General features: G+C 73.4%; 51 protein-coding genes (1 of these 51 running past the window's edge). 20 read left to right on the top strand and 31 right to left on the bottom strand.

What is annotated here, in order from left to right:
• Window positions 1-334: 334 nt before the first annotated feature.
• The 5 genes from proC to ACZ6KF_RS30505 all read right to left on the bottom strand — a co-directional run bounded on the left by proC (window position 335) and on the right by ACZ6KF_RS30505 (window position 4,463).
• Entirely contained in the window at window positions 335-1,147 is an 813-nt protein-coding gene (gene proC, locus ACZ6KF_RS30485; RefSeq protein WP_356637483.1) for a pyrroline-5-carboxylate reductase, read from the bottom strand.
• A gap of 99 nt (window positions 1,148-1,246) precedes the next feature.
• Complete coding sequence (locus ACZ6KF_RS30490) at window positions 1,247-2,041, bottom strand: ABC transporter permease (protein ID WP_356637485.1); 795 nt, start codon at window positions 2,039-2,041, stop codon at window positions 1,247-1,249.
• The gene (locus ACZ6KF_RS30495; RefSeq protein WP_469241323.1) at window positions 2,038-2,847 is read right to left on the bottom strand and encodes an ABC transporter ATP-binding protein; all 810 of its coding nucleotides are present in this window, start codon (window positions 2,845-2,847) and stop codon (window positions 2,038-2,040) included. The genes ACZ6KF_RS30490 and ACZ6KF_RS30495 overlap by 4 nt, the downstream gene beginning before the upstream one ends.
• A gap of 32 nt (window positions 2,848-2,879) precedes the next feature.
• On the bottom strand, window positions 2,880-3,650 hold the full coding sequence (locus tag ACZ6KF_RS30500) for a class I SAM-dependent methyltransferase (protein WP_469241325.1): 771 nt from the start codon (window positions 3,648-3,650) through the stop codon (window positions 2,880-2,882).
• Between the two features lie 474 nt (window positions 3,651-4,124).
• On the bottom strand, window positions 4,125-4,463 hold the full coding sequence (locus tag ACZ6KF_RS30505) for a hypothetical protein (RefSeq protein WP_469159635.1): 339 nt from the start codon (window positions 4,461-4,463) through the stop codon (window positions 4,125-4,127).
• Window positions 4,464-4,644: 181 nt separating this feature from the next.
• Here ACZ6KF_RS30505 and ACZ6KF_RS30510 point away from each other — a divergent pair, with 181 nt between their 5' ends.
• Window positions 4,645-6,807 (top strand): serine/threonine-protein kinase, encoded by a 2,163-nt coding sequence (locus ACZ6KF_RS30510; RefSeq protein WP_469241327.1) that lies wholly within the window; start codon window positions 4,645-4,647, stop codon window positions 6,805-6,807.
• Window positions 6,808-7,118: 311 nt separating this feature from the next.
• Here the strand turns inward: ACZ6KF_RS30510 and ilvD are convergent, their stop codons facing one another.
• The 4 genes from ilvD to ACZ6KF_RS30530 form a co-directional block, all read right to left on the bottom strand.
• Window positions 7,119-8,972 (bottom strand): dihydroxy-acid dehydratase, encoded by a 1,854-nt coding sequence (gene ilvD, locus ACZ6KF_RS30515; RefSeq protein ID WP_356634921.1) that lies wholly within the window; start codon window positions 8,970-8,972, stop codon window positions 7,119-7,121.
• 189 nt (window positions 8,973-9,161) lie between these two features.
• A complete protein-coding gene (locus tag ACZ6KF_RS30520) occupies window positions 9,162-9,863 on the bottom strand; it encodes a TetR/AcrR family transcriptional regulator (protein ID WP_356634923.1) in 702 nt (233 codons plus the stop codon).
• Window positions 9,860-10,684: a sugar phosphate isomerase/epimerase family protein gene (locus ACZ6KF_RS30525; RefSeq protein ID WP_356634925.1), complete on the bottom strand. Its 825-nt coding sequence runs from the start codon at window positions 10,682-10,684 to the stop codon at window positions 9,860-9,862. Before ACZ6KF_RS30525 ends, ACZ6KF_RS30520 begins: the two co-directional genes overlap by 4 nt.
• Before the next feature lie 104 nt (window positions 10,685-10,788).
• Entirely contained in the window at window positions 10,789-11,721 is a 933-nt protein-coding gene (locus tag ACZ6KF_RS30530; RefSeq protein ID WP_356634927.1) for a Ppx/GppA family phosphatase, read from the bottom strand.
• A gap of 209 nt (window positions 11,722-11,930) precedes the next feature.
• Here ACZ6KF_RS30530 and ACZ6KF_RS30535 point away from each other — a divergent pair, with 209 nt between their 5' ends.
• Entirely contained in the window at window positions 11,931-12,725 is a 795-nt protein-coding gene (locus tag ACZ6KF_RS30535; RefSeq protein WP_469241364.1) for a DUF3109 family protein, read from the top strand.
• A 660-nt stretch (window positions 12,726-13,385) separates the two neighbouring features.
• Here ACZ6KF_RS30535 and ACZ6KF_RS30540 read toward each other — a convergent pair.
• On the bottom strand, window positions 13,386-15,074 hold the full coding sequence (locus ACZ6KF_RS30540) for a hypothetical protein (protein WP_469241329.1): 1,689 nt from the start codon (window positions 15,072-15,074) through the stop codon (window positions 13,386-13,388).
• Window positions 15,075-15,336: 262 nt separating this feature from the next.
• On the opposite strand from ACZ6KF_RS30540, the gene radA reads away from it, so the two are divergent.
• Window positions 15,337-16,746, top strand: coding sequence for a DNA repair protein RadA (gene radA / locus ACZ6KF_RS30545; protein WP_356634931.1), 1,410 nt, complete (start codon window positions 15,337-15,339; stop codon window positions 16,744-16,746).
• Window positions 16,747-16,826: 80 nt separating this feature from the next.
• Entirely contained in the window at window positions 16,827-17,951 is a 1,125-nt protein-coding gene (gene disA, locus ACZ6KF_RS30550; RefSeq protein WP_356634933.1) for a DNA integrity scanning diadenylate cyclase DisA, read from the top strand.
• A gap of 275 nt (window positions 17,952-18,226) precedes the next feature.
• Here disA and ACZ6KF_RS30555 read toward each other — a convergent pair whose 3' ends face one another.
• Window positions 18,227-19,090 carry a hypothetical protein gene (locus tag ACZ6KF_RS30555; protein WP_469241330.1) on the bottom strand — a complete coding sequence of 288 codons (864 nt, stop codon included), beginning with the start codon at window positions 19,088-19,090 and terminating at the stop codon, window positions 18,227-18,229.
• Window positions 19,091-19,293: 203 nt separating this feature from the next.
• Here ACZ6KF_RS30555 and ACZ6KF_RS30560 point away from each other — a divergent pair, with 203 nt between their 5' ends.
• The 5 genes from ACZ6KF_RS30560 to cseC all read left to right on the top strand — a co-directional run bounded on the left by ACZ6KF_RS30560 (window position 19,294) and on the right by cseC (window position 23,856).
• Window positions 19,294-20,265, top strand: coding sequence for an HhH-GPD family protein (locus ACZ6KF_RS30560; RefSeq protein ID WP_469241332.1), 972 nt, complete (start codon window positions 19,294-19,296; stop codon window positions 20,263-20,265).
• 200 nt (window positions 20,266-20,465) lie between these two features.
• The gene (locus ACZ6KF_RS30565) at window positions 20,466-21,005 is read left to right on the top strand and encodes a SigE family RNA polymerase sigma factor (protein ID WP_356634939.1); all 540 of its coding nucleotides are present in this window, start codon (window positions 20,466-20,468) and stop codon (window positions 21,003-21,005) included.
• On the top strand, window positions 20,993-21,658 hold the full coding sequence (locus ACZ6KF_RS30570; RefSeq protein ID WP_469241334.1) for a hypothetical protein: 666 nt from the start codon (window positions 20,993-20,995) through the stop codon (window positions 21,656-21,658). The genes ACZ6KF_RS30565 and ACZ6KF_RS30570 overlap by 13 nt, the downstream gene beginning before the upstream one ends.
• 145 nt (window positions 21,659-21,803) lie before the next feature.
• The gene (gene cseB, locus ACZ6KF_RS30575; RefSeq protein ID WP_356634943.1) at window positions 21,804-22,505 is read left to right on the top strand and encodes a two-component system response regulator CseB; all 702 of its coding nucleotides are present in this window, start codon (window positions 21,804-21,806) and stop codon (window positions 22,503-22,505) included.
• 1 nt (window position 22,506) lies between these two features.
• On the top strand, window positions 22,507-23,856 hold the full coding sequence (gene cseC / locus ACZ6KF_RS30580) for a two-component system sensor histidine kinase CseC (protein ID WP_469241336.1): 1,350 nt from the start codon (window positions 22,507-22,509) through the stop codon (window positions 23,854-23,856).
• Window positions 23,857-23,967: 111 nt separating this feature from the next.
• Here the strand turns inward: cseC and ACZ6KF_RS30585 are convergent, their stop codons facing one another.
• The 3 genes from ACZ6KF_RS30585 to ACZ6KF_RS30595 all read right to left on the bottom strand — a co-directional run bounded on the left by ACZ6KF_RS30585 (window position 23,968) and on the right by ACZ6KF_RS30595 (window position 26,679).
• Window positions 23,968-24,405, bottom strand: a complete 438-nt coding sequence (locus ACZ6KF_RS30585; protein ID WP_356634947.1) for a VOC family protein — start codon at window positions 24,403-24,405, stop codon at window positions 23,968-23,970.
• A gap of 65 nt (window positions 24,406-24,470) precedes the next feature.
• On the bottom strand, window positions 24,471-24,929 hold the full coding sequence (locus ACZ6KF_RS30590; protein WP_469159624.1) for a helix-turn-helix transcriptional regulator: 459 nt from the start codon (window positions 24,927-24,929) through the stop codon (window positions 24,471-24,473).
• 160 nt (window positions 24,930-25,089) lie between these two features.
• On the bottom strand, window positions 25,090-26,679 hold the full coding sequence (locus ACZ6KF_RS30595) for an MDR family MFS transporter (protein ID WP_469241338.1): 1,590 nt from the start codon (window positions 26,677-26,679) through the stop codon (window positions 25,090-25,092).
• 224 nt (window positions 26,680-26,903) lie between these two features.
• On the opposite strand from ACZ6KF_RS30595, the gene ACZ6KF_RS30600 reads away from it, so the two are divergent.
• Window positions 26,904-27,494, top strand: a complete 591-nt coding sequence (locus tag ACZ6KF_RS30600; protein ID WP_469241340.1) for a TetR/AcrR family transcriptional regulator — start codon at window positions 26,904-26,906, stop codon at window positions 27,492-27,494.
• A 30-nt stretch (window positions 27,495-27,524) separates the two neighbouring features.
• Here ACZ6KF_RS30600 and ACZ6KF_RS30605 read toward each other — a convergent pair whose 3' ends face one another.
• On the bottom strand, window positions 27,525-28,253 hold the full coding sequence (locus ACZ6KF_RS30605; RefSeq protein ID WP_356634951.1) for a M23 family metallopeptidase: 729 nt from the start codon (window positions 28,251-28,253) through the stop codon (window positions 27,525-27,527).
• Between the two features lie 372 nt (window positions 28,254-28,625).
• Between ACZ6KF_RS30605 and ACZ6KF_RS30610 the strand changes: the two genes are divergently transcribed.
• Both ACZ6KF_RS30610 and ACZ6KF_RS30615 read left to right on the top strand, forming a co-directional pair.
• On the top strand, window positions 28,626-31,757 hold the full coding sequence (locus ACZ6KF_RS30610) for an NACHT domain-containing protein (protein WP_356634953.1): 3,132 nt from the start codon (window positions 28,626-28,628) through the stop codon (window positions 31,755-31,757).
• 116 nt (window positions 31,758-31,873) lie between these two features.
• Entirely contained in the window at window positions 31,874-32,515 is a 642-nt protein-coding gene (locus tag ACZ6KF_RS30615) for an HAD family acid phosphatase (protein WP_356634955.1), read from the top strand.
• 70 nt (window positions 32,516-32,585) lie between these two features.
• Here ACZ6KF_RS30615 and ACZ6KF_RS30620 read toward each other — a convergent pair whose 3' ends face one another.
• Window positions 32,586-35,111 (bottom strand): ATP-dependent Clp protease ATP-binding subunit, encoded by a 2,526-nt coding sequence (locus ACZ6KF_RS30620; protein WP_356634957.1) that lies wholly within the window; start codon window positions 35,109-35,111, stop codon window positions 32,586-32,588.
• Window positions 35,112-35,541: 430 nt separating this feature from the next.
• Here ACZ6KF_RS30620 and ACZ6KF_RS30625 point away from each other — a divergent pair, with 430 nt between their 5' ends.
• Window positions 35,542-36,129: an SCO3374 family protein gene (locus ACZ6KF_RS30625; RefSeq protein ID WP_356634959.1), complete on the top strand. Its 588-nt coding sequence runs from the start codon at window positions 35,542-35,544 to the stop codon at window positions 36,127-36,129.
• On the opposite strand, the gene ACZ6KF_RS30630 is transcribed toward ACZ6KF_RS30625, so the two are convergent.
• The 10 genes from ACZ6KF_RS30630 to ACZ6KF_RS30675 form a co-directional block, all read right to left on the bottom strand.
• Window positions 36,108-36,443, bottom strand: a complete 336-nt coding sequence (locus tag ACZ6KF_RS30630; RefSeq protein WP_356634961.1) for a histone-like nucleoid-structuring protein Lsr2 — start codon at window positions 36,441-36,443, stop codon at window positions 36,108-36,110. The two genes, ACZ6KF_RS30625 and ACZ6KF_RS30630, sit on opposite strands and share 22 nt — an antisense overlap.
• A 229-nt stretch (window positions 36,444-36,672) precedes the next feature.
• The gene (locus ACZ6KF_RS30635) at window positions 36,673-37,206 is read right to left on the bottom strand and encodes an amino-acid N-acetyltransferase (protein WP_356634963.1); all 534 of its coding nucleotides are present in this window, start codon (window positions 37,204-37,206) and stop codon (window positions 36,673-36,675) included.
• A 9-nt stretch (window positions 37,207-37,215) separates the two neighbouring features.
• Window positions 37,216-37,656, bottom strand: a complete 441-nt coding sequence (locus ACZ6KF_RS30640) for a BlaI/MecI/CopY family transcriptional regulator (protein ID WP_356634965.1) — start codon at window positions 37,654-37,656, stop codon at window positions 37,216-37,218.
• Between the two features lie 147 nt (window positions 37,657-37,803).
• Window positions 37,804-37,962, bottom strand: a complete 159-nt coding sequence (locus ACZ6KF_RS30645) for a hypothetical protein (RefSeq protein ID WP_356634967.1) — start codon at window positions 37,960-37,962, stop codon at window positions 37,804-37,806.
• A 16-nt stretch (window positions 37,963-37,978) separates the two neighbouring features.
• On the bottom strand, window positions 37,979-38,731 hold the full coding sequence (locus tag ACZ6KF_RS30650) for a hypothetical protein (protein WP_469241366.1): 753 nt from the start codon (window positions 38,729-38,731) through the stop codon (window positions 37,979-37,981).
• Between the two features lie 377 nt (window positions 38,732-39,108).
• Entirely contained in the window at window positions 39,109-39,906 is a 798-nt protein-coding gene (locus ACZ6KF_RS30655) for a type III pantothenate kinase (RefSeq protein ID WP_356634969.1), read from the bottom strand.
• Window positions 39,907-39,921: 15 nt separating this feature from the next.
• Entirely contained in the window at window positions 39,922-40,902 is a 981-nt protein-coding gene (gene nadC / locus ACZ6KF_RS30660) for a carboxylating nicotinate-nucleotide diphosphorylase (protein WP_469177620.1), read from the bottom strand.
• Between the two features lie 5 nt (window positions 40,903-40,907).
• Entirely contained in the window at window positions 40,908-42,638 is a 1,731-nt protein-coding gene (locus ACZ6KF_RS30665; RefSeq protein ID WP_469159619.1) for an L-aspartate oxidase, read from the bottom strand.
• Entirely contained in the window at window positions 42,635-43,627 is a 993-nt protein-coding gene (gene panC / locus ACZ6KF_RS30670; RefSeq protein WP_469241343.1) for a pantoate--beta-alanine ligase, read from the bottom strand. The genes ACZ6KF_RS30665 and panC overlap by 4 nt, the downstream gene beginning before the upstream one ends.
• The gene (locus tag ACZ6KF_RS30675) at window positions 43,624-44,580 is read right to left on the bottom strand and encodes a Rossmann-like and DUF2520 domain-containing protein (protein WP_356634977.1); all 957 of its coding nucleotides are present in this window, start codon (window positions 44,578-44,580) and stop codon (window positions 43,624-43,626) included. Before ACZ6KF_RS30675 ends, panC begins: the two co-directional genes overlap by 4 nt.
• Window positions 44,581-44,848: 268 nt before the next feature.
• On the opposite strand from ACZ6KF_RS30675, the gene ACZ6KF_RS30680 reads away from it, so the two are divergent.
• Window positions 44,849-46,105 (top strand): threonine aldolase family protein, encoded by a 1,257-nt coding sequence (locus tag ACZ6KF_RS30680; protein WP_469241345.1) that lies wholly within the window; start codon window positions 44,849-44,851, stop codon window positions 46,103-46,105.
• 129 nt (window positions 46,106-46,234) lie between these two features.
• On the opposite strand, the gene ACZ6KF_RS30685 is transcribed toward ACZ6KF_RS30680, so the two are convergent.
• The 3 genes from ACZ6KF_RS30685 to ACZ6KF_RS30695 all read right to left on the bottom strand — a co-directional run bounded on the left by ACZ6KF_RS30685 (window position 46,235) and on the right by ACZ6KF_RS30695 (window position 48,943).
• Complete coding sequence (locus ACZ6KF_RS30685) at window positions 46,235-46,867, bottom strand: AAA family ATPase (RefSeq protein WP_469159615.1); 633 nt, start codon at window positions 46,865-46,867, stop codon at window positions 46,235-46,237.
• Between the two features lie 40 nt (window positions 46,868-46,907).
• Window positions 46,908-47,579: a response regulator transcription factor gene (locus ACZ6KF_RS30690; RefSeq protein ID WP_356634981.1), complete on the bottom strand. Its 672-nt coding sequence runs from the start codon at window positions 47,577-47,579 to the stop codon at window positions 46,908-46,910.
• Between the two features lie 161 nt (window positions 47,580-47,740).
• On the bottom strand, window positions 47,741-48,943 hold the full coding sequence (locus ACZ6KF_RS30695; protein WP_356634983.1) for a sensor histidine kinase: 1,203 nt from the start codon (window positions 48,941-48,943) through the stop codon (window positions 47,741-47,743).
• Between the two features lie 118 nt (window positions 48,944-49,061).
• Here ACZ6KF_RS30695 and ACZ6KF_RS30700 point away from each other — a divergent pair, with 118 nt between their 5' ends.
• Complete coding sequence (locus ACZ6KF_RS30700; protein WP_469241346.1) at window positions 49,062-50,054, top strand: SAM-dependent methyltransferase; 993 nt, start codon at window positions 49,062-49,064, stop codon at window positions 50,052-50,054.
• 16 nt (window positions 50,055-50,070) lie between these two features.
• On the opposite strand, the gene ACZ6KF_RS30705 is transcribed toward ACZ6KF_RS30700, so the two are convergent.
• Window positions 50,071-51,222, bottom strand: a complete 1,152-nt coding sequence (locus tag ACZ6KF_RS30705) for an NADH-quinone oxidoreductase subunit D (RefSeq protein WP_356634987.1) — start codon at window positions 51,220-51,222, stop codon at window positions 50,071-50,073.
• A 31-nt stretch (window positions 51,223-51,253) separates the two neighbouring features.
• On the opposite strand from ACZ6KF_RS30705, the gene ACZ6KF_RS30710 reads away from it, so the two are divergent.
• Window positions 51,254-51,757 (top strand): PH domain-containing protein, encoded by a 504-nt coding sequence (locus ACZ6KF_RS30710; protein WP_356634989.1) that lies wholly within the window; start codon window positions 51,254-51,256, stop codon window positions 51,755-51,757.
• Entirely contained in the window at window positions 51,754-53,082 is a 1,329-nt protein-coding gene (locus ACZ6KF_RS30715; protein WP_356634991.1) for a PH domain-containing protein, read from the top strand. The genes ACZ6KF_RS30710 and ACZ6KF_RS30715 overlap by 4 nt, the downstream gene beginning before the upstream one ends.
• A gap of 198 nt (window positions 53,083-53,280) precedes the next feature.
• On the opposite strand, the gene ACZ6KF_RS30720 is transcribed toward ACZ6KF_RS30715, so the two are convergent.
• Window positions 53,281-54,432, bottom strand: a complete 1,152-nt coding sequence (locus tag ACZ6KF_RS30720; RefSeq protein ID WP_469241349.1) for a hypothetical protein — start codon at window positions 54,430-54,432, stop codon at window positions 53,281-53,283.
• Between the two features lie 150 nt (window positions 54,433-54,582).
• On the opposite strand from ACZ6KF_RS30720, the gene folP reads away from it, so the two are divergent.
• The 3 genes from folP to folB all read left to right on the top strand — a co-directional run.
• Window positions 54,583-55,449 (top strand): dihydropteroate synthase, encoded by an 867-nt coding sequence (folP, locus tag ACZ6KF_RS30725; RefSeq protein WP_469159610.1) that lies wholly within the window; start codon window positions 54,583-54,585, stop codon window positions 55,447-55,449.
• Window positions 55,446-55,949, top strand: a complete 504-nt coding sequence (locus tag ACZ6KF_RS30730) for a nuclear transport factor 2 family protein (protein ID WP_356634997.1) — start codon at window positions 55,446-55,448, stop codon at window positions 55,947-55,949. Before folP ends, ACZ6KF_RS30730 begins: the two co-directional genes overlap by 4 nt.
• 228 nt (window positions 55,950-56,177) lie before the next feature.
• Window positions 56,178-56,417, top strand: the 5' portion of a protein-coding gene (gene folB / locus ACZ6KF_RS30735; RefSeq protein ID WP_356634999.1) for a dihydroneopterin aldolase. Its footprint extends 120 nt past the window's final position; only the first 240 of its 360 coding nucleotides appear in the window; it begins with the start codon at window positions 56,178-56,180; its stop codon lies beyond the right edge, outside the window.

Here is a 56,417-nt window from a genome sequence, read left to right on the forward strand (position 1 = left end):
CCCTCTCGGGCTTTCCTCCGGGCGCTTCCCTTCGGTCTTGCGTTTCCGACTCTATCAGATCCTTTTCCGACCTGATCCCCAGTCAGCGGGGTTTGTCTTCCCGGCCGTTGGGCCGTTCCGACGTCTCAAACCTTAGCGGATCCTCCCGGCGATTCCCAATCGGGCCGCCGAGCCCCTATTCGAATTGAATTCGGGCACGCCGAAAACAATCCGGTAAGGAGATCCTGCTGTGGTGTGAGTGCTGTCCGGGGACCGACCGGGGTCGGCGCTCACGTCGGACAACTCGGAGAACCTTACGGATGGGCCCCAGGCGTGTCAACTCGCGGCCCGGGGGTCAGTCCTTCTTGCCGGAGGCCAGGGCGCGGCTGCGGTCGCGGGCGGCCTCCAGCGCCGCGATGAGGGCGGCCCGGACGCCGTGGTTCTCGAGTTCGCGGATGGCGCTGATGGTGGTGCCGGCCGGCGAGGTGACGTTCTCCCTGAGCTTCACGGGGTGCTCGCCGCTGTCGCGGAGCATCGTCGCGGCGCCGATGGCGGACTGGACGATCAGGTCGTGCGCCTTGTCTCGGGGCAGGCCGAGGAGGATGCCGGCGTCCGTCATTGCTTCGACGAGGTAGAAGAAGTAAGCGGGGCCCGAGCCGGAGAGGGCGGTGCAGGCGTCCTGCTGGGACTCGGGGACGCGGAGGGTCTTGCCGACGGCTCCGAAGATCTCCTCGGCGTGGGACAGGTGGGCCTCGTCGGCGTGGCTGCCTGCGGAGATGACGGACATGGCCTCGTCCACGAGGGCGGGGGTGTTCGTCATGACGCGGACGACGGGGGTTCCGGCGCCCAGGCGTTCCTCGATGAAGGACGTGGTGATGCCTGCCGCCCCGCTGACGATCAGACGGTCGGCGGGGACGTGGGGGGCCAGTTCCTCCAGGAGGGCGCCCATGTCCTGCGGCTTGACCGTGAGGATCAGGGTGTCGGCGGTCTTGGCGGCTTCCGCGTTGGTGACCGGGGTGACGCCGTAGCGGGTGCGGAGTTCTTCGGCCCGTTCCGCGCGGCGGGCGGTGACCAGGAGGTCGGCGGGGGTCCAGCCGGCGCGGATCATTCCGCTGAGCAGGGCTTCGCCGATCTTGCCGGTGCCGAGGACTGCGACTTTCTGGGTCATGGCTGCGGTGCCCTCCGGGGTGTGCGTCGTCCGGGGTCATCCTCGCACTCGGGACCCTGGTGGGACGGGTGTGTCCGGTGGGCGGGACGTCGTGGGGCGTCAGGTGGTGCGGCGGCGCAGGGTGGCGGCGCCCAGGGCCAGGACGAGGAGGGCGCAGCCGGCGACGATCAGGACGTCGCGGACGAAGGCGGCGGTCATGTCGGTGTGCCGGAGGACCTCGTTCATGCCGTCGACGGCGTACGACATGGGGAGGACGTCGGAGATGGCTTCGAGAACGGGGTGCATCTTGTCCCTGGGGGTGAAGAGTCCGCAGGTGAGGAGCTGGGGGAAGATCACGGCCGGCATGAACTGCACCGCCTGGAATTCCGAGGCCGCGAAGGCCGAGACGAACAGGCCGAGGGCTGTGCCGAGGAGCGCGTCGAGCAGGGCGACGAGGAGCAGCAGCCAGGGGGAGCCGGTGACGTCGAGGCCGAGCGCCCACAGGGCGAGGGCGGTCGCGAGGGCGGACTGGACGATCGCGAGGGCGCCGAAGGCGAGGGCGTAGCCGGCGATGACGTCGCCCTTGCCGAGGGGCATGGCGAGGAGGCGTTCGAGGGTGCCGGAGGTGCGTTCGCGCAGGGTGGCGATCGAGGTCACCAGGAACATGGTGATGAGCGGGAAGATGCCGAGCAGCGAGGCGCCGATGGTGTCGAACGTGCGCGGGCTGCCGTCGAAGACGTAGCGCAGCAGGATCAGCATCACGCAGGGGATGAGGATCAGCAGCGCGATGGTGCGCGGGTCGTGGCCCAGCTGGCGCAGGACGCGTGCCGCGGTGGCGGTGGTGCGGGAGGCGCTCAGGGGGCGGGTGGGCACGGGGGCGGGGCGTACGGCGGTCGTGGGGGCGGTGGTGCTCATCGGGTGCTCTCCTTCGTGCGGTCCTTGGCGCTGGCCTCGTCCACCAGGCGCAGGAAGGCGGCTTCGACGGTGTCCGCGCCGGTACGGGTGCGCAGGGCGTCGGGGGTGCCGTCGGCGAGGATGCGGCCGCCGCGCATGAGGAGGAGGCGGTGGCAGCGCTCGGCCTCGTCCATGACGTGGGAGGAGATGAGGAGGGTGGCGCCCCGGTCGGCGGCGAGGGAGTGGAAGAGATGCCACAGGTCGCGGCGCAGGACCGGGTCGAGGCCGACGGTGGGTTCGTCGAGCACCAGCAGGTCGGGGGCGCCGAGGAGGGCGACGGCGAGGGAGACGCGGCTGCGCTGGCCGCCGGAGAGGTTGCCGGCGAGGGCGTCGGCGTGGCGGGTGAGGTCGACGTCGGCGATGGCCCGGGTGACGTGGTCGTGGCGGCGTTCGGCGGCGGGCCGGCCGGGGTCGAGTATCGCGGCGAAGTAGTCGAGGTTCTGGCGGACGGTCAGGTCGTCGTAGACGGAGGGCGCCTGGGTGACGTAGCCGATGCGGGTGCGCAGGGCGGGGTGGCCGGCGGGGTGGCCGAGGACGTGGAGGGCGCCGGTGACCTTGGCCTGGGTGCCGGCGATGGCCCGCATGAGGGTGGACTTGCCGCAGCCCGAGGGGCCGAGAAGCCCGGTGATCCGGCCGCGTGGGACGGCGAAGTCGAGGCCGTGCAGGACCTTTCGGGCGCCGCGGGTGACGGTGAGGGCGTCGGCGCGGACGGCGGGCGGGTCGGGCGGGCCGCCCTCGGTGGACGGCCCGGCACTGTAATTCATCATGTGATGAATAATCCTCGCGGAGGCGGGGAGCGTCAAGGGGCGGCGGGCTCGGTACGGGCGACCTGGAGTTCGGTGTCGTAGACCTCCTCCACGACGCCGTCCGCGAACTGCCGCAGGACGTGGTCGCGCTCGGCGGCGAGGAATGCCTCGGCGCGGGCCTTGCCGCCGGTCAGGAAGAGGGAGCGGCTGCCGAGGTTGGCGAGGTGGACGTCGACGGGGACGCGGCGGCTCCAGCGGACGACGCGGCGGGTGAAGGCGGAGAAGGGGGAGGAAGGAGGCGTCTCGGTCGGCCGTGGCGCGATCACGGGCTGGGGTTCGTCGTAGTGGCGTTCGATGCGGATCGCCTGCGCGGTGAGCCAGGGGACGTCCACTGCGGCGAAGTTCCACCACAGGGCGAGGGCGCCGCCGGGGCGCAGGACGCGCGCCGCCTCCGGGAGCGCGCGGGCCGGGTCGGTCCAGTGCCAGGCCTGGGCGTAGGTGACGAGGTCGGCGCTGGAGTCGGCGAGCGGGAGGGCGTTGCCGTCGCCGCGGACGAGCGGGAGGCCGGGGTGGGCGCGGCGGAACTGGGCGGACATGCCGTCACCGGGTTCGAGCGCGATGACGTCGGCGCCGCGGCCGTGCAGGAGGGCGGTGGCTATCCCGGTGCCGGCGCCCACGTCCACGACGCGGGCGCCGGTCAGGGGGCGGGCGGCGAGTTCCTCGATGGCGTCGAAGAGGGCGGGCGGGTAGCCGGGGCGGTTGGCGGCGTACTGGGCCGCGGCGGCGTTGAACGAGTGGGCCCGGGAGGGCGGTGTCGTCGGCATGCCGCCATGGTCGCCGGGGGCGGGAGTTCCACGACAGGCTCGCCCGGGGCGGAGTCGGGAGCCGGGGCGTCTGCGGGCGGGGTGCCGGTGCGGCGGTAGGTGCGTTGCGCGTGCCGGGCGAGGGCGGCCTCGCACTCCTCACGGTGGAGTCGCTCGCCGGGGCCTCGGGTGAGGGCGCTGCAGACGGCGAACATCACGACGACCGTCAGCGTGACGAAGCGGCCGGTGCCGGCCAGGACGAGGCCTTGGCGGGTGAAGTGGAGGAGCAGGCAGGCGGGCAGCGCGGCGGCGAGGAACCCGACGGCGCGGCGGGCCCGGTGGCCGCGGTCGTGGTGCGCCCAGGTGGTGCCGAGGAAGCGCAGGGGGCTCGGGCCGGGGCCCGTGGGCCGGCCGGGGACGCCGTCGCGGTCGCTCACGCGCCGATGACGGCGTCCGGTACGGCGTCCGGCCGGTCACGGGCCCGGGCCCGTGCGGTCAGCCGCAGCGCGGGGCGACGTAGCCGTCGCTTCCGGTGTTGACGTAGGCGTCGGAGACGTACTGGCCGTTGGTGATGGCGTCCCAGATGTTCGACGTGCCGTAGTAGCCGGTGACGGTGTCGCCCGGGCGCTGGCAGTAGATCGGCACGGAGATGCCCTCGGGCAGGATGCGCACGATCGGGTAGCGGATGCCGGGACCGCTGCGGACGTTGAGCTCGACGCCGGGCGCGACCTTGTAGTAGCGGACGGTGGACGCCGCGGTGGCGAGCCCGGCCTTCCCCGCCTCGCCGGTGTCCGCGGTGTCCCCCAGGTCCGCGGGCTGCTTGGGCTCCGGCATCGCGAGATCCGCGATGGTGGTGTCTTCCATGGCCGTGTCGGCCTCCCCCCGTTGGTTTCTTATGATCAGTTCACGCCAATTTCATATGGCGCCACGAGGCTAGCAAGCCACAGCAGTTTCGTACTGGTCATCGACTAGGCTCAGCGCGTCGCGCGTGCGGACGGACATCCGGGGGTGAGAGATGCCGCCATGGCGCAGCGCCGGCTCGGACGCGGAAACGGAATCGCGGCGATACGCCGGACAGTATCTGCTGGAGGACCGGCTCGGGTCCGGCGGCATGGGAGTGGTGCATCTGGCGCGGTCCGCCTCGGGGTTGCGGCTCGCGGTGAAGGTCGTGCACGGGGAGTTCGCGCAGGATCCGGAGTTCAGGGGGCGGTTCCGGCAGGAGGTGGCCGCGGCCCGGCGGGTGAGCGGGGCGTTCACGGCGCCGGTGGTGGACGCGGATCCGGATGCCGGGCAGCCGTGGATGGCCACGCTGTTCATCCCCGGCCCGACGCTGTCCGAGTACGTGAAGCGGAACGGCGCGCTGCCCGCCGCGCGGCTGCGGCAGCTGATGGCCGGACTCGCCGAGGCGCTGCGGGACATCCACCGGGCCGGGGTCGTGCACCGCGATCTGAAGCCGAGCAACGTGCTGCTCGCGGAGGACGGGCCGAAAGTGATCGACTTCGGCATCTCCCGCCCTTCGGACAGTGAACTGCGCACCGAGACGGGGAAGTTGATCGGGACGCCGCCGTTCATGGCGCCGGAGCAGTTCCGCAGGCCGCGGGAGGTGGGGCCGGCGGCGGACGTGTTCGCGCTGGGCTCGGTGATCGTGCACGCGGCGACCGGAAGCGGGCCCTTCGACTCCGACAGCCCGTATCTGCTGGCGTACCAGGTCGTGCACGAGGAGCCCGACCTCACGGGCGTGCCGGCGGAGCTGGCGCCGCTCGTCACCCGGTGTCTGGCCAAGGAGCCGGAGGACCGGCCGACGGCGGACGAGCTGATGGCGGAGCTGCGGGCGCTGTCGGCGTCCTACGACACGCAGATGTTCGTCCCGGAGCCGCGTGCCGTGCCGGACGGCGGCGGTCCGGCCGAGCCGGACGCCGTGCCCACGCACCGGCGGCAGGCCCCCGTGCCCGCAGCCGGGGACGCGGGCCGGGAACCGCGCGCGGAGCGCAAGCGGCGCGCTCGGCGCGGGCCGTGGACGGCCGCCGTGGCCGCCGCGGCCGTGCTGGCGCTCGCCGGCGGGGCCGTCGCCCTGGTCAGGGCCGGGGACGGCCCGGCGCCGGCCGCTCAGCGCAAGGACAAGCCGTTCCGCGCCTGGGAGACCGACCTGCGGGCGCCCGGCGCCGAGGCCGGTGGGGTGCCGCAGTGCACGGCCTCGGCCGGGACCCTGTACTGCGCCCGCCCCGGCGTGCTGGCCGCCGCGGTCGATCCCGCCGACGGCAGCGTCGAGTGGGCGCGTGCGGGGGCCGGGGGCCAGGACCCGGACGGGGTCGCCGTGCCGCCCACGCTGTCGGGCGGGCTGCTGCACGTCCTCGACCGGGGCGGCAGCCGGCTCGCCGCCCTGGACCCGGCGACGGGCGACACCCGCTGGAGCCACGACGTCACGGCCCACGAGGGCCGGATCACCCACGTCGACGGCGTCGTCCTGCTCACCGGGCCCGACTCGCGGGTCACCGCGCTGGACGCCGCCACCGGCGAGCAGCGGTGGCAGCGCACGGTCGGCGGGCTGAAGCTGCCGTCGTTCCAGACGTACGGCGACGGTGTCGCGTACGCCGTGGAGCCGGACGGGGCGGACGGGACGCGGGTCACCGGTGTCGACCCGCGGACCGGCGCGGTACGCCTGGAGCAGCGGCTGGACGGTGCGCTGAGCCTGGTCGGCGCGCGGGACGGGGTGCTGTGGTTCACGTCGACGGCCGAGGCGTACGACGACACGGACGCCGTGATCCGCCACGACACCGGCGACGGCGGCACCCGGCGCATCCGGCTGAGCTTCCCGGTGGGCGGCGCGCAGGCCGTCGTCCACGGGGACACCGTCCACCTCCTGGGCGCCGTCGGCACGCTGGTCGCCGTGGACACGCGGGCCGGCGTCGAGTCGTGGCGGCTGGAGACGTCGGTGAGCTTCCCGTCGGCGCCGGTGGTCGCCGGGCAGCGGATCTACTTCAGCGCCGGGGACGGCAGGCTGATCGCCGTGGACGCCGCCCACGGCAGGCCGTCCGGCCAGACCCCGGCCCGCGCGGGAGAGGGGCGGGGCTCCCTGATGTCCGGCCTCTCGCTCCCCGTCGCCGCCGGGGGCGAGGTGTTCGCGGGGGCGCCGGACGGGACGCTGTTCGGGGTTTCGGGGGATCCGGCGGGGTGGTGAGGCGGGCGGGCTCGCCGACGGGCGCGGGCGACGCCCAAAACCGTGGACCGCGGGACGGAGGCCGGATTCACCCCCGCCCCTCCTCAACCGGCACGCACACTCGCTCTCTTCGGCAAGCGCCGCGCCGTCCTACGCCGGTCGGCCGGTCGCCCGGCGACAACGGCGGCCACGTTTTCGTGGCGGCCCGGGACGCGTATGCCCATCCCACGCGGACGGCCCGCCCGACGAGGGCTCGTCGGGCGGGCCGTCCGCGTGGCGGGGCCGGTGGGCAACCGCACCGGCGGGTTCCGTCCCGGGTGTCGGTCGGGCGGTCAGCCCAGCTTGGAGACGTCCCGGACCGCGCCCTTGTCCGCGCTCGTCGCCATGGCCGCGTAGGCGCGCAGGGCGGCCGAGACCTTGCGGGTACGGGACTTGGGGGCGTAGACGCCGTTCAGGGCCTGCTCGCGGCGGGACAGTTCCGCGTCGTCCACGAGGAGTTCGATCGAGCGGTTCGGGATGTCGATGCGGATGCGGTCGCCGTCCTCGACGAGGGCGATCGTGCCGCCGGACGCCGCCTCCGGGGAGGCGTGGCCGATGGACAGGCCCGAGGTGCCGCCGGAGAAGCGGCCGTCGGTGATCAGGGCGCAGGTCTTGCCCAGGCCCCGGCCCTTGAGGAAGGACGTCGGGTAGAGCATCTCCTGCATGCCGGGGCCGCCCTTGGGGCCCTCGTACCGGATGACGACCACGTCGCCGTGGGTGACCTGCTTGTTCAGGATCTTCTCGACGGCCTCCTCCTGCGACTCGCAGACGACCGCCGGGCCCTCGAAGGTCCAGATCGACTCGTCGACGCCGGCCGTCTTCACCACGCAGCCGTCCACCGCGAGGTTGCCCTTGAGCACCGCCAGGCCGCCGTCCTTGGAGTAGGCGTGCTCGGCGGAGCGGATGCATCCGTTCTCGGCGTCCAGGTCCAGCGCCTCCCAGCGCTCGGACTGGGAGAACGCCTCGGCGGAGCGGACGCAGCCCGGCGCCGCGTGCCACAGCTCGACCGCCTCCGGGGAGGGGGAGCCGCCGCGCACGTCCCACCGCTTCATCCAGTCGGCCAGCGACGGGCTGTGCACGCAGTGGACGTCCTCGTTGAGCAGACCGGCCCGGTGCAGCTCGCCGAGCAGGGCGGGGATGCCGCCCGCGCGGTGCACGTCCTCCATGTAGTACGTGCGGTCCTTGGCGACGTTGGGCGCCACCTTCGCCAGGCACGGCACCCGGCGCGAGACGGCGTCGATCTCGTTCAGGCCGAACGGCACGCCCGCCTCCTGCGCCGCCGCCAGCAGGTGCAGGATCGTGTTGGTGGAGCCGCCCATGGCGATGTCCAGCGCCATGGCGTTCTCGAACGCCGCGAAGGTGGCGATGTTGCGCGGCAGGGCCGTCTCGTCGTCCTGCTCGTAGTAGCGGCGGGTCAGGTCCATCACCGTGCGCGCGGCGTCGACGTACAGCCGCCGGCGCGCGGTGTGGGTGGCGAGGACCGAGCCGTTGCCGGGGAGGGACAGGCCGATGGCCTCGGTCAGGCAGTTCATCGAGTTGGCGGTGAACATGCCGGAACACGAGCCGCAGGTCGGACAGGCGTTCTCCTCGATGCGGAGGATGTCCTCGTCCGAGATCTTGTCGTTCACGGCGTCGGAGATCGCGTCGACGAGGTCGAGCGTGCGGACCGTGCCGTCGACCAGGGTGGCCCGGCCGGACTCCATCGGGCCGCCGGAGACGAACACCGTCGGGATGTTCAGCCGCAGCGCGGCCATCAGCATGCCCGGGGTGATCTTGTCGCAGTTGGAGATGCAGACCAGGGCGTCGGCGCAGTGCGCCTCGACCATGTACTCCACGCTGTCCGCGATCAGGTCGCGCGAGGGCAGGCTGTAGAGCATGCCGCCGTGGCCCATGGCGATGCCGTCGTCGACGGCGATCGTGTTGAACTCGCGCGGGATGCCCCCGGCCTCGGTGATCGCCTCGCTGACGATCCGGCCGACCGGCGCCAGGTGGGTGTGGCCCGGCACGAACTCGGTGAAGCTGTTGGCGACCGCGATGATCGGCTTCCGGCCGATGTCCGCACCGGGTACACCGGAGGCGCGCATAAGGGCGCGGGCGCCCGCCATATTGCGGCCGTGGGTGACTGTGCGGGACCTCAGCTCGGGCATCGTCGCTCGCTCCTTCGGAGAGTTGTGACTGGCTTCGAGCGTACGCCCGTCATCCACAGCCCGGACAGGATGTCCGGATTTCGGGACGCACGTCTCATCGGTTCGTCGGCGCCCGTCGTGGGCTCGTGGGGTGGCCCCCGTGAGGGACACGTCCGGTGATCCTCGTCAGGGGCTCGTCCGATGCCCCCGTCACTGGCTCGTCAGGTGGCTCTGTATGGCGGGTGCGATCCGGCGCACGATCGTTTCCACGTCCGCCGAGGCCAGGGGCTCGACCTTGATGACGTACCGCAGCAGCGCCGTCCCGACCAGCTGCGCCGCCGCCAGCTCGGCGCGCAGCTCGGCGTCGGGCATGCCCATCTCGGCGGCGACCCGGCGCAGCAGCTGGGTGCTGACCAGGCGGCGCAGCACGGCGGCGGCCACGTCGTTGTTCAGGGCGGACCGTACGACGGCGAGCAGGGGGGCGCGGGTGGCCGGGTTCTCCCAGATGCCGAGGAAGAACCGGGCGAACCGCTCGCCGACGGCGTCCCGCGGACCCTCGAAGATCACGTCGGGGGCGCGCAGGGCGGGCGCGAAGACCGTCTCGACGGCCTCCTGGAAGACCTGTTCCTTGGTGCCGAAGTAGTGGTGGACCAGGGCGGGGTCCACGCCGGCCGCCTTGGCGATGCCACGGACGCTGGCCTTCTCGAAGCCGCGCTGCGAGAACTCCTCGCGGGCGGCGGTGAGGATGCGGTCGCGGGTGTCGGCGGATTCCGTACGGCGGGGGCGGCCGCGGCCGCGGGGGGCGGTGGAAGGCGCCGGCGCGGGACCGGGTGCGGCTGCGGCTCCCCTCCCGGCCACGGCGCCTGCGCCCGTGCCCCTGCCCGTACCTGCGCCCGCGCCTGCGCCGGTCATGGACGCGGCACCCGGGTGTCCGTGGCGAGGTGGAGCCGGGTGAAGGCGAGGGCCTCGGCCAGGTCGGCCTCGCGCTCGGCGGTGGACATGGCGCGGCGGGTGTTGACCTCGATGACGACGTGGCCGTCGAAGCCGGTGCCGGCGAGACGTTCCAGCAGTTCCGCGCAGGGCTGGGAGCCCCGGCCCGGCACCAGGTGCTCGTCCTTGTTGGAGCCGCCGCCGTCGGCGAGGTGAACGTGGCCGAGCCGGTCGCCCATGCGGTCGGCCATCTCCAGCGCGTCGACGCGTGCCGTGGCGGCATGGCTGAGGTCGATGGTGAAGTGCCGGTAGTCGTCCTCGGTGACGTCCCAGCCGGGGGCGTAGGCGAGCATCTCGCGGTCGCGGTAGCGCCAGGGGTACATGTTCTCGACGGCGAACCGCACGTCCGTCTCGTTCGCCATCCGTCCGATGCCGGTGACGAAGTCGCGCGCGTACTGGCGCTGCCAGCGGAACGGCGGGTGCACGACGACCGTGCTCGCGCCGAGCTTCTCGGCCGCCGTCCGGGCGCGCTGGAGCTTGGTCCACGGGTCGGTCGACCACACCCGCTGGGTGATCAGCAGACACGGGGCGTGCACGGCGAGGATCGGCACCCGGTGGAAGTCGCTGAGCCGGCGGAGGGCCTCGATGTCCTGGCTGACGGGGTCGTTCCACACCATGACCTCGACACCGTCGTACCCGAGGCGGGCCGCGATCTCGAAGGCCGTGGCCGTCGACTCCGGATAGACGGAGGCCGTCGACAGGGCGACCTTCGCGTCCGGGATGCGCACGACTGGGTTGGCCACGAGGACAGGTTACGGGGTGCGTCCCGGAGACGGGGTTGGGGCGGGTGGTTTCGGGCGACTCGGCCTGGTTCATCCCCCCTCCGCACGGGCCTGCCCCTACGTTCCTACGCCCCCGCCATATGGTCCAGCCGCCGCAGGATGACGCCCTCCCGCAGCGCCCACGGGCAGATCTCCACCGTCTCCACGCCGAACAGGTCCATCGCGCCCTCGGCGACCAGCGCGCCCGCGAGGAGCTGGCCGGCCCGGCCCTCGGAGACGCCGGGGAGTTCGGCGCGTTCCTCGGTGGTCATGCCGGCCAGGCGCGGCACCCAGGACTCGAGGGACTGCCGTTTGAGCTCGCGCTGGACGTAGAGGCCCTCGACGGAGCGGGCGGCGCCGCCGATGCGGGCGAGCTGGCGGAACGTCTTGGACGTGGCGACGACGTGGTCGGGGGCGCCGAAGCGGCTGAACTCCCCGACCGTGCGGGCTATCTCCGCCCGCACATGGCGCCGCAGCGCCCGTACGTCCTCGGCGGCGGGCGGGTCGCCGGGCAGCCACCCGGAGGTGAGGCGGCCGGCGCCGAGGGGCAGCGAGACGGCCGCGTCCGGTTCCTCGTCGATGCCGTAGGCGATCTCCAGGGAGCCGCCGCCGATGTCGAGGACCAGGAGTTTGCCGGCGGACCAGCCGAACCAGCGGCGCACCGCGAGGAAGGTGAGCCGCGCCTCCTCGGGACCGCTGAGGACCTGGAGCTCGACCCCGGTCTCGCGCTGCACGCGCGCGAGGACCTCGTCGGCGTTGCTCGCCCCCCGCACGGCGGAGGTGGCGAACGGCAGCAGTTCCTCGACGCCCTTGTCCTCGGCGGCCTGGAGGGAGTCGTGGACGACGGCGACCAGCCTGTCGACGCCTTCCGAGCCGATGGCTCCGTGCTCGTCGAGGAGTTCGGCGAGGCGGAGGTCGGCCTTGTGCGAGTGCGCGGGCAGCGGGCGCGCACCGGGGTGCGCGTCCACCACCAGCAGATGCACCGTGTTCGATCCCACGTCGAGGACACCGAGTCTCATGGGCGGAACGCTACTGCCAGGCGTCCCGTACGCGGCCCCCCAGGCGGTGCGGAACGGGAACCCGGGCGGCATACCCTGGACGCGTGCCAAAGACGAAAAAGGCGAAGACCGGCAAGAGCGGTAAGAACGGCAAGAGCGGCAAATACGACGTCCAGACTTCGCCGGCGGAAGCGACCGGAACGGCGGGAGCGGCGGGAGCCTCGGCGTCGGTGCTCGGCGCCGCCCCGGACGACGAGAAGGGCCTCGACTTCCCGCGCGCATGGGTGGAGTTCCCGGATCCGGCGGACGACGAGCAGGTCTTCCGCTGCGACCTGACCTGGCTGACCTCCCGCTGGAACTGCGTCTTCGGCAGCGGCTGCCAGGGCATTCAGGCCGGCCGCGCGGACGACGGGTGCTGCACGCTGGGCGCCCACTTCTCCGACGAGGACGACGAGCAGCGGGTCGCCGGGCATGTGGCGAGGCTCACGCCGGACATCTGGCAGCACCATGCGGAGGGCCTCCGGGGCGGCTGGGTGTCCGAGGACGAGGACGGCGACCGCCAGACGCGTCCCTTCCAGGGCTCGTGCATCTTCCAGAACCGGCCCGGTTTCGCGGGCGGCATGGGTTGCTCGCTGCACATCCTGGCCGTCCGGGAGGGCCGGGAGCCGCTGGAGACCAAGCCGGACGTCTGCTGGCAGCTGCCGATCCGCCGGACGTACGACTGGATCGACCGTCCCGACGACACGCGCGTGCTCCAGGTGTCGATCGGCGAGTACGACCGCCGGGGCTGGGGCCCGGGCGGCCACGACCTGCACTGGTGGTGCACGTCGGCGACGTCGGCGCACGGCGCGGGGGAGCCGGTGTACGTGTCGTACCGCGCGGAGCTGACCGAGCTGATGGGCAAGGCGGGCTACGACCGGCTGGTCGAGCTGTGCGAGCAGCGGCTGTCGTCGCAGCTGCCGCTGCTGGCGCCGCATCCGGCGGACCCGGCGGGACCGGCGGACCCGGCGCGTCCTGCGGGCTGAGGGGCGCGGGCGAGGCGGGGCGGAGCGCGGCGGGCTTCGGGTGACGCGGTCGGGCGGTGACGCCTCGCACGGCGACGGTTCGCGCGGTGAGGGTTCTGGGATGCCCGACGGCCGGAGTCGCCCGGGGCGGGAGCGCCCCCGGCCACGGAGCCGGCACGCGGGCGATTTTTCGCTTCGGCGGCACGGAACCGTATCAGTGGGCCGCGGAGCGGGCGGCTGATGAGGCGCACGGCATGGAATGGGCACGGACAGCGGGTACTGGATCAGGAGGAGGCGGGGCGGCGGGTTTCGGCCGCCCGCTCCGCACGCGGATGCGCTCCGCCGCGCCGCCACCGGGCCGCCACGGGGACCGGGGCGCCGCGGGCGGCTTCCGGCGCCGGGGCACGGCGCGGGCCGGGTGGCGAGCGGCGAGTCGCCCCGACCTCGGCGTTTCCGCGTCCGGCGAGCCTCCCGTCCGCAACCCACGGGCCCGCCCGGACCTAGGGGGTGTCTGGCAAATGAGCGCGGGAGAAGGAGCGGCTTCTGGTGCGTGCGATCGCAAGGCGCCGGAGCGCCCTCGTAGCGGAGCTACCAGGGCGGTTCGGCAACGCGGCTGGGGGTGCCTCCTCTGGGGGAGTGCGTGCCAGGAGCCGCGACGCCGCGGGCATTTGTCAGACACCCCTAGGGAGCCGGTGGGCTCGCGGTACCCGCCTCCGACGGTGACGGCGTCGGGTCCGACGTGTCCGGCGGCGTGGAGGCGCTCGGGGTCGGCTCCGGGGGCGGTGGTGACGGTGCGGGCGGAGGACTCGGCGCGGGGGTGGCGGACGGGGTGGATGTCGGGACCGTGAGCGGGGGCCGGTCCAGGGGGCGGCCGGGGCGGACCGGGCGGAAGTCGGGGTTCGTGGGAGCGGGTGCGGTGCCGCGGCCCGCGATGGTGACGACCGCGCCGGCCGGGGAGATCGCCACGCGCGCGGTCCAGCGGCCGGACGGCTCGCGCAGGGGGTCGACGTGCACCCGGACGGTCTGTGACTCGCCGGGGCGGAGCGTTCCCGCCGAGCGGCTCAGGTAGAGCCAGGGGGCTCCGGTCACCGCGGACCAGCGCACGGGGGCGGGGCCGGTGGCGATGAGGGTGATCAGGGTGGTGTCGCCGCGGTGCGCGGCCGTCACCTCCAGCCGGCCCGCGGCGCCCTTGCGGCCGGCGCCGGAGACGCTGACGACCTTCACGGTCACGTCCGGCCGGCCGCCGCGGGAGAAGGGCTCGCCGCGGCTGACGGAGGCGTTGCCGGTGTTCTCGTAGCCGACGGACGGGTCGCCGTCGAGACCGACCGCCCCGTGGTCGCGGCCCGCGGCGGCGCGGCCGTCTGCGCTGTCGCCGCCGAGGGGCGCGCCCCGGTAGGCGGACCACAGGGCCAGGACCGGGGCGGCGACGACGGTGGCGACGACCGTGGTGGTGACGGCACGCGCGCGCAGGCGGTCCCGGCGGGCGGCGCGGTCCTTGGGGTCCATGGGGAAGCCGCGCCGGTCGAAGCGGGGCGCGGTGACGCCCCGCGCGCGCGGGTTCTGGGTCATGGCGGTGTGCAGCGCGGGGCGGGGCGCCTCCAGCACGGGCAGTTCGGCGGGGGTGACTTCGGCGCCGGGCCAGCGGCCGGGGACCGCGCGCTCGGCGGTGCGGCGGCAGCGCGGGCAGTCGTCGACGTGCCGGACCAGTTCACAGCGCAGGGCGGCGCCGAGCACCAGCTGGTGCTCGCCGGTGAGCCGGGCGACGCCGGGACAGCCGCCGGTCTCCACGACGGCGAGGGCCGCGCGGGTGCGCTCGACCTCGCAGGCGGCCGCGGCGAGCAGCTCGCGCGCGGCGGCCGGTTCGAGTCCGAGGACGGCGGCGACCTCATGGGGGGCCAGGTGGTGGCGTACGGAGAGTTCGAGCGCCTCGCGCTGCTCGGGGGTGGTGCCGGCGGCCTCCGGCCAGGCGAGCAGGGCCAGTTCGCGCCGCCGCCGCTCCCGCACCTCCTCGGAGACGGGCGGCGCGGTGGACGCGCCGCCGGCCCGGCGTCTGCGTCTGGCCTCGGCGAGGCCGCGCAGACAGGCCCAGCGGGCGAGCGCGTACAGCCAGGCGCGGCGGTCGCCGGGCGCGTCGGGAGCGCGCTGGCCGCGGCGCTCGGCGACCGCGAGGACCTCGCCGAGGGCGGCGGTGGCCGCGTCGTGATCGCACAGCACGGAAAGGCAGTAGGTGAACAGGCCGTCCAGGTAGGGCTCGTAGCGCGCGGGCGGCCGCTGTGCCAGGGTGCGCGCCGCGGCACGGTCACGCGCCTCGCGTCGCGCCCGGTGTGCGCCGGTCGTGCGGGTCAGGGAGTCCGGGCTGCTGCTCATCACCCGGCGACCGTAGGCGGCGGGAGATGGCTGCTTCCGCCCCCTTGAGCACTTTTAATCCGTACGGGTGAAACGATCCCTCAATCGGGGACGGCAAGCCGATGTTCGCGGGGCCATCGGCGTCGACGGCCGTCCGGTTCACGGTGGTACGCAAGGGTATGCGGGGGGGGTGCGAGGGCGGTTCCGGCGCTTCTCGGACCGGACCCGGGCGCCGGGTCGCCGTGCGGGGAACGCGTTGTCAGTGGGGACGGTTACGGTTTCGTCCATGGCTGCCCGTACGAAGTCCACCAAGGAACGGCCGTCCTACCGCTGCACCGAGTGCGGCTGGCAGACGGCCAAGTGGCTCGGCCGCTGCCCCGAGTGCCAGGCCTGGGGGACGGTCGAGGAGTACGGCACGCCCGCGGTGCGGACCACGGCGCCGGGGCGCGTCACCACGTCCGCGCTGCCCATCGGCCAGGTCGACGGCAGACAGGCGACCGCTCGCACCACCGGCGTGCCCGAGCTGGACCGCGTCCTCGGGGGCGGCCTGGTGCCCGGCGCGGTGGTGCTCGTCGCGGGCGAGCCCGGCGTCGGCAAGTCGACCCTGCTGCTGGACGTGGCGGCGAAGTCGGCGAGCGAGCAGCACCGCACGCTCTATGTGACGGGCGAGGAGTCGGCGAGCCAGGTCCGGCTGCGCGCCGACCGCATCCACGCCATCGACGACCACCTGTATCTCGCCGCGGAGACCGACCTGGCCGCCGTGCTCGGCCACTTGGACGCGGTACGGCCGTCGCTGCTGATCCTCGACTCGGTGCAGACGGTCGCGTCCCCGGAGATCGACGGCGCGCCCGGCGGCATGGCGCAGGTGCGCGAGGTCGCGGGCGCCCTGATCCGGGCCTCCAAGGAGCGCGGCATGTCGACCCTGCTGGTGGGCCACGTCACCAAGGACGGCGCGATCGCCGGCCCGCGCCTGCTGGAGCACCTGGTGGACGTGGTGCTGCACTTCGAGGGCGACCGGCACGCCCGGCTGCGTCTGGTGCGCGGCGTCAAGAACCGGTACGGCACGACGGACGAGGTCGGCTGCTTCGAGCTGCACGACGAGGGCATCACGGGCCTCGCCGACCCGAGCGGGCTGTTCCTGACCCGGCGCGCCGAGCCCGTACCCGGGACCTGTCTGACCGTCACCCTGGAGGGCCGCCGCCCGCTGGTGGCCGAGGTGCAGGCGCTCACCGTCGACTCCCAGATCCCCTCCCCGCGCCGCACCACGTCCGGGCTGGAGACGTCCCGGGTGTCGATGATGCTGGCGGTGCTGGAGCAGCGCGGCCGGATCAGCGCCCTGGGCAAGCGGGACATCTACTCCGCGACGGTCGGCGGCGTGAAGCTGTCCGAGCCGGCGGCGGATCTGGCCATCGCCCTCGCGCTGGCCTCCGCGGCCAGCGACACCCCGTTGCCGAAGAACCTCGTCGCGATCGGCGAGGTGGGCCTCGCGGGCGAGGTCAGACGGGTCACGGGCGTGCAGCGCAGGCTCGCCGAGGCGCACCGTCTGGGCTTCACGCACGCCCTCGTTCCGGGCGATCCGGGCAAGGTTCCGGCCGGGATGAAGGTCCTGGAAGTCGCGGACATGGGGGACGCGCTGAGGGTGCTGCCGCGCTCGCGTCGCCGAGACGCCCCACGGGAGGAGGAGGACCGCCGGTAGACTTTGCCCTGGTCTCGCCCGTCCGTACGACCGAGTGCGCGACACGGGAGCGTCACAGAACCTGCGACCGGAGGAGTGCAGTGGCAGCCAACGACCGGGCAGCAGCTCCCGGAAAGTCCGGTGGGAGTGCCGGTTCCGATGGCCTGATGCGCGCCTCGCTGAGCGCCGTGGCGCCGGGTACGGCCCTGCGCGACGGCCTGGAGCGGGTCCTGCGCGGCAACACGGGCGGGCTGATCGTGCTCGGCTCCGACAAGACCGTCGAGGCCATGTGCACGGGCGGTTTCGTCCTGGACGTCGAGTTCACCGCGACCCGGCTGCGCGAACTGTGCAAGCTGGACGGCGGCATCGTGCTCTCCTCCGACCTGTCGAAGATCCTCCGCGCGGGCGTGCAGTTCGTGCCCGACGCGACGATCCCCACGGAGGAGACCGGCACCCGGCACCGCACGGCGGACCGCGTCAGCAAGCAGGTCGGCTACCCGGTGGTCTCCGTCTCCCAGTCGATGCGGCTGATCGCCCTGTACGTCGACGGCCAGCGCCGCGTCCTGGAGGACTCGGCGGCGATCCTGTCCCGCGCCAACCAGGCCCTGGCGACCCTGGAGCGCTACAAGCTCCGGCTGGACGAGGTCGCGGGCACCCTGTCGGCGCTGGAGATCGAGGACCTGGTCACGGTCCGGGACGTGTCGGCGGTGGCGCAGCGCCTGGAGATGGTCCGCCGCATCGCCACCGAAATCGCCGAATACGTGGTCGAACTGGGCACCGACGGGCGGCTGCTGGCCCTTCAGCTGGACGAGTTGATCGCCGGCGTCGAGCCCGAGCGCGAGCTGGTCGTCCGCGACTACGTCCCCGAGCCCACCGCCAAGCGCTCGCGCACGGTGGACGAGGCGCTGGCCGAGCTGGACGCCCTCTCCCACGCCGAGCTGCTGGAACTGTCCACGGTGGCGAAGGCGTTGGGGTACACCGGCTCGCCCGAGGCGCTGGACTCGGCGGTGTCGCCGCGCGGCTTCCGGCTGCTGGCCAAGGTGCCGCGGCTGCCCGGCGCGATCATCGACCGTCTCGTGGAGCACTTCGGCGGGCTCCAGAAGCTGCTCGCCGCGAGCGTGGACGATCTCCAGGCGGTGGACGGCGTGGGCGAGGCCCGGGCCCGCAGCGTCCGCGAGGGCCTGTCCCGCCTGGCGGAGTCGTCGATCCTGGAACGGTACGTCTGAGACGTACGTCCGGGTGGGGCGCCTGACCCCGGTCCGGGCGGGCGCCCGAGCCCGGTCCGGGCGGGCGCCCGGGTGCTGTCCGGGCGGGACGCCTGCGCCGGACGCCTGGGACGACGGACCTCGCTGAGCGGAACACCCGAGGACGGCCCCGCACGGCGGCGCGCAGGCGCCGTACGTCCTTCAGCCCCGTACACCCGGGGACGGCCCGCGGCCCGGCCGGCCGAGCCGGTCGCCGTCAGCCGCGCACATCGGGCGTCGGTCGCGCAGGCCGGGCGTCAGTCGGCGTCGAGCACGAACGACGTCCGGACCTTGGCGAACCCGGCCGGCTTCGCCTCCACCAGGTACGTGCCCGCGGCGGCCGACCCGGCCGACGGCGTCGCGCAGTGCGGGGCGCTCGGCCTGCGGTCCCACTCCACGGTGTAGGTGATGCTGCTGCCAGCCGGCACCCGGTAGACCAGGCTGCCCGGGCCCTCGGGGCAGTGGGCGGACGACCAGTAGGTGTCCTCGCTCGTGGCCTGAGAGACCGTCAGGACCGTTGCCTTCGGGCCGAGATCGACCTTGCAGTCGCCGCCGGAGGTGTTCCGCGCCGTCAGCCGGAACGCGGGCGTCTGGTCGGGCGAGTAGGAGTTGCGCACGCTGCGCAGGGTCAGCTTCACCGCGTTCGCCGTGCAGTCGGGCAGCGAGGAGCCGGCCGGCAGGGTGTCGCCCGTGCCGACGGCGCCGCCCGAAGCCCCGGCCGCCGAGCCGCCGCCCGAGCCACCGGCGCCGCCCGCCCCGGAACCGTCCGCGGACCCGGACCCGGACCCCGAGCCGTCACCGGAGCCGTCGCCCGACCCCGGGCCGCCGTCACCGGCGCTCGGCGTACCGCCCGGGCCCGCCGTGTCCCCGTCGCCGGACTCGTCCCGCCCGCCCGGCGCCTCGCTGATCGCGGGACCCGAACCGGACGGCCCCGGCGTGATCGAGGAAGCGGGATTCTTGCCGTTCGACCCGTCGGCGCCGTTGTCGCCGCCCCCGCCGCCCGAGGTGAGCACCCAGGCGATCAGCAAGGCCATGAGGGCCAACACGGACAGCAGAACGGCCCTCCGTCGCCAGTAGATGGAGGAGGGAAGCGGCCCGACCGGATTGCGCAGAGATCCCACGGCGCAAACTGTACGAGAGATCGGTGCGTTCACCGGCGTCACCCGCCGCCACACACGCATCTTTTCCGGATCATCATCTCGGAAACGCGCCCTGCGGGAGCGCGAGTTCACAGCCGTGGGGCACCACCGCCGCGTCGCCCCGACCCGCCCCACCCCGCCGTACCGCGGTCCGCGGCGGGCGACGTGGCAGGATCGGAACCGCCATGACTGCGCCCACGAAGCCCACGCCCCCGCCCGCCCCCACGCCCCCGCAGGCCGCCCCCTGCGCCGCCGGCCCGCCCCGCGGCGCGGACCCGCACTCCCCCGTCGACCTGCACTCCCCCGTCATCGCCTGGTTCGACGAGCACGCGCGCGACCTGCCCTGGCGGCACCCGGAGGCGGGCGCGTGGGGCGTGATGGTGAGCGAGTTCATGCTCCAGCAGACCCCGGTGAACCGCGTACTGCCGGTCTACGAGCAGTGGCTGGCCCGCTGGCCCCGCCCCGCCGACCTCGCCAAGGAGGCGCCCGGCGAGGCCGTCCGCGCCTGGGGACGGCTCGGCTATCCGCGCCGCGCGCTGCGGCTGCACGGGGCGGCGGTCGCCATAACGGAACGGCACGGCGGCGACGTGCCCACCGACCACGCCCAGTTGCTCGCGCTTCCCGGCATCGGCGAGTACACGGCGGCGGCCGTGGCGTCGTTCGCGTACGGGCAGCGGCACGCGGTCCTGGACACCAACGTGCGCCGGGTGCTGGCGCGTGCCGTGACCGGTGTGCAGTACCCGCCGAACGCCACCACCGCCGCCGAACGCCGGCTCGCCCGCGCGCTGCTGCCCGAGGACGAGACGGTCGCCGCCCGCTGGGCCGCCGCCTCCATGGAGCTGGGCGCGCTGGTGTGCACGGCCAGGAACGAGACGTGCCATCGCTGCCCGATCGCCGACCGCTGCGTGTGGCGGCTGGCCGGCAAGCCCGAGCACGACGGGCCGCCGCGGCGCGGACAGACGTACGCCGGCACCGACCGCCAGGTGCGCGGCAAGCTGCTCGCCGTCCTGCGCGAGGCGCACGCCCCGGTCCCGCAGGCCGCGCTGGACCGGGTGTGGCACGAGCCGGTGCAGCGCGCCCGCGCCCTGGACGGCCTGGTCGCGGACGGCCTGGTGGAGCCGCTGCCGGACGGGATGTACCGGCTGCCACTGAGCTGACGTACGGACGGTTACCCCAAAACGGCGTCAATCACCGCATGACGCCGCCTCGTTCCGCTTGCTGTTACACAACCGACGGACAGTCGAGCGCTCTCCGCAGGCTCGCGCGCACAGCCTCGTGACAGGTCGTCCGTAGGTTCGTCCCTGAGCCCGCGAGGGCTGCTGTGCCGAGGGGACAACGGGGACGGAGGCGGTTGATCATGACGCAGGGCGAGGTGCTCGAGTTCGAGGAGTACGTCCGCACCCGGCAGGACGCGCTGTTGCGCAGCGCCCGGCGTCTGGTGCCGGACCCGGTCGACGCCCAGGACCTGCTCCAGACCGCGCTGGCGCGGACGTACGGCCGCTGGGACGGCATCGCCGACAAGCGGCTGGCGGACGCCTATCTGCGCCGGGTGATGATCAACACGCGGACCGAGTGGTGGCGGGCGCGGAAGCTGGAGGAGGTGCCCACCGAGCAGCTCCCGGACGCGTCCGTGGCGGACTCCACCGAGCAGCACGCCGACCGCGCCCTGCTGATGGACGTCCTGAAGGTGCTCGCCCCGAAGCAGCGCAGCGTGGTGGTGCTGCGACACTGGGAGCAGATGTCCACGGAGGAGACGGCCGCCGCCCTCGGCATGTCGGCCGGAACGGTCAAGAGCACGCTGCACCGGGCGCTCGCACGGCTCCGCGAGGAGCTCCAGGCCCGCGATCTGGACGCACGCGCGCCGAAGCGTGAGGAGCGGGAGCGTTGCGCGGCCTGACCGGCCCAGAAGCCAGACCTGCCCGAGCCCGCTTCCCGGTGGCGTCCCCGGCGGTCGCCGGGTGCGCCGCCCTCGCCCTCGCGCTCACCGCGTGCGCGGCCGGCGGCACCGGCGCACGCGACGAGGGCCCGGCGCACGCCGACGCGTTCGGCGGCGCCGGCGTCACCTCCGCCGCCTCGGCCACGACCCGGCCCCGGGCGCTGGACCGTGCCGCCGCGGTGGAACTCCTCAGGGCCGACCCGGCCGTCTCCGCGGCCGTCAAGCGCGGCCTGACGCCCTGCTACGGCGACGAGTACCCGGTCGACCTCTCCTACGGCAACCTCACCGGGGGCCCGGCCGACGACGTCGTCGTCAACGTGGTGACGTGCAGTGACGTCGTCGGCATCGGCACGTACGTCTACCGCGACGAGGACGGCGTCCACCGCAACGTCTTCCGCGCGGAGGAGCCGCCCGTCTACGCGGAGATCGACCGCGGGGACCTGGTCGTGACCAAGCAGGTGTACGAGAAGGGCGACCCGGTGTCGAGTCCGTCCGGGGAGAACGTGATCACCTACCGCTGGAACGCCGGCCGGTTCACCGAGGAGTTCCGCACCCACAACGACTACAGCACGGTCGTCGGGGGCGAGCCGCCCGCGCCCCCCGAGAGCGGCTGACGGCACCGGAAAGCGGCTGACGGCCCCAGGAGAGCGGCCGACGGCACCGGAAAGCGGCTGGCGGCCCCAGGAGAGCGGCCGACGGCACCCGAGAACAGTTGACGGCACTGACGGCACCCGACGGTCAAGGACTGAGAGCACCCGGATGGCAGACCAGACCCACGTTCTGTTCGTCGAGGACGACGACGTCATCCGCGAGGCCACCCAGCTCGCCCTGGAGCGGGACGGCTTCGCGGTCACCGCCATGCCCGACGGGCTGTCCGGTCTGGAGGCGTTCCGCGCGAACCGGCCCGACATCGCGCTGCTGGACGTCATGGTCCCCGGCCTCGACGGGGTCAGCCTGTGCCGGCGGATCCGGGACGAGTCGACGGTGCCGGTGATCATGCTGTCGGCTCGGGCCGACGCCATCGACGTGGTGCTGGGTCTGGAGGCGGGGGCCGACGACTACGTGACCAAGCCGTTCGACGGTGCGGTGCTGGTCGCCCGGATCCGCGCGGTGCTGCGCCGCTTCGGGCACGCGAGCGGCGGCCGGGGCGAACGGCAGGCGGCCGGGGCGGTCGAGGGGCCGCTGACCTTCGGCGATCTGGAGGTCGACACCGAGGGCATGGAGGTGCGCCGGGCCGGCCTGCCGGTGGCGCTCACCCCGACCGAGATGCGGCTGCTGCTGGAGTTCTCCTCGGCGCCGGGCACGGTGCTCTCCCGTGACAGGCTGCTGGAGCGCGTCTGGGACTACGGCTGGGGCGGGGACACACGCGTGGTCGACGTCCATGTGCAGCGGCTGCGGACCAAGATCGGACAGGACCGGATCGAGACGGTCCGGGGCTTCGGCTACAAACTCAAGGGCTGAGATGTGGGGGACGGTCCGCCGGCTGATACCGGCGCGCGTGGAGCGCGCGGACCTGCGCACGGGGCTCAGATGGAAGCTGAGCGCGGCGATCGCGCTGGTCGGCGCGCTGGTCGCGGTCGCGCTCAGTCTGGTCGTGCACAACGCGGCCCGCGTCTCGATGCTGGACAACGCCCGTGACCTCGCGGACGAGCGGGTGCAGATCGCGCAGCGCAACCACGAGCTGTCCGGGCGGCCGAACTTCCCGGGCGTCCGCATCGACGACCCCCGGCTCCCCGCCGAGCTGCGGCGCAAGGTGGAGGCGGGGCGCAGGGCGACGTTCGTGGCCGACTCGCCGGGCGGGCCGCCGGACATCTGGGCCGCCGTGCCGCTCAAGGACGGGCGGGTGATGTCCCTGCACACCGGGTTCACCGACCGCAGCACCGACATCCTCAAGGACCTGGACCAGGCGCTGGTCATCGGCTCCACCGCGGCCGTGCTCGGGGGCAGCGCGCTCGGCGTGCTGATCGGCGGGCAGCTGTCGCGGCGTCTGCGCAAGGCCGCCGCCGCCGCGAACCGGGTCGCCAGGGGGGAGCCGCAGGTGCGGGTGCGGGAGGCCATCGGCGGGGTGGTCCGCGACGAGACCGACGACCTGGCGCGGGCCGTCGACGCGATGGCGGACGCGCTGCAGCAGCGGCTGGAGGCCGAGCGCCGGGTCACCGCCGACATCGCGCACGAGCTGCGCACCCCGGTCACCGGGCTGCTCACGGCGGCCGAGCTGTTGCCGCCGGGCCGCCCGACCGAGCTGGTGCTGGACCGGGCCAAGGCCATGCGCACGCTGGTGGAGGACGTGCTGGAGGTGGCCCGGCTGGACGGCGCCTCGGAGCGGGCGGAGCTGCAGGATCTGATGCTGGGCGAGTTCGTGGCCCGGCGGGTGGCGGTGAAGGACCCGGACATCGTGGTGGACGTCGTGCACGAGTCCGAGGTGACGACCGACCCGCGGCGCCTCGAACGGGTGCTGTTCAACCTGCTCGCCAACGCGGCCCGGCACGGCAGGCCGCCGGTCGAGGTCACCGTCGAGGGCCGGGTGATCCGGATCCGCGACCACGGCCCCGGGTTCCCGGAGGACCTGCTCGCCGAGGGCCCGAGCCGCTTCCGCACCGGCAGCCGGGACCGCGCCGGGCAGGGGCACGGCCTGGGCCTGACCATCGCGGCCGGTCAGGCGCGGGTGATGGGGGCGCGGCTCACCTTCCGCAACGTTCGCCCGCCGGGCGCGCCCGCGGACGCGCCGGCCGAGGGCGCGGTGGCGCTGCTGTGGCTGCCGGAGCACGCGCCGACGAACACCGGGAGCTTTCCGGCGCTGCGCGGACGCTGAGAGGGGCCGGCCGTACGTTGACGGCCCCCGACGCCGAGTGCTGCCCTCAGCCCGGACGCCGAGAGCAGCCCGAGCCCTCGGGGCAGCCCGCACGCCGGGGCGGGTCGGCGCTCAGCAGCCGAAGTCCTTGGAGAAGTCCAGCTGCTCGCTCCGCTCGGTCAGCGAGTACCAGTTGCCGTTGTCGTCGCGGAAGATCGCCTCGACGCCGTACGGCCGCTCCTGCGGCTCCTGGAGGAACTCCACGCCCCGGGCGCGGAACGTCTCGTAGTCCCCCCGGCAGTCGTCCGTGCGGAACGCGCCCGCGCCGATGACGCCCTTGGCGACCAGCTTCTTCAGCGCCTCGGCGGACTCGGCGTCCAGGCCGGGGCCGTCCAGGCTCATCAGCGCCAGCTCGACGTCCGGCTGCCCCTTCGCCGCGACGGTGACCCAGCGCATGTCGCCCAGGGGCACCTCGCTGCGCACCTCGAAGCCGAGTTTCTCGGTGAAGAACGCCTTGGTGCGCTGCTGGTCGAAGGTCCATACGGTGGCGATGCCCAGGCCTGTGATCATGGCGGTGTCTCCCGTCGCCGACGAACGCGGACGCACATGCGGGTGCTGTGCTGTTCCCCTGCTCGTCACCGTAGGCACGGAGGCGGTCGGCGCGCTTCTTCGGAATTGCGGCGCGAGCCGTCTTCGGCGGTGCGGCGCGGGAAGCCGCCGGCCCAGAGCATCGCGTAGCAGCCGGGTATGAGGGACGCGCCGGCCCGGACGTGCGCGGCGCGGTACGCGCTCGGGGAGAGGCCGGTGCGGGTCCGGAAGCGGGCGGAGAAGGTGCCGAGGCTGCTGAAGCCGACCAGGTGGCAGATCTCGGTCACACTGAGGTCGGCGCCGCGCAGCAGTTCCTCGGCCCGCTCGATACGGCGGTGGGTGAGGTATTGGCCGGGCGTCTCGCCGTACGCCTCCTTGAAGGCGCGCAGGAAGTGGAAGCGCGAGTAGCCGGCGTGGGCGGCCACCGCGTCGAGGTCGAGGCCGGGGTCGGCCCAGTCGCGGTCCATGGCGTCCTTCGCCAGCCGCAGCCGGCGCATCTTGTCCATGGCCCGATGGTGGCACGCGCCACTGACACCGGGCCCCGGCTCCCGCCTCCGCTGACACCGCCTCGGCCCACACCGACTGGCCCGCCTCGGCCCGCACCGCCTGCGCCCACGCCGAATGGCCCGCCTCCGTTCCCACCGCCTCGGCCCGAACCGCCTCCGCTCACACCGCCTCGGCCACGGACGGCTTCGTCGGCGCGTCGTCCTCGGCCGGCCGCGGCCCGGCCGGGCCGGCCCCCTTGAGCGGGACCTCCTTCACGAAGACCGCCGCGATCAGCGCGAGCAGCGCCACCGCCGCGCCCAGCAGGAAGGCCCCGTGCGTGCCCGCGGTGACCGCGTGCTGGTACGCCTCCCGCACGTCGGCCGGGAGCTTGGCGAGGCCTGCCGCGTCGACCTGGGCGGACTGCTCGGTGAGCCGGGAGCCCAGCGCCCCCGCCCGCTCGGCCATGACCTCCTGGACGCGGTGGTTGAACAGCGCGCCCATGATCGCCACGCCGAAGGAGGAGCCGAGGGTGCGGAAGAGGGTCGCGGAGGAGGAGGCGACGCCCATGTCCTTCATCTCGACGCTGTTCTGCGCGACCAGCATCGTGATCTGCATCAGACAGCCCATGCCGAGGCCGACCACGGCCATGTACACACCGGAGGTGAGCCGCGAGGTCTCCGTGTCCATCAGGGAGAGCAGATACAGCCCGAGCACCAGCAGCGCGCCGCCCGCCAGCGGGAAGATCTTGTACCGGCCGGTCTGCGTGGTCACACGTCCGGCGACCATCGAGGTCACCAGCATCGCGCCGAGCATCGGCAGGAGCAGCAGCCCGGAGTTGGTCGCGGACGCGCCCTGCACCGACTGCTGGTAGAACGGCAGGAAGAGCGTCGCGCCGAACATCACGAAGCCGGTGATGAAGCCGATGACCGACATGAGGGTGAAGTTGCGGCTGCGGAAGATGTGCAGCGGCAGGATCGGCTCGGGGGCCCTGGTCTGCCAGTACACGAACCCGGCGAGCGCGGCGACGCCGATGCCGGTCAGTTCCATGATCAGCGCGGACGTCCAGGCGTACTCGGTGCCGCCCCAGGTGGTGACGAGCACGATCGCGGTGATGCCGATGGTGAGCAGCACGGCGCCGGGGTAGTCGATCCGGGCCTGCGACCGCTTCTTCGGCAGGTGCAGCACCGCGCTGACGGCGGCCAGCGCGATCGCGCCGAGCGGCAGGTTGATGTAGAAGGTCCAGCGCCAGCCCCAGTGGTCGGTGATGGTGCCGCCGACCAGCGGGCCGCCGATCATGGCCAGCGCCATGACGCCGGCCATCATGCCCTGGTACTTGCCGCGCTCCCGGGGCGGCACCAGATCGCCGATGATCGCCATCACGCCGACCATCAGACCGCCCGCGCCGAGGCCCTGCACCGCGCGGAAGGCGATCAGCTGGCCCATGTCCTGGGCCATGCCGCTGAGCACGGAGCCGGCCAGGAAGATCACGATGGAGTTCAGGAAGGCGCCCTTGCGCCCGTACAGGTCGCCGAGCTTGCCCCAGATCGGGGTGGAGGCGGCGGTGGCGAGGGTGTAGGAGGTGACCACCCAGGACAGATGCTCCAGACCGCCCAGTTCGCCGACGATCGTCGGCATCGCGGTGCCGATGATCATGTTGTCGAGCATCGCGAGCATCATCGCGATCATCAGGGCGAGCAGGACGACCCGCACGCTCCTCGGCCGTTTCCCGGTGTCGTCGGGGTGCTCCGCACCCGTCGATATCTGCGCCACGACTTTCCCCGCCCCCTGCTACTGACTTGCCGACCGGCTAGTTGACTACACTCATGGAAGCTAGGGGCGTAACTTGCCGGTCGTCAAGTAAGTATGTGGTGAGACTGCGTATGCGGTGAGACGCAGATCCGGTCAGGCGAAGATCTGACGGACGGAGTTCTGGACGGACGAAGCGCCGTGGACGGACGACGTTCCGGACACGCGAGGAGACGAAGGGTCTGAGCATGGGCGGCACCACGGGCGAGGGCGCCAGACAGCGGCGCCGCGGGGACACCCGTCAGCGCATCCAGGACGTGGCCCTCGGACTCTTCGCCGAGCAGGGCTACGAGAAGACGTCCCTGCGCGAGATCGCCGAGCGCCTCGACGTCACCAAGGCCGCGCTCTACTACCACTTCAAGACGAAGGAAGAGATCATCGTCAGCGTCTTCGCGGACCTGACGAAGCCGATCGAGGACCTGATCGCGTGGGGCGCCGGACAACCGCACACGCTGGAGACCAAGCGGGAGATCCTGCACCGCTACAGCGCGCTGCTGGCCGACGCGGCCCCGCTGTTCCGCTTCATGCAGGAGAACCAGGCGACGCTGCGCGAACTGCGCATCGGCGACGCCTTCAAGGAGCGCATGAGCGGGCTGCTCGGCATCCTCGTCGACCCGGACGCCTCCCTGACCGACCAGGTGCGCTGCGTCAGCGCGATCGTCACGATGCACGCCGGCATGTACTGGGCCCAGGACCTCGAAGGCGACCTCGAGGACAAGCGCAGGGCCGTCCTCGAGGTCGCCTTCGACATGGTGACCCAGGCGCACCGTCACGCCTGATCACCGTCACGCCCGGTCATCCGGTTCCGGTCAGAGGGTGACGCCCTTGCCGCGCAGGAACTTCACCGGGTCGACCGCGGTGCCGTAGTTGGCGGTCGTACGGATCTCGAAGTGCAGGTGCGGACCGCTGGAGTTGCCGGTGTTGCCGGACAGGGCGATGCGCTGGCCGGTCTTGACGATTTGACCGACCTTGACGTCGACGCGCGAGAGGTGCGCGTACTGCGAGTAGGTCCCGTTGCCGTGCTTGACGACCACCGCGTTGCCGTACGCGGGACCGTCGCCGGCGCCGTTGCCGCCGGCCTTGACGACGGTGCCGCCGTGGATGGCGACGACCTTGGTGCCGGTCGGCACGGCGAAGTCCTGGCCGCTGTGGGTGGACTGCCACATGCCGCCGGCCTGCGCGTAGCTGGCGCTCAGCTTGTAGGACGTCACCGGGTCGACCCAGGAGGCGGCCTTCTTGGCGGGCGCCTTCTTGGCCGTGGCCTTGGTGTTGGCGGCGGCGGCCTTCGCCGTCTTCGCCTTGACGGCCTTGGCCTTGGCGACCTTCGCCTGCGCCGCCTTCGCCTGGGCCGCGGCCTGCGCCTTGACGGCGCCGGCGACGCCCGACGTGGCGGTGGTGGCCGTGGTGGCGGTGGTGTTGGCGGCGGCCGCGACCCCGGCGCCCAGTACGGCGGAGGCGCCCAGACCGGCGGCCAGTACGGCCGCGCGGGTGCGGAGCAGCGACGTACGGGTGGAAAGGGACGTGACACGCGTAGACATAGGGAACCTCGTGGCTTGGGGACGGTGAGAACCACCCGGCGAACAGGACGTCCGCCCGGCTGGCCATCCCTTGGTAACCCCCGGGACACCTCATCCCAAAACGTGTGACCTACGACGTTGTCTAGTAGTTCCCCATCAAACCTGATGATGTTGACATAGCCGCCATTCCGGACGGAAACCGCGAAATCAGGGCGTCGATCCCTACCAGATGGAAGAGATGTCCGTTTTGCCCCAGAGGGCTCTCCACTATTCCGTCTAGTAAGTGACGCAGGTCCTGTGCGCCATGTCACCGGCCGACCGGATCGGACGACCCCGGAATGTGACGCGGGCTACGCTTCCCCCGCAGCTCGAACGGGGTGGAGGGGGAGTCCGGTGGAGCCGACGGCCATCGGTGTGCGACTGGCGTCCGCGGCGGCGGCGCCGCTGGTGCGCAAGCTGTTCGTGAGCGAGGGAGCGGGCGCCGGCCTGGTGGACCGGCCCGTGCGGATCTCGGGGTACGTGTCCTTCAAAGGGGAGAAACGGCGGCTGGACCGTGCCGACGTGACCGGGCTGGCCGCCGAACTGGTCCGCCGCGCCCTCAAGAGCCCCGGCGAGCGCCCGTTGCCCGAGGGCGAGGAGGAGGCCGTCGTCCACGCGCTGGCCGACACCCTCTACGCCCTCGGCGACCTGGACATGACCGACGTACAGGCCGTGGAGCTGGGCCACGAGAGGCTGGCCGCGCGGTTGCGCGCCGCGAGCGGGCACCCCGAGCGCGACCTCTCCGCCGACGCCGCCCACTTCCACTCCCGCCTGCTGACCACCGCCTGCCTGCACGTCCTGCACTTCTTCACCCAGCGCTCCGCCTTCGTCCCCCGGACCCTGGTGGAGCAGACCCGGCGCCAGGGCGAACTGCTCGCCAAGGTGGACGAGCTGATCGCCCGCACCCCTGGCCCCGGCGACGCCGACGCGTCCTTCGAGCAGCGCTACGCGTCGTACGTCGCCACCCGGCACGGCCAGCTGACGATCTACGGCATCGACCTGGCGAACTCCCCCGACCGCTGGCCGCTGGACGCGGCCTATCTGAGCCTCCAGGCCCTCGTCCCCGGCGCAGACGACCACGTCGGGGGCCCGGACGGCACCCGGGTCGCCTCCGCGGCGACGCTGCCCGCCGAGGAGGCCCTCGCCGACCACGACCGGGTCCTGCTGCGCGGGGTCGCGGGCTCCGGCAAGACCACACTGGTGCAGTGGCTCGCGGTGACCGCCGCCCGCGGCGAGCGCGGCGACCGGGTCCCCTTCGTCCTCCCGCTGCGCACCCTGATCCGCCGCCCCGACGGCCTGCCCGTCCCCGACGCCTTCCTCGCCGCCGTACGCGTCCCCTTCCACGCGGGCCAGCCCGACGGCTGGGCGGACCGCGTCCTCACCGCCCGCCGCGGACTCCTGCTCGTCGACGGCATCGACGAGATCCCCGAACGCGAGCGTGAGCGCACCCGGCGCTGGCTGCGCGAACTCCTCGACGTCTATCCCGGCAACCAGTGGCTGGTCACCTCCCGCCCCTCCGCCGTACGGGAGGACTGGCTGGCCCCCGAGGGATTCGCCGAACTGGCGCTCACACCGATGAGCCACGACGACGTGGCCGCCTTCGTCGCCCGCTGGCACACCGCCGCCCGCGCCGGCGCCTCCGGGCCCGAGCTGGAGCGCCTCGACGCCTACGAACGCTCCCTGCTCGACGCCGTCCGCACCAAGCCCGACCTCGGCCGGCTCGCCACCAACCCGTTGATGTGCGGGCTGATCTGCGCCCTGCACCGCGACCGGCGCGGCTATCTCCCGCACGGCCGCCAGGAGTTGTACGACGCCGCCCTGTCGATGCTGCTCGCCCGGCGGGACGAGGAACGCGACATGTTCGCCCCCGGCGAGGACGGCGTCCGCCTCACCGAACTCCCCCAGATCCAGCTGCTCCAGCGGCTCGCCTACTGGCTGATCCGCAACAACCAGTCCGAGATGGACCGCGACCGCGCCGAGCGCATCGTCGCCGACGTCCTGCCCTCGCTCCCGGCCGCCGCGGCGCAGGGCGACGCCGCCCGGATCCTCGGCCATCTGCTGGTCCGCAGCGGCCTGCTGCGCGAACCGGCCGCCGGGACCGTGGAGTTCGTGCACCGCACCTTCCAGGACTACCTGGGCGCGAAGGCCGCCGTGGAGGACGGCGACTTCGGCCTGCTGGTGCGGGGCGCGGCGGACGAGCAGTGGGCGGACGTCGTCCGGCTGGCGGTGGCGCACGCCCGGCCCCGCGAACGCGCCGAGCTGCTGCGGGACCTCACCGCAGAGGCGGACCGGCTGGAGGGCGCCGCGAGCACCCGCGTACGGCTGCTGGCACTGGCCGCGCTGGAACACGCGACGGAGCTGGACCCAGCGGTGCGCGCGGAGGTCGAGCGGCACGCGGCGGCGCTGATACCGCCCCGGACCACCGAGGAGGCGCGTGCACTCGCATCCGTCGGGCCGCTCGCGCTGGAACTGCTGCCCGGGCCGGAAGGGCTGAGCGTCGAGGAGGCGCGGGCGGTCGTCGTCACCGCCTCCCTCATCGGCACGGACGCGGCCGTACCGGTGCTCGCCCGCTTCCGCTCCCACCCGGCCCTGGACGTGCGCGCCCAGCTCACCTGGACCTGGAACCGCTTCCCGACCCGCCGCTACGGCGAGGACGTCGTCGCGCACCTGCGTGAGGACGGCCTCTTCTTCTCCGCCCGCTCGGGGGAACAACTGCGTTTCCTCCGGGAGTTGGGCGGCCGGCCTGGAGTCCAGCTGGTCGGCGACATCGATCCGGACGACATCGTCGCCGGACTCGTCCCCGAACGGCTGACCGAACTCGCCGTCCGGAACAACGAGCGCCTGACGGACCTGGACTGGCTGAGGCCACTGCACCGGCTCACGTACTTCGATCTCAGCCGCTGTCCCCTGGTCGGCGACCTGACCCCGCTCGCGAACCTGCCGCTGACCCGGCTGTCCCTGGACTCCATGCCCGGCCTGCAGGAACCCGACCTGCTGTCCGTGCTCGGCGAGTCGGCCACTTTGGACCAGCTCGACATCGGGCTCACCCTCCAGGGCGAATCCCTCGACAAGGCGCTCCCCGCCGATCTGCCGCTGCGCTACCTGCGGCTCACGAAGAACGCGGTCTGGCTCACGGGGCTGCGCGGCCTGCACCGGTTCCGGTCGCTGAAGCAGCTCAGTCTCGCGAGCCTCTTCACGGAGCTGACCGCCGGGGACTACGAGGAGATCGCCCGCCTGCCCGCGCTGACGGATCTGCGGATCAACTGGGAAGCCGTGGGCTGGCACGGCCCTCCGCTGCCCGGCGTCACCGCTCTGCGGCTCAACAGGGTTCTCGGCACGGAGGACTTGAGCCGGATCCCGGAGCTGTTCCCGAACGTCCGCGCGATCACCGTCGTCCTCGCGCCGGAGACGGACACCCTGCCGGACGGTCTCCTCGAGACCCTGCCCGTCGCCCCGAGCATCAAGAGAATCCGCGGAGTCGTGTGACGCAGGCCTCTAGCACCCTACCGTCCGGTAACCCTACGGTTCCTCTCACGCCACCCTCGCCCACGAACATGCACACGACACATGGCCGTGCACCAACGTGAGAGGAACCCCCCACCATGACGGGACGCCGCACCTGGCTCCGCAGAACCGCCACCACCGCCGTCTCCGCCGCCGCGCTGGTGGCCCTCGCCGCCCCCGCCGAGGCCGCCGCCCCGGCCGGCGCCCCGACGGCCACCGCCGCCGCCGTGACGGCCGCCGCCGCGGACGTCGACTACGCCACCTGGCAGCGGGACTGCCAGGCCGTGATGGACCAGGCGCTGCCGTACCTCGAGCAGCGGATCGCCCAGCCGAAGCCGGGCGAGAAGCAGGCGATCGTCCTCGACATCGACAACACCGCCCTGGAGACCGACTTCGGCTTCAGCTACCCGCAGCCGGCCAACCGGCCGGTCCTGGAGATCGCCGAGTACGCCCAGGAGCGCGGCGTCGACGTCTTCTTCGTCACCGCCCGCCCCGGCATCATCGCCGCCCCGACCGAGTACAACCTGGAGCGCGTCGGCTACGAGGTCGAGGGCCTGTACGTCCGCGGCTTCTTCGACCTCTTCAAGGACGTCGCCGCGTACAAGACGGCCAAGCGCGTGGAGATCGAGTCCAAGGGCTACACGATCATCGCGAACATCGGCAACAACACCACCGACCTGTCGGGCGGCCACGCCGAGAAGACCTACAAGCTGCCGGACTACGACGGCCAGCTGTCGTAATCGCGCGGCATCCGGGAAAGGATGAGGGCCGGCGCCCGAAGGCGCCGGCCCTTGTCGTGTGCCGGGACGGTTACACGTCCTTGCTCAGGTTCGGTCCGGCGCCGCCGGCCGCCTGCTCGATCGGCGGGGCGTCGGGCAGGGCCGACTTCTCCTCGCCGCGGAAGGTGAAGGTCTGGGCGTCGCCCTCGCCCTCGGTGTCCACGACCACGATGTGACCGGGGCGCAGCTCGCCGAAGAGGATCTTCTCCGACAGCGTGTCCTCGATCTCGCGCTGGATGGTCCGGCGCAGCGGCCGGGCGCCCAGCACGGGGTCGTAGCCCTTCTTGGACAGCAGTTCCTTGGCGGACTGGGAGAGCTCGATGCCCATGTCCCGGTCCTTCAGACGCTCGTCCACCTTGCCGACCATCAGGTCGACGATCCGCAGGATGTCGCCCTGGGTCAGCTGCGGGAAGACCACCACGTCGTCCACGCGGTTGAGGAACTCGGGCCGGAAGTGCTGCTTGAGCTCGTCCGAGACCTTGTTCTTCATGCGCTCGTAGTTGGTCTTCGTGTCGCCCGCGGCGGCGAAGCCGAGGTTGAAGCCCTTGGAGATGTCCCGGGTGCCGAGGTTGGTCGTCATGATGATGACCGTGTTCTTGAAGTCCACGACCCGGCCCTGGGAGTCGGTCAGGCGGCCGTCCTCCAGGATCTGCAGCAGCGAGTTGAAGATGTCCGGGTGGGCCTTCTCGACCTCGTCGAAGAGGACGACCGAGAACGGCTTGCGGCGCACCTTCTCCGTCAGCTGACCGCCCTCCTCGTAGCCCACGTAGCCGGGGGGCGAGCCGAAGAGACGCGACACCGTGTGCTTCTCGCTGAACTCCGACATGTCGAGGGAGATCAGCGCGTCCTCGTCGCCGAAGAGGAACTCGGCGAGCGCCTTGGACAGCTCCGTCTTACCGACGCCGGAGGGGCCGGCGAAGATGAACGAGCCGCCCGGACGCTTCGGGTCCTTCAGACCGGCACGCGTACGGCGGATCGCCTTCGACAGCGCCTTGACGGCGTCGTTCTGGCCGATGACCCGCTTGTGCAGCTCGTCCTCCATGCGGAGCAGACGGCTGGACTCCTCCTCGGTCAGCTTGAAGACCGGGATGCCGGTGGCCGTGGCCAGGACCTCGGCGATCAGCTCGCCGTCGACCTCGGCGACGACGTCCATGTCGCCGGCCTTCCACTCCTTCTCCCGCTTGGCCTTGGCGGCCAGGAGCTGCTTCTCCTTGTCGCGGAGGGAGGCGGCCTTCTCGAAGTCCTGCGAGTCGATCGCGGACTCCTTGTCCCGGCGGACGCCGGCGATCTTCTCGTCGAACTCGCGCAGGTCCGGCGGCGCGGTCATCCGGCGGATGCGCATCCGGGAGCCGGCCTCGTCGATCAGGTCGATCGCCTTGTCCGGCAGGAAGCGGTCCGAGATGTACCGGTCGGCCAGGGTGGCGGCCTGGACCAGCGCCTCGTCGGTGATCGAGACGCGGTGGTGCGCCTCGTACCGGTCGCGCAGGCCCTTGAGGATCTCGATGGTGTGCGGCAGGGACGGCTCCGCGACCTGGATGGGCTGGAAGCGGCGCTCCAGGGCCGCGTCCTTCTCCAGGTGCTTGCGGTACTCGTCCAGCGTGGTCGCGCCGATGGTCTGCAGCTCACCGCGGGCCAGCATCGGCTTCAGGATCGAGGCGGCGTCGATGGCGCCCTCGGCGGCGCCCGCACCGACCAGCGTGTGCAGCTCGTCGATGAACAGGATGATGTCGCCGCGGGTGCGGATCTCCTTGAGGACCTTCTTCAGGCGCTCCTCGAAGTCACCGCGGTAGCGGGAGCCGGCGACCAGCGCGCCGAGGTCCAGGGTGTAGAGGTGCTTGTCCTTGAGGGTCTCGGGCACCTCGCCCTTGACGATGGCCTGGGCGAGGCCCTCGACGACGGCGGTCTTGCCGACGCCGGGCTCACCGATCAGGACGGGGTTGTTCTTGGTACGGCGGGACAGCACCTGCATGACCCGCTCGATCTCCTTCTCGCGCCCGATGACCGGGTCGAGCTTGGACTCACGAGCGGCCTGGGTGAGGTTCCGGCCGAACTGGTCGAGGACCAGGGACGTCGAGGGCGTGCCCTCGGCAGGCCCGCCTGCGGTGGCGGTCTCCTTGCCCTGGTAACCGGAGAGCAGCTGGATCACCTGCTGCCGCACGCGGTTCAGATCAGCGCCCAGCTTGACCAGGACCTGGGCGGCGACGCCCTCGCCCTCACGGATCAGGCCGAGCAGGATGTGCTCCGTGCCGATGTAGTTGTGGCCCAGCTGAAGGGCCTCGCGGAGCGACAGCTCCAGGACCTTCTTGGCACGGGGGGTGAAGGGGATGTGCCCGGACGGGGCCTGCTGCCCCTGCCCGATGATCTCCTCCACCTGCTGGCGGACCGCCTCGAGCGAAATCCCGAGGCTCTCAAGGGCCTTGGCGGCGACACCCTCACCCTCGTGGATCAGGCCCAGGAGGATGTGCTCGGTGCCGATGTAGTTGTGGTTGAGCATCCGGGCTTCTTCCTGAGCCAGGACGACAACCCGCCGCGCGCGGTCGGTGAACCTCTCGAACATCGTTAATCGCTCCTCAGAGCGGTCAGGCAGTGGGGGGAACTTCCCCTCCCTGTCCTTCCGCAGCTTAGTCCCGCAAGCGGGGACCGCTCATTCCAACTGCCGACACCGTCGATGGCCTCCTGACCCCGAACGCCGACATCTGCTCCAACCCGATGGTGCGAGACGATGTTCCCGCAGGCCAGGCAGTTACCCCCATCGCCAGTACGCCGATGGCGAACGTGAGACGTCCTGTCCTGCGTGTCGCCCCCTCCCACTAGGGATGTCTTACCCGCCGGCACCGACAGTCCATGCCGCGCACCCCGGTTCCCTCCGCTACGGGCGAACAACCTTGCGCCTCCCCGCACCCCCGCACGCCTTCCATCCCGCCACGCTGTGCATTCGACCCGGCACTCAGCGTAACCCGCCTGGCTTCCGCGCGGTTGCTCCTGGCATGGCCGGCCCTCTCCCGCAGACCTCTTCCGTGCCGCCGCCGCGGCGGGCGCCCGACCGGGACGGCGACGAGGTCCGGCGGTGGTACGAGGACGAGCTGGGCTGGCCCACCGCGCCCGGGACGCCGCCGCGGCTCCGGCTCGGCGTGCGCTTCGACGTGCTGGACGTCCCGGCCCAGGCGGGCCGCGCCGCACTGCGGCATCTGGGACCCGCCTCTCCGGTGGCCCTGCGGGCGGGCCGGATGCGGGTGCTGGTGGCGGCCGGCAGCGCTCCGGAGCTGCCCGGGCTGCTGGACTGGCTGGAGTGGGGCCCGCTGGCGGGAGGGCTGGATCTGAGGATGCTGGGCGAGGGGGCCGTCATGGAGGCGCCTGCGAGGGGCGCTCTCGGCGCCGGCGCTGAGCAGGGGGCCGCCGTATGGCTGCGGCCCCCCGGGCCGGGGTGCGAGGTCGAGGCCTCGCTGCCGACGGTGTCGGCCGTGGGGGGCGTTGGGGGCGCCCCCGATCTCGTGAGAGTGCTGGCCACGGTGGCGACCGAGTGCCACCGGCTGCGGCTGCGGCGCGTGTGCGCTCAGCCGTTGGCCTTCTCGTAGGCCTCGCGAATCGACGCCGGAACACGGCCGCGGTCGTTGACCTCGTAACCGTTCTCCTTCGCCCAGGCGCGGATCGCCGCGGTGTCCTGGCTGCCGCCGGACGTGGCGCGCGCCTTTCCACGGCCACCCGCAGCGCGGCCACCGGTACGCCGGCCACCCTTCACATAGGGGTCGAGAAGGCTGCGCAGCTTGTCGGCATTGGCCGTCGTGAGATCGATCTCGTAGGTCTTACCGTCCAGCGCGAACGTCACCGTCTCGTCCGCCTCGCCGCCGTCGAGGTCGTCGACAAGAAGGACCTGAACCTTCTGTGCCACTGGATTTCCTTTCATCGATAACGTGAGGGCCGGGGGTCTGCGGCGTCCGCCGTTTCGCCGCCCCCTGTTATATGCAGTACTGCAGTACGTCGGAAAGCAAACCGCTTTTGCCTGGAAAACACAAACCCCCGGCAGAGACCAACCTCCGCCGTCCCGCCCGGAAACATACGCGTTTCGGACATAGGGAACCTGGGCAGCGTGGTCGGGCGGGAATACCGGTGGAGGACGATCACAGATGCAGAAGCATCCGGCTGTTGCCCAAGGTGTTCGGTTTCACTCGTTCGAGACCGAGGAACTCCGCGACTCCCTCGTCATAGGAACGCATCAGCTCGGCGTAGACATCCGTGTCGACCGGCGTCTCGCCGATCTCCACGAAGCCGTGCCTGCCGAAGAAGTCCACTTCGAAGGTCAGGCAGAAAACCCGGCGAACACCGAGCCAGCGCGCGGTCTCCAGCAACTTCTCCAGCAGCCGGTGGCCGACCCCGGCGCCCTTGAGGCCGGGCTTGACCGCCAGCGTGCGGACTTCCGCCAGGTCTTCCCACATCACGTGGAGCGCGCCGCAGCCGACGACCTCGGCGTTGTCGTCGCGTTCCGCGACCCAGAACTCCTGGATGTCCTCGTAAAGCGTCACCGTCGCTTTGTCGAGCAGGATGCCGTGGCGGACGTAGGCGTCAAGGAGTCGACGGACGGCCGGGACATCGCTGGTCCGGGCCCGCCGGACGGTGAGGGCTTTAGCGGTGACTTCGGGGCTCTTCGCTGACATGAGCGGACGCTATCGCCCGCCGTCCTCCGCCGCCGAGCCGGGGTTCTCGCCGACGGTATCGGGGCGCGAATGACCGGGCGGCGGTTCGGGTTCGGGTGTTTGCGGGCCCTGGGCGATGCGGATGGCGTCCCGCAGGGCCTGGCGCTGTTCCTCGCTCATCATGCCGAAGAAGGCGACGAGGGCGGCGGCGGGGTTGTCGCTGTGCGACCAGGCGTCGTTCATGAGGGCGGCGGCGTAGGCGGCGCGGGTGGAGACCGCCTCATATCGATAGGCCCGGCCTTCCGCCTCGCGGCGCACCCAGCCCTTCTGATGGAGATTGTCCAAAACGGTCATCACCGTGGTGTAGGCGATCGACCGTTCCTGCTGGAGATCTTCCAGGACTTCTCGAACGGTCACCGGGCGGTTCCACTTCCACACCCGCGTCATGACCGCGTCTTCGAGTTCTCCCAAGGGGCGAGGCACAACTCAGCACAATAGCGGCAGATCCGTACGACGGCCCGCCGCATCAGGGCATTTCCGCCGCCTGGACGCAAAAAGGGCGTACGGCTCGACGCGTGCCACCGGCACGGGAGCCGTACGCCGCCTGGAGCGGGCAGGTCAGTCGGAGCCGCCCTCGGTGCGGGCGAGCGCGGCGTCGACGGCCGCGTCCTCCTTGGTCTTGTTGGCCCCGCCCTGGGTCTTCACGATGACGCGGATGACGCCGATGAAGAACGCGGCCATCACGACCGGGGGCAGGAGCGCGGAGACGTAGTCCATGACTCCAGAGTAGACATCAGCCGGCGGCGAGCTGCTGCGGGGGGTTCGCGGCGGGCTGGCGCGGTTTGCGGCGGGGGAAGACCTCGCCCGGGGTGGGGACGGGGCGGCGGGAGGGCTGCGCGGGGGCCGGGCGGGCGGGGGCGTCGTGCCGCTCGGGCTTTTCGCCCGGCTTCTTCTCGGGCTGCCCGTCGCCCGCGCCCAGGACCCCGCTCAGGGCTCGGCTCGGGGCTCGGCTCGGGGCTTCGCTCCGGTACGCACCCCGGTCCGCGCCCTGGACCGCGCTCCGGGCCGCGCCCGGCGCCGCACCCCGGGCCGCGGACTGCTCGCCGAGGCCGCCGGGAAGGGCGAGGAGGCGGGTGCGGGACGCCGGGACGAGCCGTGCGGGGGCGGGCGCGGCGCTCTCGGCGAGGCGGGTGCGCACGTCCTGCTCGGCGAGCGTCCGGCAGTGGTCCAGGAGCGCCGCGGCGGCCGGGTTGCCGCGCAGGGCCCGCAGGGCGGCGAGGTCGTCGGGCACGGGCCGGTGGCCGGCGCTCAGCGCCTCCTCCAGGAGGGCGAGGTACCCGGCGGCGGTGCCGGGCAGGGCGGCGCGGTAGCGGGCCAGGTCCGCCACGAGGAAGGCCCGCAGGCGGGCGCCCTCGCGCATCGCCTCGTCGAGCGACTCGGCGAGCCGAAGGCAGTCCTGGACGTCCTCGGCCGAGGCCTGACCGGGGTGAAGGGCGAGGGCGAGGGCACGGCGGAGCACACGCAGCTCCGCCACGCCGAACGCCATGCCGCCGCGGGATCCATAGGGCGTGGGCATGTGCCGACGATACGCGCTAATCGGACAAACCCGACGTAACTCCCGTCGTGTGCCGCCCCGAGCCACCCGCCCGGCGGGTCGTCCGAGACGCCGGACGACCCCGGCAACCAACCCACCCCGCCCCATGGAGGCCGCAAACAGCAACGCCCCCAGGGGGGCGGGGAACTCCGCGACCGGCCATCCCATAGGCGCGCGGGGACCTGCGCGACCAGCCACTCCATGGGCGCGCGGGAGACTGCGCGACCAACCACCCCACAGGCGGGCGGAGAACCGCGCGGCCAGCCACCCGCCACCCACACACGGACCGCACCCCCGGCCTCGGGACCGGCCCCGCCCGGAGGGCGCACTCACATGCGCGACACGTTCCGCTCGTACACCAGCCGCAGCCCGATCAGCGTCAGCCACGGCTCGTGCTCGTCGATCACGGACGACTCCCCCAGCACCATCGGCGCCAGCCCGCCCGTGGCGATCACGGTCACGTCGTCCGGATCGTCCGCCAGCTCCCGGGCCATCCGGCTCACGACCCCGTCGACCTGGCCGGCGAAGCCGTAGACGATGCCCGCCTGCATCGCCTCCACCGTGTTCTTGCCGATCACGCTGCGCGGCCGGGCGACCTCGATCTTCCGCAGCTGCGCCGCCTTGACGCCCAGCGCCTCGACCGAGATCTCGATGCCGGGGGCGATGACGCCGCCGACGTACTCGCCGCGCGCGCTGACCGCGTCGAACGTCGTCGCCGTGCCGAAGTCCACGACGATCGCCGGCCCGCCGTACAGCTCGCCGGCCGCCACCGCGTTGATGATCCGGTCGGCGCCGACCTCCTTGGGGTTGTCGAACAGGATCGGCACGCCCGTCTTGACGCCCGGCTCGACCAGGACCGCGGGGACGTCGCCGTAGTACCGCCGCGTCACCTCCCGCAGTTCGTGCAGCACGGACGGCACGGTCGCGCAGATGGCGATCCCGTCGATGCCGTCGCCCAGCTCGTCGCCGAGCAGCGGGTGCATCCCCATCAGGCCCTGGAGCAGGACGGCCAGCTCGTCGGCCGTGCGGCGGGCGTCCGTGGAGATGCGCCAGTGCTCGACGATGTCCTCCCCGTCGAACAGGCCCAGGACGGTGTGCGTGTTGCCTACGTCGATCGTCAGCAGCATGGCCGGTCGCGCTCCCTACTCCGCCGCTCGCAGGTCCAGGCCGATGTCCAGGATCGGCGAGGAGTGGGTGAGGGCGCCCACGGCGAGGTAGTCGACGCCGGTGTCCGCGTAGGCCCTGGCGTTCTCCAGGGTCAGCCGCCCGGACGCCTCCAGCGCCGCGCGCCCGTGGACGAGGGCGACCGCCTCCTCGCACTCGCCGGGCGTGAAGTTGTCCAGCAGGATCAGGTCGGCGCCCGCGTCGACGACCTCGCGCAGCTGGTGCAGCGTGTCGACCTCGACCTCGATCGGCACGTCCGGGAAGGCCTCCCGCACGGCCCGGAAGGCCTGGGCGACGCCGCCCGCGGCGACGACGTGGTTGTCCTTGACGAGGGCCGCGTCGGACAGCGACATGCGGTGGTTGACGCCGCCGCCGCAGCGCACCGCGAACTTCTCCAGCGAGCGCAGGCCCGGCGTCGTCTTGCGGGTGTCGCGGACCTGCGCCTTGGCGCCCTCGAGAACGTCCGCCCACGCGCGCGTGGCGGTCGCGATGCCCGACAGCCGGCACAGCAGGTTCAGCGCGCTGCGCTCGGCGGTGAGCAGGTCGCGGGTGCGGGTGGTGACCGAGAGCAGTTTCTGGCCCGCGGCCACCCGGTCGCCGTCCTCGACGTGCCGCTCGACCTCGAACTCGTCCTCGCAGACGATCGACACGACCGCCTCGGCGACCCGCAGGCCCGCCACGACGCCCGCCTCGCGCGCGACGAAGTCGGCGGTGGCGACGGCGTCCTCGGGGATGGTCGCGACGGTGGTCACGTCCACGCCGCCGGCCAGGTCCTCCTGGATGGCGACGTTGGCGATGTCCTCGACCTCGACCGGGTCGAGCCCGGCCTCCGCCAGGAGTTCGGCGAGCGCGGGGTCGAGACCGCACTCCAGGTACGCCTCTTCGTCGGTGTCCGCGCCGCAGGCGCAGCCGTCGCCGCAGCCGCCGGCCGGGACGAGGGGAAGGTCGGGGGTGCTCACTGCTGTCACTGCTCCTGGGGACGGTGCGCCGGATGGTGCGGGCGGACTGGGGGGAAGTCTGCGGTATCGGTGGTGCGTACGGCGAGTGTGCGGTCCGGATTCAGCCGTACGACGATGTGGCGGCGCCAGGCGTCGTCGTCGCGTCCGGCGTGGTCCTCGCGCCAGTGGCAGCCCCGGGTCTCCTCCCGCATCAGGGCCGCGGCCACCAGGACGCGGGCCACGCACAGCAGGTTGGTGGTCTCCCAGGTGTCGACGCCGGGCTCGGCCGTCTTGCCGTTCTCGTGCAGGGCGTCGCGGGCCTCGGCGTGCAGCCGCTGGAGCTGTTCGGCGGCGCCGGCCAGCGAGGCGGCCGAGCGCAGGACGCCCGCGCCCCGGGTCATGGTCCGCTGGATGGTGAAGCGGTCCTCGGGGGCGAGCAGGGGGTGCGCGGGGATCTCCGGGTGGGACACGGGCTCCGGCACGCGCGTGTGGAGGCCGCTTTCGGCGTGGGCCGCGGCGATGTCGGCGGCGATGCGCTCGGCGTAGACCAGGCCTTCGAGGAGGCTGTTGGAGGCGAGCCGGTTGGCGCCGTGCACGCCGGTGCAGGCGACCTCGCCGCAGGCGTAGAGGCCGGGGACGGTGGTCCGGCCGCGGGAGTCGGTGCGCACGCCGCCGGAAGCGTAATGGGCGGCCGGGGCGATCGGGATGGGTTCGCGGACGGGGTCGATGCCGTGGGCGCGGCAGGCGGCGAGGATCGTGGGGAAGCGGTGCTCCCACATGTCGGCCCCGAAGTGCCGCGCGTCCAGGAACATGTGTTCGGCGTCCTGCTCGTGCATCCGCCGCATGATGCCCTTGGCGACGATGTCCCGCGGGGCCAGCTCGGCCAGCTCGTGCTGGCCGACCATGAACCGCACCCCGTCGGCGTCGACCAGGTGGGCGCCCTCGCCGCGCACGGCCTCGGAGACCAGCGGCTGCTGGCCCTCGGCGTCGGGGCCGAGGAAGAGCACCGTGGGGTGGAACTGGACGAACTCCAGGTCGGAGACCTCCGCGCCCGCGCGCAGGGCGAGGGCCACGCCGTCGCCGGTGGACACGGAGGGGTTGGTGGTGGCCGAGAAGACCTGGCCCATGCCGCCGGTCGCGAGCACCACCGCGGGGGCGTGCACGGCGCCCACGCCGTCGTGCTGGCCCTCGCCCATGACGTGCAGGGTCACGCCCGCGGTGCGGCCGTCGGCGTCGGTGAGCAGGTCCAGCACGAGCGCGTTCTCGACGGTGCGCAGCCCTCGCGCGCGGACCGCCTCGACCAGGGCGCGGGAGATCTCCGCTCCGGTCGCGTCACCGCCGGCGTGCGCGATGCGGCGCCGGTGGTGGCCTCCCTCGCGGGTCAGCTCCAGGCGGCCCTCGGTGGACTCGTCGAACTGCGCGCCCGTCTCGATCAGCCGCCGCACGGCGTCCGGCCCCTCGGTGACGAGGATGCGCACCGCCTCCTCGTCGCACAGGCCCGCGCCCGCGACCAGGGTGTCCTCCAGGTGCTGCTGCGGGGTGTCGCCCTCGCCGAGGGCCGCGGCGATGCCGCCCTGCGCCCAGCGGGTGGAGCCGTCGTCCAGGCGGGCCTTGGTCACGACGACGGTGGACAGGCCGGCGGCCTCGCAGCGCAGGGCGGCGGTGAGGCCGGCGACTCCGGAGCCGACGACCACGACGTCCGCGGCGATGGACCAGCCCGGGGCGGGCGCGTGCAGTCGTATGCCTGTGGCGGTCACGAGGCGGCTCCGAAGGTGAGGGGGATGTTGTCGATCAGCCGGGTCGTGCCGACCCGGGCGGCGACGGCGAGGACGGCCTCGCCGGTGTGGCCGTCCTCGATCTCGGTGAAGTCGGAGGGGTCCACCAGGGCGAGGTAGTCCAGTTCCAGGGGCGGGTCGAGACGGGCGGCGTCGTCGAGGACCATGCGCGCGGCGGCGCGCACGGCCGACGGGGCCACGGGGGCCGCCTTGGCGACGGCGTGCGCGTCCGCCGCCGCGCGGGACTCGCCTATGGCGCTCAGCGCCTCGGCACGCGCGCGCGTGGCGGGCACCTCGCGCGCCCGCGCGCGCAGCGCCTCCTGGGCGGCGTGCCGGTCGCGGCCCGCGAACAGCGCCTGGGACAGCGCGAGCGCGGTACGCCGCTCCCTGGGCGAGAGGTAGCGGTTGCGGCTGGACAGGGCGAGGCCGTCCTCCTCGCGGACGGTCGGCACGCCGACGATCTCCACGCCGAAGTTCAGGTCGCGCACCATCCGCCGGATCAGGGCGAGCTGCTGGGCGTCCTTCTGTCCGTAGAGGGCCACGTCGGGCCGGGTGAGGTGGAGCAGCTTGGCGACGACGGTGAGCATGCCGTCGAAGTGCCCGGGGCGGGAGGCTCCCTCCAGGCGCTCGCCCATGGGGCCGGCGGTGATCCGCACCTGGGGTTCGCCGCCGGGGTAGACCTCGTCCACGGACGGGGCGAGGACGACGTCCGCGCCCGACTTCCCGGCGAGCTCGACGTCCGCCTCCAGGGTGCGCGGGTAGCGGTCGAGGTCCTCGCCGGCGCCGAACTGGAGCGGGTTGACGAAGACGGTGACCACGACCTCGCCGTCCGGGCCGGCGAGGCCGCGCGCGGTGCGGATCAGCGTGGCGTGCCCCTCGTGCAGGGCGCCCATGGTCATCACGACGGCGCGGCGTCCTCGGCGCGCGCGGGCGTGCAGTTCGGCGGCGGTGCGCAGCAGGGCGGTGGTCATCCGGCGGCTCCCTCGGTGCCGTTGGTCCCGTCGGTTCCGGTGCCGTCGCCGGTCCCGTCGGCGAGCACGCCGAGCAGGTCCTCGGCGAGTTCCGCCTTGAGCAGCCCGTGGGCGAGCGCCCGGTCGGCGGTCGCGCGGGCCATCGCCAGATAGCCGGCGACGGTCGCCGGGGCGTGCCGGCGCAGTTCGGCGATGTGCGCGGCGACGGTTCCGGCGTCCCCGCGGGCGACGGGACCGGTCAGGGCGGCGTCGCCGGAGCGCAGGGCGTTGTCGAGCGCGGCGCCGAGGAGCGGGCCGAGCATCCGGTCGGGGGCCGCGACGCCGGCGGTGCGCAGCAGCTCCAGCGACTGGGCGACCAGGGTGACCAGGTGGTTGGCGCCGAGGGCGAGGGCGGCGTGGTAGAGCGGGCGGTTCTCCTCGGCGATCCACTCGGGCTCGCCGCCCATCTCGATGACCAGTGCCTCGGCGGCCAGCCGCAGCTCGTCGGGGGCGGTCACGCCGAAGGAGCAGCCGGCCAGCCGCTGGACGTCCACGGGGGTGCCGGTGAAGGTCATCGCCGGGTGCAGGGCCAGCGGGAGGCCGCCCGCGCGCAGGGCCGGGTCCATCACCCTCGCGCCGTAGCGCCCGGAGGTGTGCACCAGGAGCTGGCCGGGCCGGACGGCGCCGGTCGCGGCGAGGCCCTCCACGAGGCCGGGCAGGGCGTCGTCCGGCACGGTGAGCAGGACGAGTTCGGCGCGCTGCAGCACCTCGGCGGGGGTGACGAGGGGGACGTCGGGCAGCATCAGCGCGGCCCGCTTCCTGGAGGCGTCGGAGACCCCGGAGACCGCAACCGGGCGGTGTCCGGCGAGCTGGAGGGACGCGGCCAGCGCGGGTCCCACCCGGCCGGCGCCGACGACGCCGACGGTGAGCCGCGCGGGGCGGTCCCGGGGATCTGGCTGTTGGACTGTGCTCACGCGACGGACGCCTTCCCGTTCCAGTCCGCTCTGGGTACCGGACGATTTCTCGTCATGTTAACGCGATTGGTTCGGGGCGTGTCCGGTCGTCCACAGGCTGTGGGCAACGCGACGCCGGAGGGCGAGCGGCTCACCTGGACGCGTACCGCGATCCTGGGCGGGGAACGCACATCCCGCGCGGGCGACCTGCATGCGACGCCCCCGCGCGGGACCTGTGCGCGGGAAAAGCGGCTGCCCGGGTGGGCCGGCGCACGGCATGATCCGGTCCATGAGCGAGATGGCCGAACGGGGCGCGGAGGGACCGGAGTCGCAGGCTGCACCGGGGTCGGTGCCGGAGCAGGCTGCCGAGCAGGAGCAGGAGCAGGCGCAGGCGCCAGACCGGGAGCAGGTGTCGCTCGACGAGGAGCGCAAGCGGCGCTTCGAGCGGCGCAAGGCCGTCTACCGGCGTGCGCGGGTCCTCGCACGCCCCGGCGCGTTCGGCACGCTCCGCGAGCGCCTGACGCTGCTGGAGTCCGCCGGCGAGTGGTACGACCTGGACGAGCGGTCCGACATCTACGGCAACGGCGTCGTCGCCGCCCTGGAGGAGAAGGTCGCCGCACTGCTCGGGACCGAGGACGCCGCCTTCTTCCCGACCGGCACGATGGCCCAGCAGGTCGCCCTGCGCTGCTGGGCCGGCCGCACCGGCGACCCGACCGTCGCCCTGCACGCCCTCGCCCACCCCGAAGTGCATGAACGCGGCGCGTTCACCCTGGTCAGCGGCCTGCGACCGGTCCGAGTCACCGGCGAGCCCCGACTGCCGACCGCCGCCGAGATACGCGCATTCGAGGAGCCGTTCGGGACGCTGATGCTGGAGCTGCCGCTGCGGGACGCCGGGTTCGTGCTGCCCTCCTGGTCGGAGCTGACCGAGGTGGTGGAGGCGGCGCGGGAGCGTGACGCCGTGGTGCACTTCGACGGCGCGCGCCTGTGGGAGACCACCGAGCACTTCGGCCGCCCCCTCGCCGAGATAGCGGGCCTGGCGGACAGCGTCTACGTGTCGTTCTACAAGTCCCTCGACGGGTTCGGCGGCGCGGCCCTGGCCGGCCCGAGGACCCTGATCGAGCAGTCCAGGGCCTGGCGGCACCGCTACGGCGGCCAGGTCTTCCAGCAGTTCCCGACCGCGCTGTCGGCGCTCGCCGGGCTGGAGCGGGAGCTGCCCAGGCTGCCGGACTACGTGCGGCAGGCGCGCGTGGTGGCCCGCGCGCTGAGCGAGGGCTTCGCCGCGGCCGGGCTGCCCTGGACGCGGGTGCATCCGCAGGTGCCGCACACCAACGAGTTCCAGGTCTGGCTGCCCTTCGACGCCGACGTCGTCGCCGAGGCGGCGGTCCGTACGGCCGAGGAGACCGGCACGCTGCTGTTCGCCAACGCGTGGGATGCGAAGGCGCCGGGGATCGCTTTCACGGAGGTGTACGTGCGCGCGGCGGGCCTGGAGTGGTCCGCCGGGGACGTGCGGGCGGCGGTGGCGGACTTCACGGCCAGGCTGCCGTAGAAAGAGCCGGCCGTGGGAGAGCCGGCCCCGGAAGCCGGCCCTGGGACAGGCAGCCATAGAAGAGCCGACCGCAGGAGACGCGCCCGCGAAGGAGGCCGGCCCGCGGCCGTCGGGGAGACGGCCGGCCGGTCAGTCGAAGCGGATGTGCCGGGCCCCGACGCGGGCCTGGCGCAGCCGGGTGCGCAGCGCGCCCTCGGTGTTCGGCCGCAGGGTCAGCCCGGCCAGGACGGCGATGCGGTCCGCGGTCTTCGGCACGGTCGTGTGGTCCGTCCACAGGTGCTCGGCGAACTCCGGCTCGCGCAGCCGCTCCAGGCAGTGGTCCAGTTGCTGCAGGGCCCAGCTCTCCCGGCGTTTCCAGGCGTTCGTCCCGCCGACGTACTGGAGCAGGTGCCCGAAGCTCCGCTCCCGCAGCCGCCTGAGCACGGTCTCGCGCTCGGCCAGCAGCGTGAAATGCCGTACGTCGTGCCCCAGTTCGCGCAGCCGGCCGACGGTCTCGGCGAAGCAGGCGGAGTCGGTGACCGTCATCGGCGCGATGACCACGCCGTCGTGCCGGGTCAGGGCGATGTCCAGCACCTCGACCACGCCCTGCCGCCAGGAGGCCAGTTCCTGGAAGTCGCCGCGGAGTCGGGGCGGCATCATGCGGCGCAGGCCGAAGCCGGCGTGCTCGGGGTCGCAGATGACGCTGCCGGGCAGCCGGCGCCGGATCTCATGTGCGGTCTGTGTCTTGCCGCCCCCGAAGGGGCCGTTGATCCACAGGAGCATGCGCCGACCCTACCGGCGCGCCGCCCGCCGGTCAGCCGCGTCAGCCGCGCCCGCCGGCCCGCACCAGCCCCGTCTCGTAGGCGAGGACGACCACCTGCACCCGGTCCCGCAGCCCCAGCTTGGTCAGGATCCGGCCCACATGCGTCTTGACCGTCGCCTCGGACAGCACCAGACGCGCCGCGATCTCCCCGTTGGACAGCCCCTGCGCGACCAGCACCATGACCTCGCGCTCGCGTTCGGTGAGCCGCTCCAGCTCCTTGTGGCGGGGCTCCCCGCCGCTGCTGGGCAGCATCGGCGCGAACCGGTCGAGCAGGCGCCGGGTCGTGGAGGGGGCCACGACGGCGTCGCCGCTGTGCACCGAACGGATGGCGGCGAGCAGCTCGCCGGGCGGCACGTCCTTGAGCATGAAGCCGGAGGCGCCGGCCTTGAGCGCCGAGAAGGCGTACTCGTCCAGGTCGAAGGTGGTCAGGATGAGCACCTTGGGCGGATCGTCGTCGGCGCAGATGCGGCGGGTGGCCTCCACGCCGTCCAGCTTCGGCATGCGCACGTCCATCAGGACCACGTCGACGTCGGTCGCACGCAGCACCTGGAGGGCCTCGACGCCGTCGCCCGCCTCCGCGACGACCTCCATGTCCGGCTGGGCGGCGAGCACCATCCGGAACCCGGTGCGCAGCAGCACCTGGTCGTCGACGAGCATCACGCGGATCGTCATCGGGTCCTCTTCCGTGTCGGGGCGGGCCGTACGTCGGGCCCGGGCGGGGTGTCGCAGGGCGAGGCGACTGGGGTGGCGCAGGGGGTGGCTGGGGTGGCGCAGGGGGTGGCTGGGGTGGCGCAGGCGGTGTGACAGGTGTCAACGGGGGACATGCGTCGGCGTCAGTGCGCGGGTTTCAGCGGGAGCAGGGCACTGATCCGGAATCCTCCGCCCGGACGCGGGCCCGCGTCCAGCGTGCCGCCGACCATGCCGACCCGCTCGCGCATGCCGATCAGGCCGTGGCCCCGGCCGTCGACGCCGCCCTCCTCGTACAGCTCGTGCGGCGCACCCTTGCCGTCGTCCTCCACGAGCAGGCCGAGGCCGTCGTCGAAGTAGACCAGGCGCACGCTGGCGCCCGCGTTGGGCCCGCCGTGCTTGCGGGTGTTGGTGAGCGCCTCCTGCACGATGCGGTACGCGGTCAGCTCCACGCCGCTCGGCAGGGGGCGCGGCGTGCCCTCCACGCGGAAGTCCACGGGCAGTCCGGCGTCGCGGCACTGCTCCACGAGGTCCTTGATCTGCTCGACGTCGGGCTGCGGGACGTACTCCCCGCTCTCCTGGTGCTCGCCGGTGCGCAGCACGCCCAGCAGCCGGCGCATCTCGGCGAGGGCCTGCCGGCCGGTGGAGGAGATGGTCTCCAGGGCCTTGCGCGCCTGGTCCGGCGAGGAGTCGAGGACGTAGGCGGCGCCGTCGGCCTGCACCACCATGACGGACACGTTGTGCGCGACGACGTCGTGCAGCTCGCGGGCGATCCGCGCGCGCTCGGCGGCCACCGCCACCTTGGCCTGCGCCTCGCGCTCCGTCTCCAGCCGGGCCGCGCGCTCCTCCAGCTGGGCGAAGTAGGCGCGGCGGGTGCGGACGGAGTCGCCCAGGACCCAGGCCAGCGCGAAGGGGACGGTCTGGAAGATCGCGATGGCGACGTTGCCGAGGGCGCCCGTCGCGTCCTCCGGCCAGCGCAGCTGGGCCAGGGGCGCCGCGCACAGGCCGCCTATCAGGGCGAACCGGGACGCCCAGCGGTCGCCGTTGGCGGCCACGGTGTAGATGATCACCAGCATGGCGAAGTCGGCGGCCGTGGTCGCCACGTCCAGGGCGAGCTGGAGCACGCCCACACAGGCCGCCAGCACCAGCATCCTCTCCGGCATACGGCGGCGCAGCACGACCACCAGGCACAGCAGCAGCGTCACCGGGACGAGCAGGACGGGCAGGTCGGTCCCCGTCTCCTCCTGCCTCACCGTTCCGCCCGCGACGGAGATCCCGAACAGGACGAGGGCGAAGAAGCCGTCGACCCACGTCGGGTGGTTGCGGAGGAAGTCGTAGAGGCGTTGCACGTAACCCAGCGTAGGGAAGCCGGATGCGTGCGGGAGTCAACCGGAGGACCGATCCGCGGGGCCCCGGCGTACTCCGCAAGGTGGAGGTGCCGCTCGCCAGTGCGCCTAGCCTGACGCTGTGACGAACGAGACGACGCGGAGGCGGGAGTGGCGCGGCTGGCGGGCGGCCGCCGAGGACGCGCTGTACGGGCCGGGCGGCTTCTACCGCCGCCCCGAGGGCCCCGCGGGTCACTTCCGCACGTCCGTGCACGCCTCGCCCTTGTTCGCGGCGGCCGTGGCGCGGCTGCTGGAGCGGGTCGACGAGGCGCTGGGCCGGCCGGCCGCGCTGGACTTCGTGGACATGGCGGCGGGCCGGGGGGAACTCGTCGCCGGCGTGCTCGCCGCGCTGCCCGCCGGCGTGGCGGCCCGGACGCGCGCGTACGCCGTGGAGATCGCCGCGCGTCCGCCGGGGCTCGATCCCCGCGTGATGTGGCTGGCCGAGCCGCCTCGGACCGTCACGGGGCTGCTGTTCGCCAACGAGTGGCTGGACAACGTGCCCGTGGAGGTGGCGGAGGTGGACCCCGCGGGCACCGCGCGGGTGGTCCTCGTGGCCGACGACGGGTCCGAACGGCTCGGCGACGCGGTGTCGGGCGCCGAGGCGGACTGGCTCGCGCGGTGGTGGCCGCTGCCGGCCGAGGAGGGGCTGCGGGCGGAGATCGGGCTGCCCCGGGACGAGGCGTGGGCGTCGGTCGTCGCGCGGGTGCAGCGCGGGCTGGCCGTCGCCGTGGACTACGCCCACACGGCGGACGCGCGCCCCCCGTTCGGAACGCTCACCGGCTTCCGCGCGGGGCGCGAGACGGCGCCCGTGCCGGACGGGACCTGCGACATCACCGCGCACGTCGCCCTGGACGCCTGTGCCCTGCCCGGCGGGCGCCTGCTGCGGCAGCGCGACGCCCTGCACGCCCTCGGCATCACCGGCGCACGCCCTCCGCTCGCGCTCGCCTCCACCGACCCCGCCGGCTATGTGCGCGCCCTCGCGAGCGCCGGCGAGGCCGCCGAACTGACGGCGACCGGCGGGCTGGGCGACTTCGGCTGGCTGGTCCAGCCGGCCGGCGTCCCGGCCCTCCTGTGAACCGGCGGACCGGCGGCTACTTGTCGATGTCCCCCACCACGAAGAACATCGACCCCAGGATCGCCACCATGTCCGCCACCAGCGTCCCCGGCAGCAGCTCGGTGAGGGCCTGGATGTTGTTGTACGAGGCCGAGCGCAGCTTCAGCCGGTACGGCGTCTTGTCGCCCTTGCTGACGAGGTAGTAGCCGTTGATCCCCAGCGGGTTCTCGGTCCAGGCGTACGTGTGCCCCTCGGGCGCCTTGAGCACCTTCGGCAACCGCTGGTTGACCGGCCCCGGCGGCAGCTCGGCGATCCGGTCCAGACAGGCGTCGGCGAGGTCGAGGGCGTTGTGCGTCTGCCCCAGCAGGCACTCGAACCGGGCCAGGCAGTCGCCCTCCGTCCGGGTCACCACCTTCAGGGTGTCCTGGAGCTCCCCGTAGGCGAGATACGGCTCGTCGCGGCGCAGGTCGAAGTCGACGCCCGAGGCCCGCGCGATCGGCCCGCTCACCCCGTAGGCGTGCACGGTCTCCGGCGCGAGCGCGCCCACGCCCCGCGTGCGCCCCCGGAAGATCTCGTTGCCGAGCACCAGGTCGTCGAACACGTCCATGCGCGAGCGCACGTCGGCGACGGCTGCACGCGCGCGTGCCGTCCAGCCGGCCGGGAGGTCCTCCTTGAGGCCGCCGACCCGGTTGAACATGTAGTGCATGCGCCCGCCGGAGACCTCCTCCATCACGTTCTGCAGGACCTCGCGCTCCCGGAACGCGTAGAACATCGGCGTGATCCCGCCCAGCTCCAGCGGATAGGAGCCGAGGAACATCAGGTGGCTGAGCACGCGGTTCAGCTCGGCCAGCAGCGTGCGCGTCCACACCGCCCGCTCCGGCACCTCCATGCCGAGCATGCGCTCCACCCCGAGGACCACGCCCAGCTCGTTGGAGAACGCCGAGAGCCAGTCGTGACGGTTGGCCAGCATGATGATCTGCCGGTAGTCCCGCGCCTCGAACAGCTTCTCCGCGCCCCGGTGCATGTAGCCGATCACCGGCTCCGCGCTCGTGATGCGCTCGCCGTCCAGGAGCAGCCTCAGCCGCAGCACGCCGTGCGTGGACGGGTGCTGCGGGCCGATGTTGAGCACCATGTCGGTGCTCTCCGCCGCGCCGCCGATTCCGACCGTGGTCTCCGTCGTAGGAGTCATGGCCCCAGTCTCCCCTACGTACGCTGGCCGTATGGAGACGGGGAGCGTACGCGACGGTACGGAGGCGGGGATACAGCCGGCGTGGCGGGGACTGCCGCCGGGGCTGCTGCGGATGCGGCGGCTGCTGCTGGTGGTCTGGCTCGGCGTGCCCGCCCTCGCCGCGGGCCTGCTGCCTGGGCTGCTGGCCGGCCCGGCGTGGGCCGCGTGCGCGCTGGCGCCGCTGGCGGCGATGGCGTGGGGCTGGGTCCTCCTCGGCCGCAACTGGCGCTCCTGGCGGTACGCCGAACGCGCCGACGACCTGCTGATCAGCCGCGGTGTGCTGTGGCGGACGACGACGGTGGTGCCGTACGGACGGATGCAGCTGATCGAGGTCACCTCCGGCCCCGTCGAGCGGCACTTCGGGCTGGCCGGCGTGCAGTTGCACACGGCCGCCGCCGCGACCGACGCGACCATCCCCGGCCTCGACCCGGCCGAGGCGGAACGGCTGCGCGACCGGCTCACCGAGCTGGGCGAGGCCCGATCGGCGGGGCTGTGACCACGCCCGGCACGGACGTGCGCCGCACGGAGGGCGTGACCGAGCGGCGGTTGCACCCGGTCACCCCGCTGCGCCGGGCGTGGGCGCCGGTCGCCGTGTTCCTCGGCTGGGCGCTGCACGACCCGGACGGCACCCAGCGCCGGCTCTCCCAGCTGACCACGACCACCCTGCTCCTCGCCCTCGCGGTGCTCGTCCCGGGCGCCGCGCTGTACGGCTTCCTCAGCTGGTGGTTCACCCACTACGCGGTGACCGGGACCGAACTGCGCATCCGCACGGGCCTGGTGTTCCGCCGCACCGCCCACATCCGGCTGGAGCGCCTCCAGGCCGTCGACGTCACCCGCCCCCTGCTCGCGCGCGTGGCGGGCGTCGCGAAACTCCGGCTCGACGTCCTGGGCGCCGACCGCAAGGACGAACTCGCCTTCCTCGGCGAGGCAGACGCCCGTGCGCTGCGCGCCGAACTCCTCGCCCGCGCGGCCGGCTTCGCCCCGGAGACCGCCCACGAGGTCGGCGAGGCCCCCGCGCGGCGGCTGCTGCACGTACCGGGCGGTGTCCTCGCCGTGTCCCTGCTGCTGACCGGCGCGACCTGGGGGACCCTGGCCGCCGCGCTCGTCGTGCCGCCGGTGCTGTGGCTCCTCACCCACAGCCTGTGGACAGTGCTCGCGACGGCGCTGCCGCTGCTGGGCGCGGCCGGCGCGAGCAGCGTGGGAAGGTTCGTCGCCGAGTACGACTGGACGGTCGCCGAGTCGCCGGACGGGCTGCGCATCGACCGCGGCCTGCTGGACCGTGCCCACGAGACGGTGCCGCCGGGCCGGGTGCAGACCGTGCGCATCGTGGAGCCGCTGCTGTGGCGCCGGCGCGGCTGGGTGCGGGTCGAGCTGGACGTGGCCGGATCGTCCAACTCCGTGCTGCTGCCCGTCGCCCCGCGCGAGATCGCCGAGTCGGTCGTCGCGCACGTGCTGCCCGGGGTGACCGTGCCGCCCCCGGCCGCACTGTCCCGGCCGCCGCGCCGCGCCCGCCGTTGCGTGCCGCTGTGGTGGCGGGGGTACGGCTTCACCGCCACGGACGCCGTGTTCGCCGCCCGGCACGGACTGCTGCGCCGCAGCCTCGCCCTCGTCCCGCACGCCAAGGTGCAGAGCGTGCGGCTCACCCAGGGGCCCTGGATGCGCCGCTGCGGCGTCGCGGACGTCCACGTGGACACGGGAGCGGGCGGCACCGTCACGGCCCGCCTGCGGGACGCCGACGAGGCCGCACGGCTGCTGTGGGCCCAGGCCGAACGCTCCCGCACCGGACGCCACGACGCCCGACCCGACCGCTGGATGGCCTGAACCCGCCCACCGCCGACTCCACACGGACACAGGACCCGGCAGACCCCTACGGCCCGCCCGGCAGACCCTACGGCCCGCCCGACGAACACCGACGAAACCGCACGGCTCCTCCGGACACAGCCCGAACGCCCCCGCACCGGACGCCACGACGCCCGACCCGACCGCTGGACGGGCTGGACGCGCCCGCCGCGCGCGAGTTCAGGAGGCGGCGCTGCGCAGACCCTGGAGGTCGATCTGCTCCGTCTCGTCGTGCGCCGTCAGGTCGATCACCTGGCCGACCCCGCGCGACTCCTCGCCCGCCCGCCGGAACTCCGCCTCGGTCTCGGCCTCGTGCAGGTCGAGCGCCTCCCGGCCGACGACGTCGGCGAGGTCCTCGTTCTGCACGGCGTCCCGCAGCGCGCCGGTCCCGCCGTCCTTGGCCTTGGCGCCGAAGAAGTCGAAACCGCCCTCGACGGCCGGACGCCGTACCGGCACGGCGGCCGGGACGACCGCGACCGCGGTCGGCACGGTGAAGTGACCGGAAGCGTGCGGCGGGGTGGAGGCGGCGGCCGCGTGCTCCTGCCCGTCGGCCGCCTCGGACTTCCCCTGCGCCTCGTCCTCCCGCGCGGCCTCCGGCTGCGCGCCGCGATCGGCGCCCACGGGGACCGGGCCCGGGTCCGGGGACCCGGCACGTCCATCGGCGGTCCTGACGGCGTCCTTCGCCGCCGCGTCCTTGGCCGCAGCGCGGTCGGCGTCGAACCGGGCCAGGGCGGCCTGGGCGCGCCGGAACAGCCGAGCGCCCTCCGGGGAGGACAGGGCGGGCAGCCCCTGCGCGGGCTCGGCCGCCTCGGGGCGCTCCTCGGGGGCCGGGGCCTGGGCCGGCACCGGTGCCGGGGGCAGCGCCCGCGCGGGCACCGTGGCCTCGATCTCCAGCAGCCGGCGGCCCTCCAGGGCGCTCGCGCGCTCCGTCTCCGCCGTGGCGTACCGGCGCAGCAGCGCCGCGTGCTCGTTGCGCAGCCCCGCCAGCTCCGAGCGCTTCGCCCGCAGCCGCTTCTCGAGCTTGGCCCGCAGTTCGCGGGACTCCTCGAGGTCCGACTCCAGTTCGGCGACGCGTTCCTCGAAGCGCCACTCGTCACTGGCCCGCGCGCGGGTGAGATCGGCGACCCGCTTGCCCGCCTGCGTGTCCCAGTGACGCATGACGACCGCGCCGACGACGGCCGTCACCGCGCCGGCCGCCGCCAGCCCGCGCAGCACCATCGGCTCCGCGAACACCCAGGGACCGAGCGCGCAGACGAGGGAGACGCCCGCGATCGCCGACGGGGGCAGCAGCCTGTGCAGAGGCGGTGAATGGCGATGACGTCCACGTGGCATGGCCAGAAACTTACCGCGCGTAGGCGAATCCTGGTGCCCCGCACGGTAAAAACACGGCCACTCCACGGCGTTCGCCCGCGGACCTCGGGCCCCGGCCCGCCGCACCCCCGGATGACGGGCCGCCGGCCGCCGGGGGCCTACGCTGAACGTATGAGCAAGCAGAGCGGACGCGGGCGCGTGGCGGGCCTCCCCGAGTGGGACCGCTGCGCGGTCATGGGAGTCGTGAACGTGACCCCCGATTCCTTCTCCGACGGCGGCCGCTGGTTCGACACGACCGCCGCCGTCAAGCACGGCCTCGACCTGGTCGCGCGCGGCGCCGACCTGGTCGACGTCGGCGGCGAGTCCACCCGCCCCGGCGCCACCCGCGTCGACGAGGACGAGGAGCTGCGCCGGGTCGTTCCCGTGGTCCACGGGCTGGCCTCCGAGGGCGTCGTCGTCTCCGTCGACACCATGCGCGCCTCCGTCGCCGAGCGGGCCCTCGCCGCCGGCGCCGCCCTCGTCAACGACGTCAGCGGCGGCCTCGCCGACCCCGCGATGGTCCCGGTCGTCGCCGAGGCGGGGGCGCCCTTCGTCGTCATGCACTGGCGCGGCCTCCTGGAGGGCGCCAACGTCCGGGGCGTCTACGACGACGTCGTCGCCGAGGTCGTGAACGAGCTGCACGCGCGCGTGGAGGCCGTACTGGAGGGCGGCGTCGCCCCCGACCGGATCGTGGTCGACCCGGGCCTCGGCTTCTCCAAGGGCGCCGAGCACGACCTCGCCCTGCTCGCCCACCTGGACCGGCTGCGGGCGCTCGGCCGGCCGCTGCTGGTCGCCGCCTCCCGCAAACGGTTCCTCGGCCGGGTCCTGGCCGGACCCGAGGGCGCCCCACCGCCCGCGCGGGAGCGCGACGCCGCCACGGCCGCCGTCTCCGCCCTCGCGGCGCACGCCGGGGCGTGGGCCGTGCGCGTGCACGAGGTGCGCGCGACCGCGGACGCCGTACGCGTCGCACGCGCCGTGGAGGAGGCGCGCACCCCGTGAGCGCCGCCCACACCGACGTCGAGCAGGTGGAGGCCGCCAACACCGCCTTCTACGAGGCGCTGGAACGCGGCGACTTCGAGGAGGTGGCCTCCCTCTGGCTCACCCCCGCCGACCTCGGCGTCGACGAGACCTACCACGACCCCGCCGACACCGGCGTGGTCTCCTGCGTCCACCCCGGCTGGCCCGTCCTCACCGGCCGCGGCGAGGTGCTCCGGTCGTACGCGCTGATCATGGCGAACACCGACTACATCCAGTTCTTCCTCACCGACGTGCACGTCTCCGTCACCGGGGACACGGCCCTGGTGAACTGCACGGAGAACATCCTCAGCGGCGGCCCGGCGCCGGAGGACGGCGACGGGCCCGGCCCGCTCGTCGGCCAGCTGGTGGTCGCCACGAACGTGTTCCGCCGCACGCCCGACGGCTGGAAGCTCTGGGCCCACCACGCCTCCCCGGTACTGACCGAATCCGACGGGGAAGAGGACGACGAGACCCCCGCCTGAGCGGGTAGACGCCGCCTGTGAGACCGGACACGCGGGTGGACGGCCACCGGCCCGTGATCCGCCGGGTTCCCCGGGGGGAAACGCCCGGTGAACCCTCCCGGCCACGGCCGGGGCCCCCGCCCCGTGACCCGGCTCTGTCCGTGCCCGCAGGTAGATTCGTCCGAGGCCGGTGCGCCGTCCGCATCCGGCACGAGCCGGCCGCAACCGACGATTGCAGGAGTGATTCGCGTGGATCGTGTCGCGCTGAGCGGCCTCAAGGCCCGCGGGCACCACGGGGTGTTCCCCAAGGAGCGCGAGGAGGGCCAGATCTTCGTCGTGGACCTGGTCCTCGGCCTGGACACCCGGCCGGCGGCGGCCGACGACGACCTGACGAAGACCGTGCACTACGGCATCGTGGCGGAGGAGGTCGTGGCCGTCGTCGAGGGCGAGCCCGTCAACCTCATCGAGACGCTCGCCGAGCGCATCGCC

Source organism: Streptomyces sp. NPDC046379 (genome assembly GCF_055587785.1).

Bases quoted from the DNA above. Each gene is read 5' to 3' on its own strand.
- proC (WP_356637483.1), bottom strand. From the start codon at position 1,147: ATGACCCAGAAAGTCGCAGTCCTCGGCACCGGCAAGATCGGCGAAGCC.
- ACZ6KF_RS30490 (WP_356637485.1), bottom strand. From the start codon at position 2,041: ATGAGCACCACCGCCCCCACGACCGCCGTACGCCCCGCCCCCGTGCCC.
- ACZ6KF_RS30495 (WP_469241323.1), bottom strand. From the start codon at position 2,847: ATGATGAATTACAGTGCCGGGCCGTCCACCGAGGGCGGCCCGCCCGAC.
- ACZ6KF_RS30500 (WP_469241325.1), bottom strand. From the start codon at position 3,650: ATGCCGACGACACCGCCCTCCCGGGCCCACTCGTTCAACGCCGCCGCG.
- ACZ6KF_RS30505 (WP_469159635.1), bottom strand. From the start codon at position 4,463: ATGCCGGAGCCCAAGCAGCCCGCGGACCTGGGGGACACCGCGGACACC.
- ACZ6KF_RS30510 (WP_469241327.1), top strand. From the start codon at position 4,645: ATGCCGCCATGGCGCAGCGCCGGCTCGGACGCGGAAACGGAATCGCGG.
- ilvD (WP_356634921.1), bottom strand. From the start codon at position 8,972: ATGCCCGAGCTGAGGTCCCGCACAGTCACCCACGGCCGCAATATGGCG.
- ACZ6KF_RS30520 (WP_356634923.1), bottom strand. From the start codon at position 9,863: ATGACCGGCGCAGGCGCGGGCGCAGGTACGGGCAGGGGCACGGGCGCA.
- ACZ6KF_RS30530 (WP_356634927.1), bottom strand. From the start codon at position 11,721: ATGAGACTCGGTGTCCTCGACGTGGGATCGAACACGGTGCATCTGCTG.
- radA (WP_356634931.1), top strand. From the start codon at position 15,337: ATGGCTGCCCGTACGAAGTCCACCAAGGAACGGCCGTCCTACCGCTGC.
- ACZ6KF_RS30560 (WP_469241332.1), top strand. From the start codon at position 19,294: ATGACTGCGCCCACGAAGCCCACGCCCCCGCCCGCCCCCACGCCCCCG.
- ACZ6KF_RS30565 (WP_356634939.1), top strand. From the start codon at position 20,466: ATGACGCAGGGCGAGGTGCTCGAGTTCGAGGAGTACGTCCGCACCCGG.
- cseB (WP_356634943.1), top strand. From the start codon at position 21,804: ATGGCAGACCAGACCCACGTTCTGTTCGTCGAGGACGACGACGTCATC.
- cseC (WP_469241336.1), top strand. From the start codon at position 22,507: ATGTGGGGGACGGTCCGCCGGCTGATACCGGCGCGCGTGGAGCGCGCG.
- ACZ6KF_RS30585 (WP_356634947.1), bottom strand. From the start codon at position 24,405: ATGATCACAGGCCTGGGCATCGCCACCGTATGGACCTTCGACCAGCAG.
- ACZ6KF_RS30590 (WP_469159624.1), bottom strand. From the start codon at position 24,929: ATGGACAAGATGCGCCGGCTGCGGCTGGCGAAGGACGCCATGGACCGC.
- ACZ6KF_RS30600 (WP_469241340.1), top strand. From the start codon at position 26,904: ATGGGCGGCACCACGGGCGAGGGCGCCAGACAGCGGCGCCGCGGGGAC.
- ACZ6KF_RS30605 (WP_356634951.1), bottom strand. From the start codon at position 28,253: ATGTCTACGCGTGTCACGTCCCTTTCCACCCGTACGTCGCTGCTCCGC.
- ACZ6KF_RS30615 (WP_356634955.1), top strand. From the start codon at position 31,874: ATGACGGGACGCCGCACCTGGCTCCGCAGAACCGCCACCACCGCCGTC.
- ACZ6KF_RS30620 (WP_356634957.1), bottom strand. From the start codon at position 35,111: ATGTTCGAGAGGTTCACCGACCGCGCGCGGCGGGTTGTCGTCCTGGCT.
- ACZ6KF_RS30625 (WP_356634959.1), top strand. From the start codon at position 35,542: ATGGCCGGCCCTCTCCCGCAGACCTCTTCCGTGCCGCCGCCGCGGCGG.
- ACZ6KF_RS30635 (WP_356634963.1), bottom strand. From the start codon at position 37,206: ATGTCAGCGAAGAGCCCCGAAGTCACCGCTAAAGCCCTCACCGTCCGG.
- ACZ6KF_RS30645 (WP_356634967.1), bottom strand. From the start codon at position 37,962: ATGGACTACGTCTCCGCGCTCCTGCCCCCGGTCGTGATGGCCGCGTTC.
- ACZ6KF_RS30650 (WP_469241366.1), bottom strand. From the start codon at position 38,731: ATGGCGTTCGGCGTGGCGGAGCTGCGTGTGCTCCGCCGTGCCCTCGCC.
- ACZ6KF_RS30655 (WP_356634969.1), bottom strand. From the start codon at position 39,906: ATGCTGCTGACGATCGACGTAGGCAACACGCACACCGTCCTGGGCCTG.
- panC (WP_469241343.1), bottom strand. From the start codon at position 43,627: ATGACCACCGCCCTGCTGCGCACCGCCGCCGAACTGCACGCCCGCGCG.
- ACZ6KF_RS30680 (WP_469241345.1), top strand. From the start codon at position 44,849: ATGAGCGAGATGGCCGAACGGGGCGCGGAGGGACCGGAGTCGCAGGCT.
- ACZ6KF_RS30685 (WP_469159615.1), bottom strand. From the start codon at position 46,867: ATGCTCCTGTGGATCAACGGCCCCTTCGGGGGCGGCAAGACACAGACC.
- ACZ6KF_RS30690 (WP_356634981.1), bottom strand. From the start codon at position 47,579: ATGACGATCCGCGTGATGCTCGTCGACGACCAGGTGCTGCTGCGCACC.
- ACZ6KF_RS30705 (WP_356634987.1), bottom strand. From the start codon at position 51,222: ATGACTCCTACGACGGAGACCACGGTCGGAATCGGCGGCGCGGCGGAG.
- ACZ6KF_RS30710 (WP_356634989.1), top strand. From the start codon at position 51,254: ATGGAGACGGGGAGCGTACGCGACGGTACGGAGGCGGGGATACAGCCG.
- ACZ6KF_RS30720 (WP_469241349.1), bottom strand. From the start codon at position 54,432: ATGCCACGTGGACGTCATCGCCATTCACCGCCTCTGCACAGGCTGCTG.
- folP (WP_469159610.1), top strand. From the start codon at position 54,583: ATGAGCAAGCAGAGCGGACGCGGGCGCGTGGCGGGCCTCCCCGAGTGG.